Source organism: Streptomyces sp. NPDC111606 (assembly GCF_055656945.1).
In genome coordinates, this window is record NZ_JBVKBY010000002.1 from 282,196 (window position 1) to 338,687 (window position 56,492).

Genomic DNA, 56,492 nt, shown 5'->3' on the forward strand with positions numbered 1-56,492 from the left:
ATCCAGGACGCCGCCGACGACGCCGGACTGCCGACGGACGCGGAGTTCCGCTCGGCGTTCCTGGCGTACGTGGAGTGGGGGACCCGGCTGGCGGTGTACTTCTCGGGCCCGGACGCGGTGCCGCCGGCGGAACAGCCGGTGCCGAAGTGGCACTGGGGGGTCATGCCGCCGTATCAGGGGTGATGCGCAGCGCGAGGCCTCAGCCGCCGCTGCCGTACGGCCTCGTCAGGATCTCCAGGTTGTGGCCGTTCGGGTCCTCGAAGTAGGTGCCGCGGCCGCCGTCGTTGTGGTTGATCTCGCCGGGGCGGCGGTGGTGGGGGTCGGCCCAGAAGGGCAGTCCGGCCTCCTGGATCCGGCCGAAGATGGTGTCGAAGTCGTCTTCCGACACCAGGAACGCGTAGTGCTGCGTCGTGATGGTGCCGGGCGAGTCCAGGTAGTCCAGGGTCACACCGTTGGGGATCTCGACCGGGACGAAGGGGCCGTACTGAGGGCTCACCTCCAGGCCCAGGATGCCGGCGAGAAACCGGGCCGAGGCCTTCTTGTCGTGCGCGGCGACGATGGTGTGGTTGAGCCGGACGGTCATCGGGGGCTGCCTCCTCGTGTGCACGGTTCGGACGGGCTCCTGTTTTCACGCTAGGCAGGGCTGCCGCTCGGCACATCGGTCCTGAGGAGGGGGCCGTGCTACTCCTTCGGTACTCGGCCTCCTGTCTTCCACGGGCGGGTCGGGGGAGGGCCCCGGAGCAGTGCGGCTCCGGGGCCCTCGGGGCGCGTCAGCGTGGCCGTGTCAGATCGTCGCCGTGTCGATCACAAAGCGGTACCGCACGTCGCTGTTCAGCACCCGCTCGTACGCCTCGTTGATCTCGGAGGCGGCGATCAGCTCGATCTCGGCGCCCAGGCCGTGCTCGGCGCAGAAGTCCAGCATCTCCTGGGTCTCCCGGATGCCGCCGATGCCGGAGCCGGCGAGGGTCTTGCGGCCGCCGATCACCGAGAAGAGGTTGAGGGCGACGGGCTCCTCGGGCGCGCCGACGTTCACGAACGCGCCGTCGGTCCTGAGGAGGGACAGGAACTGGTCCAGGTTCAGCGGAGCCGAGACCGTGGACAGGATCAGGTCGAAGGTGCCGCGCAGCTCCTCGAAGGTCTTCGGGTCGCTGGTGGCGTAGTAGTGGTCCGCGCCCAGCTTCAGCCCGTCGTCCTTCTTGCGCAGGGACTGCGACAGGACCGTCACCTCGGCGCCGAGCGCGTGCGCGATCTTCACGCCCATGTGGCCGAGGCCGCCCATGCCGAGGATCGCGACCTTCTTGCCGGGGCCGGCGTTCCAGTGCCTGAGCGGGGAGTACGTGGTGATGCCGGCGCACAGGAGCGGCGCGGCGACGTCGAGGGAGAGGCCGTCGGGAATGCGGACGACGAAGTTCTCGTCGACGACGACCTTCTGCGAGTAGCCGCCGTAGGTGGGCTCGCCGTCCTTGCCGACCGCGTTGTACGTGCCGACGTTGCCGCCGGTGCAGTACTGCTCCAGGCCGGCCTTGCAGTTCTCGCACTCACGGCAGGAGTCGACCAGGCAGCCGACGCCCACACGGTCGCCGACCTGGTACTCGGTGACCCCGGAGCCGACCTCGGAGACGATGCCCGCGATCTCGTGACCGGGCACCATCGGGAAGATCGCCTCGCCCCAGCCCTCACGGGCCTGGTGGATGTCGGAGTGGCAGATACCGGCGAACTTGATGTCGATCAGGACGTCGAACTCGCCGACCTCGCGGCGCTCGATGGTGGTGCGCTCCAGCGGAGCCTTGGCGGCGGGTGCTGCGTATGCGGCAACGGTGGTCATGCCGGGGTTCTCCTAGCGGGGTTCTGCGCCCGGCTGCCTTCTGGTCTGGTTCTGCTTCCGTCCGGGCACGCCATTCAGCCTGGTGGAGGGCGCGGAAAGTACCCAGACCCCGGTTGTTCGTACGTCCGCCGGTCCTACCACTGACGGGGACAGGCTGGTGTGCGTACGACCGGGAATACTTGAGGCATGGACGAAAAGCCCGAATCGATGAGGGGAGCCGCCGACACCGGTGCAGGCCTGGACCGGCGCGCCGAGCTCAGCGAGTTTCTGCGCACCCGGCGCGCCCGGCTGAAGCCGGAGGACGTCGGGCTGCCGGACTTCGGGCGGCACCGCAGGGTGCCGGGGCTGCGGCGCGAGGAGCTGGCTCAGCTGGCCGGGGTCTCCGTGGCGTACTACACGCGCCTGGAGCAGGGCAACGGACGCAACGTCTCGGCGGAGGTTCTGGACGCCATCGCCCGCGCCCTGCGCCTGAGCGACGCCGAGCACTCCCACCTCACGCATCTCGCGAAGCCGAAGCAGCATAAGAAGAAGCCGGCCGCGCGGACGGAGCAGGTGCGGCCGGCGCTGCGGCAGCTGCTGGACTCGATCGACGGCGTCCCCGCGTACATCTCCGGCCGGCGCTCGGACATCCTCGCCTGGAACCGGATGGCGGCGGCGGTCTTCGGCGACTGGTCGGAGCTGCCGGTGCAGGAGCGGAACTGGGCGCGGCTGGTGTTCCTGAAGCCGGAGTACCGCGATCTGTTCGTGGAGTGGGACCAGAAGGCGTCCGACATGGTCGCCTTCCTGCGCATGGACGCCGGCTGCCACTCCGACGACCCGCGACTGTCCGCCCTGGTCGGTGAACTCTCCCTCAAGAGCGAGGAGTTCCGGCGGCTGTGGGCCAACCACGACGTCAAGGAGAAGAGCTACGGCGTCAAGCGCCTGCGGCACCCCCTGGTGGGCGAACTGACCCTGAACTTCGAGTCGTTCCGCCTGTCCGACGGCACGGAACAGGTCCTGATCACGTACCACGCGGAGCCGGGGTCACCGTCGGCGGAGGCGCTGAGGCTGCTGGCGAGCTGGGGCGCGGATGCGACGAAGGCGGGTACGTCGGCGCCGTAGGAGGAAGGGAGGACGGGAGGGGCAGGACCGGTCGGACGGCGCCCAGCCCCGACGTCTGCGTCTACGGCTTTCGGCCCTCGACCGCCGACGCGACATCGTCCAGGTCCTTCGCGATGGCCTTGCGCACCGCCCGCGCTCCCACGCCGCCGAGAATCTTCGCGAGCAGCCCCGCGAAGCCACCGGAGCCCGCGACGGGCTCGCCCGAGAACGTCATGCGGACGGTCGTCGCCGACGGCCCGTCCGCGAGAAGCACCCACTCCGAGACGTAGTGGGTCCCGTGCGACTCGGCCTCCACGACATACCGCTCGGGCGGCTCGCAGGCGGTCACCCACATCTCCTCGGTGGCCTCCTTCCCGAACATCTTCCGGGTCTCGCGCCACCGCGTACCGACGCCGAAGGCGCCGTCCGTGAGCACCTCGACCTTCGTCACCCCGGTGAGCATGCGCTCCATACCCCGCAGGTCGGTCACGGCCTCCCACACAGGGCCCTGACCTGCCGCGATATGCCGGTCCACGACGACGCTTCTGTTGGTCATGCCCCCATGAAAGCAGCAGGGTCCGACAATCGCGCGGGAGACCGGTTGCCGCCCTACGCTCGTAGAAGGAGGAAGGTCACGGAGGTGACAGCCATGCGTGCCTCGCTCATACAGCTCGCCGTGGACACGTCGGACACCGCCGACGAGCGCCGCCGGATGGCGGCTTCGCTGGTCCGCGAGCGCAGGGGCGACGATCTGGTGGTCCTGCCGGAGCTCTGGACGGCCGGAGCGTGGTCGTACGACGGCTGGGAGGCCGATGCCGAAGCGGCCGACGGCCCCACCGCCGAGGCCATGTCCGCCGCCGCACGCCAGGCCGGCACGTGGCTCCACGCCGGATCGATCGTCGAGCGGGACGGGGACGGGACGCTGTACAACACCGCTCTCCTCTTCGACCGCTCCGGCGACCTGCGCGGTCGCTATCGCAAGATCCATCGGTACGGCTTCGACACCGGCGAGGCGACCCTGATGGGCGGTGGCGACGACATCGTCACCGTCCCCACCGACTTCGGCGTGATCGGCCTCGCCATCTGCTACGACCTGCGCTTCCCCGAACTCTTCCGGGGGCTGCTCGACGCGGGCGCGGAGCTGATCGTGGTGCCCGCCGCATGGCCCGCGGCTCGTCTCAGCCATTGGCATCTCCTCACCCGCACGAGGGCCCTGGAGGAGCAGGTCTTCCTCCTGGCCTGCTGCGCGACCGGTGAGCACGGCGGTATGCGGCAGGGCGGACACAGCATGGCCATCGACCCGTGGGGGACCGTGCTGGGTGAGGCCGGCACCGCGCAGGAGACGCTGACGGTGGAGTGCGACATGACCCAGGTCGCCCGAATCCGCTCCGAACTCCCCGTACTGCGCGACCGCGTCCTGGCCATTGCAGCCCCTGGAGGGCGGTGACCTGTGCGGTCGCCGCCCTCTGGTGAAGCGAGTTGCGGGGGTGGCCCGCGTTGTCATGGCAGTTACTTCGGGTCGTCGTTGAACTTCGAGGTCGACCAGAAGTAGCCGAGCACCGCGAGGCCCAGGCACCAGGCCACGGCCAGCCAGCCGTTGTGGCCGATCTCGCTGCCGAGGAGCAGTCCGCGCAGGGTTTCGATGGCCGGGGTGAAGGGCTGGTACTCGGCGACCGGCTGGAACCAGCCCGGCATGGCGTTGATGGGCACGAAGGCGCTGGACAGGAGGGGCAGCAGGATCAGGGGCATCGCCTGGTTGCTGGCGGCCTCGGCGTTCGGGCTGGACAGGCCCATGCCGACCGCGATCCAGGTGAGCGCCATGGCGAACAGCACCAGCAGTCCGAACGCGGCGAGCCATTCCAGGACGGTGGCGTCGGTGGAGCGGAAGCCGATGGCCACACCGACGGCGCCGACGAGGACCACGCTGGTGACCGACTGCAGCACGCTGCCGATGACGTGTCCGATGAGGACCGATCCGCGGTGGATGGCCATGGTGCGGAAGCGGGCGATGATGCCCTCGGTCATGTCGGTGGCGACGGATACGGCGGTGCCGATGGTGGTGCTGCCGATGGTCATCAGCAGCAGGCCGGGGACGATGTAGGCGATGTACTTCGAGCGGTCCGCGCCGCCGCCGCCGATGCCCGCGCTCATGGTGTCGCCGAAGATGTAGACGAAGAGCAGCAGGAGCATGATCGGGGTGAGCAGCAGGTTCAGGGTGAGGGAGGGGTAGCGCCGGGCGTGCAGGAGGTTGCGGCGCAGCATCGTCGACGAGTCGCGTACGGCGAGGGAGAGGGAGCTCATCGGACGTTCTCCTTGGACTGGTTCGGCTGGTTGGGCTGGTTGGGCTGGTTGGGGATGGCGGTGCCGCTGGTCAGGGCGAAGAAGACGTCGTCGAGGTCGGGGGTGTGGACGGTGAGTTCGTCGGCTTCGATGCCGGCGGCGTCGAGCCAGTCGAGGATGGAGCGCAGCTCGCGCTGGCTGCCGTCGCTGGGGATCTGCAGGGCGAGGGCCTCGTCGTTTCGGGTGGCTTCCCGCAGCGCGGTGGCGGCGTGCTGGTAGGTGGCGGGGTCGGTGAAGCGGAGCCGGATGTGTCCGCCGGGGATGAGCCGCTTGAGCTCTTCGGCGGTGCCCTCGGCGGCGATCTTCCCGTCGTTGAGCACGGCGATACGGTCGGCGAGTTCGTCGGCCTCCTCCAGGTACTGCGTGGTGAGGAAGACGGTGACCCCGCCGGAGACGAGTGCGCGGATGATCTGCCACATGTTGTGCCGGGAGCGCGGGTCGAGGCCGGTGGTCGGCTCGTCGAGGAAGATGATCCGCGGGTTGCCGACCAGGGTCATGGCGATGTCCAGGCGCCGCTTCATGCCGCCGGAGTAGGTGGAGGCGGGCTTCTTCGCGGCCTCGGTGAGGTCGAATCGTTCCAGCAACTCGGCGGCGACGCGCCGTCCTTCGCGCTTGGACAGGTGGTGCAGGTCCGCCATGAGGAGCATGTTCTCCTCGCCGGTGATCAGGCCGTCGACGGCGGAGAACTGCCCGGTGACGCCGATCGCGGCACGTACGGCCTGCGGGTCGGCGGCGAGGTCGTGACCCGCGACCCGGGCCTGTCCGCCGTCGGCGGTGATGAGGGTGGACAGGATCTTCACGGCGGTGGTCTTGCCGGCCCCGTTCGGACCGAGCAGGGAGAAGACCGTTCCTTCCGGGACGGCCACGTCGATGCCGTCGAGGACCAGCTTGTCCCCGTAGGACTTGCGCAGCCCGTTCGCCGCGATGGCCACGTTGGTCATGAGGTGTGCTCCTTCTACAGGCTGCGGACGGTTCAGAGGCTTCGGGCGGTTCAGAGGCTTCGGGCGGTGACGTCGCCGTAGGCGGTGGTCGCGTGGATGTTCAGGCCGGCGGCGGCGCCGTCGGCGTTCTTGAGCGTGTTGTGGATCCGGCCGTAGGTGGTGCCGGCGTCCAGGGAGGCGGAGACCCCGCGGGCGGCGCCGACCGAGATCGCGCCGTGCTCGGTGCGCAGCGTGACGGTGCCGCGCACGGCTTCGGTGATGTGGAGGTCGCCCTTCTGGGTGCTGATCTCCGCCGGTCCGGTGAGGAGGCCGACCGTGATGTCGCCGGCCTGCAGGGTGAGGCGGGCGCCGACGGTCTCGTCGAGCTTGACCGTGCCCTGTGCGCCTTCGAAGGCGACGTCGCCGAGCCGTCCGACGCCGCGGAGTTCGGCGGCGGCCGCCTTCGCCTCGACGCGGGAGCCGACGGGCAGTTGGACCGTCACCTCGATCGACCCGGAGGCGCCGAGGATCCGGTTCGTCGCCGCCGGGACCTCGACGCGCAGGACGCCGTCGCCGTAGGCGACCTCGGTCTGCTCCGCCGCCTTCACGTCGCGGCTCTTGGAGGGGTCCGCGGGCAGGACCTCGACGGTGGTGTCGGCCCGGTCGGCGGCGATGAGGCGGATGCGTCCGGCGGGGATGTCGAGGACGGCGGAGACGGGGGCGGGGGTGTCGAACTTCTGCATCGTGCTCTCCTTGACTCGCTGTTTCCGATGAAGGAAAAGCTACGTTGCATTCAAGGATCACGCAATCAAGTCGTTGCGCATTGATGTCATCAGTGCAGGTCAAACATGAAATTTCGTTGCAACGGTCTTGAACTTAATGCAACAGCAGCAGCTCGCTCGTTGCAATGGAATGGAGGTGAACGCTATGCTGGGCGGCATCAGAAAGCGCGAAGGAGAACGTGGTGCCCGGAGGCAGACTCACCCAGCAGGAACGCCAGCAGATCGCGCTGGGACTGGCCGACGGCCTCGCCTACGCGGAGATCGCCAGACGCCTCGACCGTCCGACCTCGACGGTCACACGCGAGGTGATGCGCAACGGCGGCCCGACCGCCTACCGCTCCGACCTCGCCCACCGCGCCACCGAACGCCGCGCCCACCGGCGCAGGCAGGCCGCCCCCCGGGGATCGGAGGCGCCCCCGCAGGCTCACGGACGCGACGCCGAGGCCGTACGCGAGTACGAGGAGCTGCTCACGACCGTCTTCATGCAGTCGGGCATGCCCAAGATGATGTCGAGGGTGATGGCCTGCCTCACCATTACCGACGCGGGCAGCCTCACCGCGTCCGAACTCGTGCAGCGCCTTCAGGTCAGCCCGGCGTCCATCTCCAAGGCGATCACGTTCCTCGACAGTCAGGGCTTCGTCCGCCGGGAACGCGACGACCGCCGCCGCGAGCGCTACGTCGTCGACGACGACGTCTGGTACGAATCGCTGATGGCCAGCGCCCGCGCCATCGCCCAGGTCGTCGTGACCGCACGGCAGGGCGTCGGCGTCCTCGGCCCCGGCACCCCGGCCGCCACCCGCCTCGACAACATCGCCCGCTTCCTCGACTTCGTATCCGAAAGCACGGCGCGCGCCGCGGAGCAGGCGCGGGAGGTCCTCTATACGAAGCCCGCGACGACCACGGACGGGACTGCCGAGTCGGAGGGGAGGGGCGAAACCGGCTGACGGAGGCCGGTGGACTCGGAATCGGACGGCGAAACCGGTTGGCGGAGGTCGCTGGACTCGGAATTCGTCCTCGGATTCGGACTCGGAATCGCCTGGCCCCCTCAGGCGTTGAGGGAGGTGGGCATGGGATGCCGGTGTGTGCGAGCAGAGCAGCCCGAGTGACCGAGCAGACGGATATTGGAGGGCCACGATGGCTGCGCAGACGCAGAGGGCCGTGCTGGCGGGCGGATGCTTCTGGGGGATGGAGGAGCTGATCCGCCGACTGCCGGGCGTGACGGCGACCCGGGTGGGCTACACCGGGGGCGACGTGCCGAACGCGACGTACCGTAACCACGGCACGCACGCGGAGGCGATCGAGATCCTTTACGACCCTTCGCAGACGGACTACCGCGCGCTTTTGGAGTTCTTCTTCCAGATCCACGACCCGAGCACGAAGAACCGCCAGGGCAACGACATGGGCCTCAGCTACCGCTCGGCGATCTACTACGTGGACGACGAGCAGAAGCGGATCGCCGAGGACACGATCGCGGATGTGGACGCCTCCGGCCTGTGGCCCGGCAAGGTCGTCACCGAGGTCGAGCCGGTGGGCCCCTTCTGGGAGGCCGAGCCCGAGCACCAGGACTACCTGCAGCGTTACCCGGAGGGCTACACCTGCCACTTCCCGCGCCCGGGATGGCGGCTGCCCGCCCGCGCCGAGGGCTGACCGCGAGGCGGCCCGGCGGACGGCGGAGCTGACTGGCACAGGCTCCGCCGTATCCGCGGCACGCCCGGATGAGTACGTCCGTCACCGTACGTCGCGTAGCCGAAGAAGGTACGTCGCGGTCACCGCAACGGCACGGTCCCCGTCCTGCGACAGCTCCACGAGGGCATCCGAAGCCGTGCTCCCCGGGATGTCCGCCAAGGCCTGCGTCAGCCGTACGCGTGCGGGCGCTTCGGTGGTGTCGTGGGCGAGGCGATCGACGAGCCCGGTGGCGATCTGATCCACGGCGGTCTGATCCATGGCGATCTGATCCACGGCGGTCTGATCCATGGCGATCTGATCCACGGCGATCCGATCCACGGCGGTCGGATCCACCGTCGCGGTGTCGCTCGCCAGCATGCTCAGTGCGTCGGCGGCATCGGTGTCGTTCCTTCCCACCACGATCATGTCGATGAGCTCCGGGATCGCCTCGGCCACTCCACGCGTCCCGAGCGTCAGAGCCGCCTGGCCGCGGACCACCGCATCGGGGTTCGCGAGGGCGTCCCGCAGCCGGGCGGTGGCCTCGTCACCGGGCATCTCGGCGAGAGACTGGACAGCTCGTTCCCGCACCGCGGCCACCGGTGAGCCGAGGCCCTCCGCCAGCAGCGCCGTGCCGTCGTCGCCCGAACGCGCCAGCGCCCATCGAAGAGCTCCGGCGACGTTCGGCTCAGACTCCCGCAGTACCGCCTCGACCAGGGCTTCCACCGGCACCGGAACCTCGCCGGCCGAGGAGAGGGCCGCGCGCTGGCGGGCGGCAGCGCTCTTCGACCCCAGCGCCTGGAGGAACGCGACGACTTGGAGGACGTCCTCCCAGTCGGCGGGTTCCGCGGCATCGATCCGGCGGAGCCGTGTGAGCAGCTCGGTCTCGGCCGCGAGGCGTTCGTGTGTCTGACGGATGAGGTCGTCGACGAGCGCCGAGGGCGTGAAGCCGGGATCGTCGAGCGCGCGTCCGATCTCACGCAGCGACAGCCCCAGCGACCTCAGGCTCTCGATGTGGAAGATCCGCCGGATGTCGTCGCCGGAGTACTCCCGATAGCCGGAGCCCGTACGACCCGAGGGCCGCAACAGGCCGAGCGACTCGTAATGCCTGAGCATGCGGGCACTGACCCCGGACCGTCGCGCCACCTCACCGATCAACACTTCCTATCGTTCCTCCTGGCCGGACCCGCCGAGGGCAACGATGCGCTTCGCCTCCTCGATCGCGAACTCGAACCCGGCATCGGGGTCGTGCAGCAGCCGTTCCGTGGCGAGCGCGTGCGTGCGCACATGCCCGTCAGCAGCTGTCGCCGCAGTACGCAGTGCCGGCGCAACGGCCTCACCCAGTGCGACCAGCGCCCTGCTGAGGCTCAGCTGCGTCTCCCGCTCACCGCGCCCGAGCTGTGTCGCCAGTACGGCGGCCAGCCCGGACTCCTCGCCGTCCGGCACGAGCAGGACAGCGGCCCGCCAGGCGCTCCGCGCCACCTCGTCGTCGGCGTCGGACAGAAGCGCCCGCGTGATCGCCGGCCACGCCTGCCGGTCCCCGATCTTGGACAGCGTGTGCAGCGCCTGGCTCCGTGCCTGCGCCCGCTCCGAGCGGACTTCGCGAAGCAGCCGGGGGAGCGTCAGGGACACCGGGTGGCGGGTGAGCGCCCAGGTCAGCATGTCGCGGACGAAGAACTCGGGCTCGATCGCGCATCGCTCGACGATCTTGTCGACGAAGCGCGGATCCGGCGTCGTGCCGACCGCCAGAGCCGCCCGCAGCCGCACGGACGAACGGCCGTCCTCCAGCGCCCGCAGCGCTCCTGTCGCCTCCGTGTCCTGCCGCGTCATGGTCATCGGGACCACCTCCTCGGCGAACAGTGAAGGCCTTGTCACCGTGTCAAGGTCAAAGCCGCACGGGCGACTTGTTCTTGTCCGGGTACTCAAGTTCATTACGGTGCGAGCTCGTAGCGCGCCATGATGTCGAAGAGCAGCTCAACACGGCTTCGGACGCGGCTGGCCACGGTTCCCCGGGCACTCACGGAGACCTCGTCGCCGTTCACGGATCGGGCGATCTGGAGATCGATGCGGTCGCGCCCGACGAGGGGGTACGTGTACCAGGCCGAGCGTGGTTGGTCGTCGTCGGTCTCGGGCAGGGCCGTGTCGATGGCCAACCAGTCGCTGTCGTCGAAGTCGTATTCCACTTCCGCCGCGAGGTACTCGCAGAAGGGACGGAGATTGGTCAACCAGATCCAGCCTGCCGCGATCGTCTTGCCCGGTGGCGTGTCGCCCGAGGAGTCGATCACGGTGTTGAGGTCCTCGTACAGACAATCCAGCGAGCGATGCGTCGGCTCTCCGGCGGGCGTCGTCTCCGTGAGGACCCATCCAGGCAGTTGCTGTCGGATGTCGGCGGGGAGGTCGTCGCTGTCCGGGTCCGCCAGTCGGCACAGGACGCTGAAGGCCGTCTCTCGGGCGACGAGGCGAGCAAGGCGCCCGAGATCCATCGTGGGATCCGACTCGATCGCCCCCTCCGCGTCACTGGCGTCGCGGAGGGAGTTGACCGAAGACGTGTCCCACGCCTGAATGTCTTGCGACAGTGCTCGCAGGAAGCGGTACCGAGCCAGCTGAGGAAGGTTCTCCTCAATCTCTGACTCAGCCCAGCTGTGCGGATCGTCAGCGCCGAGAGCTGCAAACAGCCGTGAGATCTTCTCGTCGTCGCTCACGTCGGATCAGCCGTCGGCCTTGGCCACGCCCACCGGGCAGGAGACACCGGTGCCGCCGATGCCGCAGTACCCGGCGGGGTTCTTGTCCAGGTACTGCTGGTGATATCCCTCCGCCGGATAGAAGACCCGGCCCTGGGCGGGCAGTATCTCCGTGGTGATCGTGCCGTAGCCGGAGCGGGTCAGGACCTCTTGGTAGGACCTGCGGGACGCCTCGGCCGTCTTCGTCTGTTCCGGGGTGTGCGGGTGGAGCGCCGAGCGGTACTGCGTGCCGACGTCGTTGCCCTGGCGGAAGCCCTGCGTGGGGTCGTGGGACTCCCAGAAGGTCTTGAGGAGGCTTTCGTACGAGATGACGCTCGGGTCGAAGACCACGCGGACGGCCTCCGTGTGGCCGGTCAGGCCCGAGCAGACCTCCTCGTAGGTGGGGTTCTCGGTGTGCCCGCCCTGGTAGCCGACCAGGGTCGTCCACACGCCCGCCGGGAGCTGCCAGAACTTGCGCTCGGCGCCCCAGAAGCAGCCCAGTCCGAAGTCGGCGATCTCCAGGCCCTCCGGGTAGGGGCCGAGGAGCGGGTTGCCGAGGACCGTGTGGCGGTCGGGGACCGGGAAAATCGGTTCCGGACGGCCCTGCAGTGCCTGCTCGGGGGTGGGCAGGACGGGCGTACGGCCGAAGAGCATGAGGGTTCCTTCCTCGCGGGCACAGCGCAGCCCGAAGGGGCGACGACTGCTGTACCCGCCTCAACGTACGGCCGGGCGCTCAGATTCCGCCCCGCGCCTTCACCACCTGCGCGGCGCTGAAGTCCCGTTGCTGCACATACGCCTTGATCATCGCGTCCCGGCCGCCGCGGTACGACCACGGCACGGCGTTGATGTACCCGTCGACCAGCCGGAACTGCTCCGCCGCCGCCTCGTACCGGTCCTGCCAGAACAGCAGGCTGGCCAGCAGGTGGCGGACCTGCGGGATTCGCCAGTCCTCGGGGTCCGCGGCAGCCGCGGCCGCCACGTCGACCAGGGCGGCGTCGACCGCCGCGACGATCTCAGGGCGCTTGTAGAACTCGTCCTGCTCCAGGTCGGAGTCCTGGATCTCGTACTCGAAGTACGCCTCCAGCGGCAGCAGGGTCAGCAGCTGCCCCGGCGCGCCCTTCTCCGCCGCGGACCGGGCGAAGCCCTCCGCCAGCTCGTGCGAGCCACGCCACTTCGCGCACCAGTACTGGAGGGCGGAGGTGTGCGCGGCCAGGTGGTGCGGGTCGCGCTTGACGATCTCGGCCCAGATCTCCTCGAACCTCTCGTGCGGGTACCCGAGGCCCTTCGCCAGTGGGATCTCCACGATGAACGGGCACGGGTCGTCCCCGGCCAGCGCCTGCGCCCGCGCACACGCCTCACGGGCCTGGTCCAGGATGCGGCGGAAGCCCGCGAACTGCTCCTGTGTGGTGTGCTTGGCGGTCGCCGAGCCGCGGACCTCCCAGGCGAGGTAGATCATTGACTCCGCGTACACCAGGGCCGCGTCGGGGTCCTCCGGCCGCTCCGTGCGCCAGGCCAGCAGCCAGGAGTCGTCCTTGACGGCCTCGTCGGCCAGCACACTCGAGCGCCGGTCCCGCTCCTGCCAGTCCCGCCCGGCATCGGCCAGGAACTGCGCGCCGGCCTTCCAGTCCCCGGCCCGTACGGCCTCCCGTGCGGCCGCGATCCGCGGGTCGGGGGCGTAGGCCCGGTCGGTGTCCAGCCGCTCGCCGGGCAGGAAGCCCAGCCGGGCGGCGGCCTTGGACAGATCCCGGTTGCGCACGGCTGCGCCGCCTCCGCTCGGGGCGGACTTCTTCTGCGCGCGGTACCAGGAGTAGATCGCGAGCAGGATCACGACGATCGGGAGTATGTGACTCATGGGTGTCTACGTCCTTGAGCAGTGAGGGGCTTGAGCGGCGAACGGGGGAGGAGAAAGGGAAGGGGGGAGGGAGGACGGGGAGGGAGGACGGCGAGGGTGCGGCGTGTGCTCGATGTCGGGCCTCGGAAATGTGCCGGCCTCGAAGCCGGCATCGCTCTGCCCTCGGTGTCGGTCAGTGCTTCCGCGCCAGCAACTGCCGCAGTTCCCGCGTGTCCGGTACGTCCTCCACCACCGCGTCCAGCGCCTGCTTCAGCGCCTCCTCGTAACCGTCCGGCAGCCGCAGCCGTGCCGAGTCCGACCAGGACAGCTCCCAGTGGGCCCGGCCGGCGCGGACGAACTCGGCGACGACCATGCGGGAGAGGCGGGCGCGCACCTGGGGGCGCGAGAACTCGCGTGCCGCGCGGCCCGTGGCGGCCTGCGCCTCCTGCGACTTGGGCAGGCGGTCGGCCATCTGCCACAGCCGGCCCGCGTCGACGGCGTCCAGGAAGGAGGCCAGGGAGCCGTCACCGCCGTGGATCTCGGTAACGGCCGCGCGCAGCGGCTCGGCGTCCTGGCCGGCGTGCCAGAGCATCGACTCGTTGACCAGCTGGGTCCAGTCGGCGGTGCGGCGCAGCTGATGGGCCTCGGGGGTGAGGGCGGCCCGCTCCAGTGCCGTGAAGGCGTGGGCCGGGTCGGTGAGCAGGGAGAGCGCGGGGCGGGCTCCGGTCAGGGCGCGGCCGTCGTCGGGGAGCTGCTCGACGCGGGCGATGCGCTCGGCGACCGGCGGGTGGGAGTCGTACGGCGACTGCTCCTCCTCGGGCAGGGCCCGCCGCATCTCGTCCAGCTCGTCGGCGCGCCCGGCCAGCAGATGGCGCAGCCCGCCGAAGACCTCGCCGGGCGGCGGCAGCAGTCCGGCGCCGGTGCCGAGGGTCGCGTACGACTGCATGTAGAAGCCGTGGGCGGAGTCCAGGACGGGGATCTCGCGCAGCGCGGACGCGGTGGCGTCGCGGCCGGCGATACGCGCGGCGGCCACGTCGGCGGCGAGCTCTTGGCGCCGGCCCACGCCCTGGGAGGCGCGCAGGTAGAAGGTGCCGTACCAGAGGAACGGCTTGGCGGCGAGGCGGTAACTCAGGCCCGCCGTCCCGGCGTCGACCGCGCCCGTCTTCTTTCCCTTGGCGAGCCGCTTGGCGTTCTTCTTCTCCTGCTTGGACTCCTCCTTGGCGACCTTCTTGCGGGAACGCTCGTGCAGGCTGGCGACGGTGCGCATCACCTGGAGGCGGCCGCGCAGGGTGATCGCGGAGAGGCGGGTGTCGTGGTTCGTGTAGTGCCCGAACTCATGGGCCAGCACGGCCCGCAGCTGCGGTTCGCTCAGCCCCGCCATCAGCGGCAGCCCGATGTACATACGCCGCCGGCCGGGCTTGAGACCGAGGAACGTCGCGTCCTCGGCGACGGCCGCGTTCACGTCCGGGGTCAGGACGATCTCGTCCGGCGCGCGCGTCCCGGTCTCCTCGGCCAGGGTGCGTACGGCCGCCCAGAGCGCCGGCTCCTGCTGCTCGGTCACGGGCAGGCCGGGCAGCGGTTCGTCCTTGGGCGTGCGCAGCGCGAACATGCCCTGCACGATGGGGATCGCCAGCAGCGCGCTGACGATCCACACCTTGGCGGTGACGCTCCCCACCCCGCCCTCCGCGACGCCCCAGTCGACGGCGACGAGTACGCCGAGCATGACGAAACCGAGCAGATAGAACCCGGCGAGCAGGATGAGCGCGCGCACGGCACGCAGAGTTGCCCCCATGTTGGGCAATTCCCCCCACGAGAAATGGACATGACGAAGTGTTGTGGGGGGAAGCGGAGTATGCCCTACCGCAGGTCAGTGCGGCAATGAGGATTCTTTGGGGTGGGTGCGCGGCTCAGTGCGGCAGGGTCGCCGGGCTGCCGCCGTTGGCCTCGTAGCCCGCCACGGCCAGCGCCCGGTAGACCGCGAACTCGGCGGCCGGGTCGGGCGACAGGGTCCAGGGGAGGGCGCCGATGTGGCCGTCGACGTGTATCAGCTGGTCCATGGCCTCGGCCCAACGCTCGCCGCGGACCAGGAAGAACACCAGCAGGTGGCGTACGTGCGCCAGCATCGGGTCGTCGTGGCGGGCCGCGTGCACCGCGTACAGGGCGCCGTGGATCGCCTTCGTCACGACCTCGCTCTGGTAGAAGCCGCTGACCAGGTTCACCTCGGGCAGGTGCTCGAAGACCGCGAACAGCGGCATGGCGGCGAGGAGGGAGCCCTGGGGTGCGCGGGCCGCCGCCGCTTCCGCGAACTCGTACGCCAGCTTCCGCGAGCCGTGCCACTTCTCGCACCAGTAGTGCAGGGCCGCCAGGTGCGCGCCCATGTGGGACGGGGCGCGGTCCAGGATCTTCAGCCAGAGCTGCTCGAACTCCGGCCGCGAGTAGGCGAGTCCTCGCGCGACCGACAGCTCGACGATGTACGGAATCGGGTCACCGGGGGCGAGCAGCGCCGCCTCTCCGCACGCCGACTTCGCCTCCTCCATGATGATCCGGAACTCGTCAGTGCCCGGCGTCGCCGTGCGCCACGCCTGCTGGACCAGGAACTCCGCGTGCACGGCCGCCCCGCCGGCGTCCTTGGGCTGCTCGGTGCGCCACACCCGCAGCCACTGCCCGCCCGGCGACTCACTCACGCCGCCCGGCCGCTGCTGCAGCTCCAGCGACGCGGCGCCCGCGAAGGCCTGCACGCGCTGCCAGCGCCGCTCGCCCTCCGCCTCGGTGCCCGCGAGGAGCTGGGACGCCGCCTTGTAGTCCTGCGTGCGCTGCACCAGATCCAGGACGTCCAGCAGGTCCTGGTCGGGGCCGGGCATGCGGACGTCCAGCTCCTCCTGCCGTACGAAGCCGTAATTCGCCGGGTCCGCGGCGTCCGGGTGGCCGGGGTGGACCTGCTCGATCATGCCCCGCCTGCGCCTCATGAACGGCACGACCACAAAGCCGATCATGACCAGCGCGATCAGGACCCAGAGAATTTCCATGCCTCCAGCGTTCCAGACGCCGCCGACAATTGGCGAACGAGGTCGGGCAGCCTGTGGAAAACGAGTTCCGTGGCGTGCGGGCCCGTGGAAAACGGGGTCCGTGGTGAGCGGGCCGAGTGGGCCGGGCGGGCCCAGTGGGGCCGGGAATCGGCCGGGAATCCCTGCCGTCCGGCATCCGCCCCGTTCGCGCATTACGCTCGGTGCCCATGAGCGACAGGCACATCAGTCAGCACTTCGAGACCCTCGCGATCCATGCGGGGAACACCGCCGATCCCCTCACCGGCGCGGTCGTCCCGCCGATCTACCAGGTCTCCACCTACAAGCAGGACGGCGTCGGCGGCCTGCGCGGCGGCTACGAGTACAGCCGGAGCGCCAATCCGACGAGGACCGCCCTGGAGGAGAACCTCGCGGCCCTGGAGGGCGGCCGCCGCGGCCTCGCGTTCGCGTCCGGACTGGCGGCCGAGGACTGCCTGTTGCGTACGCTGCTCAGCCCCGGCGACCACGTGGTCATCCCCAATGACGCGTACGGCGGCACGTTCCGGCTGTTCGCGAAGGTCGTCGCGCGATGGGGCGTGGAGTGGTCGGTCGCCGACACGAGCGATCCGTCCGCCGTCCGGGCCGCCATCACTCCGAAGACCAAGATCGTGTGGGTGGAGACCCCCTCCAACCCGCTGCTCGGCATCACCGACATCGCGGCCGTCGCCCAGATCGCCCGGGACGCAGGCGCGAAGCTCGTCGTCGACAACACCTTCGCCACGCCGTATCTGCAGCAGCCGCTGTCCCTCGGCGCGGACGTCGTGGTGCACTCCCTCACCAAGTACATGGGCGGCCACTCGGACGTCGTCGGCGGTGCGCTGATCGTCAGCGACTCGGGGCTGGGCGACGAACTGGCCTTCCACCAGAACGCGATGGGCGCGGTCGCCGGGCCCTTCGACTCCTGGCTGGTGCTGCGCGGCACCAAGACGCTGTCGGTGCGCATGGACCGGCACAGCGAGAACGCCATGAAGATCACCGACATGCTGACCCGGCACGCGCGCGTGACGAGCGTTCTGTACCCGGGCCTGCCCGAGCACCCCGGTCACGAGGTCGCCGCCAAGCAGATGAAGGCGTTCGGCGGCATGGTCTCCTTCCGGGTCACCGGTGGCGAGGAGGCGGCCGTCGAGGTCTGCAACCGCGCCAAGGTGTTCACGCTCGGCGAGTCCCTGGGCGGCGTCGAGTCCCTCATCGAGCACCCCGGCCGCATGACCCACGCGTCCGTGGCCGGCTCCGCCCTGGAGGTCCCCGCCGACCTCGTCCGCCTCTCCGTGGGCATCGAGAACGTGGAGGACCTCCTGGAGGACCTCCAGCAGGCGCTCGGCTAGCCCAGGGCGGCAGGGAAGGGCAGGGGACCGGAGAAGGGGTCACCAGCCCGTCAGCGGTGGAGTCGTCTCCGACGGCGGCTCCACCCAGGGGCGGGCCGTCAGCGCCCACACCATGAACGCCATCGTCGCGGCGAACAGCACCAGCCACATCAGCAACACGGCGGCCTTCCTGCGACGCAGCATGCGGCCGCCGCGCCGCACGGCCTCCGCGTAGACCTCCGGCGGCACAGGCGGCGGCGTGCGCTCCATGATCCGTCGTACGGCCGCTTCCCGTTCGGCGCGATTCATGGCGACACCACCTTCGGGACCGGCACGGCCCGCGCGGGCTCGCGCGGAGGATGCAGCAGGGTCGCCGTCGCCCGGTCGCAGATCGCGTGGACGCGCTCCCTGGGGAGCCCGAGCAGGGCCGCCGCCTGCTCCTCGGCGACCCCCTCGTACAGTCGCAGGACCAGGATCAGGCGTTCCCGCGGGGACAGCCGGGCGAGTGGGCTGTCGGGGTGCGGGCGGGACCGGCCGAGGGCGCCGAGAGGGCCGTACTGGTGCCATACGGCCCGGGAGAAGCGCGTGGCCAGGTACTGGCGGGCGCGGTCGTACGGGTCCTCGCCGCGCAGTCGGTCCCAGCACGCGTACGTGTGCGCCAGGGACAGCGTCAGCAGGCGCCGCGCGCGCGGGTTGTCGCCCGGCGGCTCAGCGGTGAGCAGCGTGGCGGCATGCAGCAGCCGCCCTGCCGCGCCCGCGACGAACGCCGCGAACTCGCGGTCCCGGCGGGCGTCCTGGACCACTCGCCGTCGTCCCACCGCCCCTCCCGCCTGACCGACCCTGAGGAACCGGACCCCGGCCCCCGCGCGTGACGCGTTTCGGCCGCGCACGAGGAGGACCCGGTTTCATATGAGGCCAGTGACGGCCCGGGGTCAAGAGCCGGGAGCGGATCACACGAGTACGCGCGCGTGCGGGCGGCGGATTCCGCACGGCGACGGGCGTCCCCGCGGTGCCGAATCGGCGCTCAGGAGGCCGTGGGCGTGTCCGCGCCCGAGATTCCCTGCGCCGCCATCCGCGAGGAGAGCGCGGTGTTGAAGCGAGTGAGGAGCGTGCAGAACGCCTCACGCTCCTCCGGGGCCCAGTCCTGTGTCAGTTCGGCCATCAACTGACGCCGGGACGAACGCACTTCCTCCAGCCGCGACTGCCCGCGCGGGGACAGCTGGAGTACCACCGCCCGCCCGTCCTCGGGGTGCGAGGTGCGCTTGACGAGCCCGGTGTCGACGAGCGGCGCCACCTGCCGGGTCACCGTCGACGAGTCGATCCCCATGCTCGCGGCGAGCGCCTTGACGCCCATGGGACCTTCCTTGTCGAGGCGGTTGAGCAGCAGGTATGCGGCGCGGTCCATGGAGTTGCGCACCTGCCCGACCCCACCGAGCCGGGTCTGTTCGGCACGACGGGCGAACACCGCCACCTCGTGCTGCAGCGTGTCGAGGAGACCGCTGTCAGCGACGGTCGTCATGTCCATCGACATTTCAGGTGTTGTGGGCATGGCCGGAGGCTCACTTCATGAAGGGGGTGCTGGGTTGGGGGACAGGGTACGCGGCCCGGACGCGGGGTGTACCGGCGCTGCGCAAACCCATCTCGGTGCTTGGTCACACCAGGGCCTTGCGCCTGTGAACTGCGAGACTTGGGTCATGAGCTACAGCACGGCTGACTCCTTGCCTCCCGTCACCCTCGACGACGTGCGCGGGGCCCAGAAGATGCTGTCCGGCGTGTCGCGCGTGACGGCGATGGAGGGCAGCAGGCACCTGTCCCAGCTGGTGGGCGCGCCGGTGCACCTCAAATGCGAGAACCTCCAGCGGACGGGATCGTTCAAGCTGCGCGGCGGCTACGTCCGGATCGCCGGGCTGCTCCCGGAGGAGCGGGCGGCGGGGGTCGTGGCCGCGAGCGCCGGCAACCACGCGCAGGGCGTCGCCCTCGCGTCGTCGCTGCTCGGCGTGCGCTCGACGGTGTTCATGCCGAAGGGCGCCCCGCTGCCCAAGATCAGCGCCACCCAGGACTACGGCGCCGAGGTGCGCCTGCACGGCCAGGTGGTCGACGAGACGCTCGCCGCGGCGCAGGAGTACGCCGCCGAGACGGGCGCGGTGTTCATCCACCCCTTCGACCACCCGGACATCATCGCGGGCCAGGGCACGGTCGGCCTGGAGATCCTCGAGCAGTGCCCGGAGGTGCGGACGATCGTCGTCGGCATCGGCGGGGGCGGGCTCGCGGCGGGTATCGCGATGGCGGTGAAGTCGCTGCGCCCCGACGTGCGGATCGTGGGCGTGCAGGCGGCAGGCGCGGCGGCGTACCCGCCCTCGCTGGCGGCCGGGCACCCGGTCGCGGTCGACAACCCGGTGACGATGGCGGACGGGATCAGGGTCGGCAGGCCCGGTGACGTGCCGTTCCGGATCATCGGCGACCTGGTGGACGAGGTCCGCACGGTCAGCGAGGACGAGCTGGCCACCGCCCTGCTGCTGTGTCTGGAGCGGGCCAAGCTGGTCGTCGAGCCGGCCGGCGCGAGCCCCGTCGCGGCGCTGCTGAGCGACCCCGGCGCCTTCGAGGGCCCGGTCGTCGCGGTGCTGTCCGGCGGCAACGTCGACCCGGTGCTGCTGGAGCGGGTCCTGCGGCACGGCATGGCCGCGCAGGGCCGCTACCTCGCCGTACGGCTGCGGCTGACGGACCGGCCGGGCGCGCTCGCCACGCTTTTGGGTGTGTTGTCAGTGGTGGACGCTAACGTCCTCGATGTGAGTCACGTACGGACCGACCCACGGCTCGGGCTCACGGAGGCGGAGGTCGAGCTGCACCTGGAGACGAAGGGCCGCACGCACTGCGCCGAGGTCGGCCAGGCCCTGCGCGAGGCGGGCTACACGGTCATCGGCTGAGACGCGAGCGGTCGTCGGTCGAGGCCCCGACGGGCGAAAGCGCAGGTCGGAGTCACTTTGTCACTCGATCGGGTAATCCCGTTGAGAGACGCGATACATCGCGTTATGGTGTGTCTCGTATGTACGCCACAGCGCCGAGTCATGGCGCGGAACGAACAGTGCCAAAACCTAGGCTTTCCGAAGTTTCCCCGAAGACGTGGAGATTCATATGCCAGGCGCCATCTATGCCGAAGGCCTGGTGAAGACCTTCGGTGACGTAAGGGCTCTGGACGGCGTCGACCTCGATGTTCCCGAGGGCACGGTCCTGGGCCTGCTCGGGCCGAACGGCGCGGGCAAGACGACGGCCGTCCGCTGCCTGACGACCCTGCTGCGCCCCGACAGCGGCTCGGCGGTCGTCGCGGGCATCGACGTCCTCAAGAACCCCGACGCCGTGCGCCGTTCCATCGGGCTGTCCGGACAGTTCGCCGCAGTGGACGAGTACCTCACCGGCCGCGAGAACCTGCAGATGGTCGGCCAGCTCTACCAGATGAGGGCCAAGGCGGCGAAGGCCCGCGCGGGCGAGCTGCTGGAGCAGTTCGACCTCGCCGACGCCGCCGACCGTCCCACGAAGACCTACTCCGGCGGCATGCGGCGCCGTCTCGACCTGGCGGCCGCCCTGGTGGTCTCGCCGCCCGTGATGTTCATGGACGAGCCGACGACCGGCCTCGATCCACGCAACCGCCAGATGCTGTGGGAGGTCATAAAGCGCCTGGTCTCGAGCGGCACGACACTGCTGCTGACCACCCAGTACCTCGAAGAGGCCGACCACCTCGCGCACGAGATCGCGGTCGTCGACCACGGCCATGTCATCGCCACCGGCACCTCCGACCAGCTCAAGGCCCGCACCGGCGGCGAGCGCGTCGAACTGGTGGTGCACGAGCGCGACGAGATCCAGGCCGCATCCGAGGTGCTGCGCGGCTTCGGCAAGGGCGACACGACGGTCGAGGACCACATGCGCAAGCTCACCGTCCCCGTGACCGGAGGTGCCAAGCTCCTCGCCGAGGTCATCCGTGAGCTCGACACCCGGGGCATCGAGATCGACGACATCGGGCTGCGCCGCCCGACCCTCGACGACGTCTTCCTGTCCCTGACAGGACACCTGGCCGAGGTGAAGGACGAGGAGAACGGCAAGGAGGCCGTCAAATGAGTGCTCTCGACGCCGTGCGGGTCGCACCGGCGACGAACCCGGTCAGCCAGTCCGTGCGGGACTCGGTCGTCGTTGCGAAACGCAATCTGATCCGGATGTCCCGTATCCCCGAGATGATCATCTACGGCCTGATCCAGCCGATCATGTTCGTGGTGCTGTTCACCTACGTCTTCGGCGGATCCATGCAGATCGGCAGCAGCACCAGCGCCGTCGACTACAAGAACTTCCTGATGGCGGGCATCTTCGCGCAGACCGTCACGTTCGCCACCGCCAGCTCCGGCGCGGGCATCGCCGACGACATGCACAAGGGGCTCATCGACCGCTTCCGCTCGCTGCCCATGGCGAGAGGCGCGGTGCTCACGGGGCGTACCTTCGCCGACCTCGTCCAGACCGCCCTGACCCTGGTCGTCCTGGCGGTGGTCGCCCTGCTGGTCGGCTGGCGCGTCGGGTCGGACGGCAGCACCAACGCCGGCCGGGTGCTGGGGGCCTTCGGACTGCTGCTCCTGCTCGGGTACGCGTTCACCTGGATCGGCGCCCTGATCGGCATGTCCGTCCGTACGCCCGAGGCGGCCACCTCCAGCGGACTGATCTGGCTCTTCCCGGTCACGTTCATCTCGAACGCGTTCGTGGACACCAGCCACATGACCCCCTGGCTGCGGCACGTCGCCGACTGGAACCCCTTCAGTGCCACGGTCCAGGCCTGCCGCGAGCTCTTCGCCAATCCGGGAGTCTCACCGTCGGATGCCTGGCCCATGCAGCACCCGGTGTGGGCCTCGCTGATCTACTCGGTCCTGATCATCGTCGTCTTCCGCACCCTGGCGGTTCGGAAGTACCGCTCGGCGACGGCATGACGAAGCCCCCGGCGCCGGTGGGCGCCGGGGGCTCGTAAAAGGGGATGCCGGCCGCGGCAACCGCCGCACGGCCCGGGTCAGCCGCTGTAGGGCTCGGCCTTCAGGATCTTCACCGAGGCGGTCTTGCCGTTCGGCAGTTCGTAGTCCGCGTCCTCGCCGACCTTGTGGCCGATCACGCCGGAGCCCAGCGGGGACTGCGGGGAGTACGTCTCGATGTCCGAGCTCGCGTACTCGCGCGAGGCGAGCAGGAAGGTCATCGTGTCGTCCTCGTCACCGTCGAAGGCGATCGTCACGACCATGCCGGGCGCCACCGCACCGTCCGCCGACGCCGGCGCCTCGCCGACCTTGGCGTTCTCCAGGAGCTGGGTCAGCTGGCGCACACGGAGCTCCTGCTTGCCCTGCTCCTCCTTGGCCGCGTGGTACCCGCCGTTCTCGCGCAGGTCGCCCTCCTCGCGCGCGGCCGCGATCTTGGCGGCGATCTCCGTGCGCGCAGGACCAGACAGGTGCTCCAGCTCGGCCTTGAGCTGGTTGTACGCCTCCTGGGTCAGCCAGGTGACGTTCTCGCTGGTCTGGGTCACAGGTGCTCCTCGTAGGTACTGGGAATACAAAGCATCGCCCTACCCAGAAGGATGTTCCTTCATGGAAGGGCGAAACCACGAGCCTAACAATTCAACGGCCGAAGGGGGAGGACATAAGCCATCAGAATCACGTCAACGCAGGTCAGCGCACACGTATTCCGGACAAAGCCGGTCGGTGTCGACCAGGGTCGGTCGGTTCCGGACTGCCCGGTCAGTCAGCGTGGCAGCCGAGCAGCTCGGCCGTCGTTCCCGGGGACGTCGTACGGAGCGTGACGACCTTGTCGACCCGGGTCGCGTCGCCGTCGAAGCGGAAGTCGGCCCGGCCCACCTCGGCGCCACTCTCCGCCTGGGAGCGCAGCGTGCAGTAGCCGGAGGCGCCGGCGTCCTTGCGGACCTCCAGATGCACCTTCACCGCGTTCTTCCCGGCGTCGAACTCGATCACCTCGGCGCTGATCTCGTTCTGGCCGACGTAGTGATAGCCGAAGTAGCCGATCACCGCCAGCAGTACCGCCCCGAGGGCGGCGCCGACGACCTTGAGCGTGCGGTCGGCGCGCTCGTCCGAGGAGCGGCCGTAGCGGCTCTCGGGCCGCCGCGTGCTCGCCGTACTCATGATCGTCCTCTCGGCCGGGGCGGGACGGATGTCCCGAAAGGGGTTCTCAGGGCCGTACCCCGGAATTATCCGCCCCCCGATTCGGTCACTATAGAAGCCGCCGATCGCACCGGTTCACCCCGGGGCGCCGACTTATGAGGATTGAGTCTTGACTGACCAGCTGCGACTGATGGCCGTGCACGCCCACCCCGACGACGAGTCGAGCAAGGGCGCGGCCACCATGGCGAAGTACGTGTCCGAGGGGGTGGACGTGCTGGTCGTGACCTGCACGGGCGGGGAGCGCGGCTCCATCCTCAATCCGAAGCTCCAGGGCGACAAGTACATCGAGGAGCACATCCACGAGGTACGCAAGAAGGAGATGGACGAGGCCCGCGAGATCCTCGGGGTCAAGCAGGAATGGCTCGGCTTCGTCGACTCCGGTCTGCCCGAGGGCGACCCGCTGCCCCCGCTCCCGGAGGGCTGCTTCGCCCTGGAGGACGTCGACAAGGCGGCCGGTGAGCTGGTGAAGCAGATCCGCTCCTTCCGTCCCCAGGTGATCACCACCTACGACGAGAACGGCGGCTACCCGCACCCCGACCACATCATGACCCACAAGATCTCGATGGTGGCCTTCGAGGGCGCGGCGGACACCGAGAAGTACCCGGAGGGGGAGTACGGCCCGGCGTACCAGCCGCAGAAGCTCTACTACAACCAGGGCTTCAACCGTCCCCGCACCGAGGCGCTGCACCAGGCCATGCTCGACCGCGGCCTGGAGTCCCCCTACGGCGACTGGCTCAAGCGCTGGGACGAGTTCGGCATGAAGCAGCGCACGCTCACCACGCACGTCCCGTGCGGCGACTTCTATGAGATCCGCGACAAGGCCCTGATCGCGCACGCCACCCAGATCGACCCCGACGGCGGCTGGTTCCGGATCCCGCTGGAGCTCCAGAGGGAGGTCTGGCCGACCGAGGAGTACGAGCTGGCGAAGTCCCACGTCGATACCTCCCTCCCCGAGGACGACCTCTTTGCGGGCATCCGCGACAATGTCTGACATGAGCGCAAGCGCAAGCCTGGCAATGACACAGCTCGCCACCCTCGCCAAGGAGGTGGACGAGGACAAGGTGACCCCCGGCGTCCTCGGCTTCATCGTCTTCGCGGTGATGGCACTGGCGGTGTGGGCCCTGATGAAGTCGATGAACCGCCACATGAGCAAGGTCGACTTCGCGGAGTCCCCGGCCGCGGAGGGCTCCGCCGAGGACGCCGAGGCCACCGGCCCGGCCGAGCCGCGGCGGGGCTGACCCCCTTTGCGGCCGGCGGGCCCGGCTCCTGAGGGTCGTACCGCCGGACTGCCGGGCCGGTGGACCCGCGGCGCCCCGGACCGCCGGACTGCCGGGGCGGCGGATCCGCGGCGCCCGGACCTCCCCGACCGGACTGCCGGCTGGTGGATCCGCGGCGGCCCCGGACTTGCCGGACTGCCGGCCGACGGACCCGCGGTGCCCCGGACTGCCGGGCCGCTGGACCGCGGCGCCTCGGACTGCCGTACCGCCGGGCCGGCGGACCCGCGGCATCCGAGTCACTGCCGGGCTGCGACCGCCACCCCCATGACCTCCCGGGCATGGCGGTTCGGCACCATGCCGAGCCGCCATGCCTGCCATCCCGCCTCCAGGTCCACGCCGCGCTCCAGCAGGAGCCGGTACGCCTCCAGATAGCCGTCCAGCTTCGCGTCCCGGAGGGGATGGCCGGTGCGGGTCAGCCGGGCCAGTTCCTCCTGCGCCACCGCCGCGCCGACCTCCACACCGCCTGGAGCCGCATACGGCAGAAGCGTGCAGCGCAGGAAACGGGCCCAGTCCTCGCCCCGCCGGTCGCCGTACGAGGCGAACAGGCCCACCGCGTCGTCGCACAGGGCCAGCGCCTGCTGCGTACGGGTGTTCCCGGCATCCACCACCGCCAGCTCCAGGCAGGTCCACGCCTCCCCGTGGGCGACCCCGATGCGCTGGAAGTTGGCGCGGGCGTCCACCAGGAGCTGCCGCGCGAAGCCGGAGTTCTTCAGCGAGCCGGTCTGGGCGGCCCGCTGGTCCCGGGTCACACGGGCCGAATGGTGCCGGGCGCAGGCGAGACCGTAGACGTCCTGCATGCGCGAGAACATCGTGCGGGAGCGCTCCAGCTCGCGTACCGCGACATCCAGGTTCCCCGTCTCCTCCAGGGCCTGGCCCAGGTAGTAGACGGACCACGCCTCACCGCGCGCGTCCTCGTTGTCGCGATGCCGGGACGCCGCCTGGCGCAGTCCGTCCACCGCCTGGGAGGGATCCCCGGCGACCAGACGGGCGCGGGCCTGCTGGGTCAGCGCCCAGGCCTCCCCGCGGGCGTCGCGCGTACGGCCGTACAGGTCGAGGGCCTGGCGCAGCTCGGACTCCGCGCGCGGTACGTCGCCCATGCGCAGGCCCAGCTGGCCCAGCTGGAAGTGGGCCCACGCCTCGCCGTGCACCGACTCGCCGGCGCGGTGCAGGACCAGGGAATCGGTGAGCAGGTCCAGGGCCTCCGACACCCGCCCCCGGTCCCGTTCGACCGCCGCCAGCGCGTGCATCGTCCAGGCACGGTCGGTTGCCAGCTGGGGCGCCGACTGCAGATCCAGGGCCTCGCGGAGTTTGGCCGCCGCCTCGGTGAGGTGGCCCTGGTGGTGCAGGGTGATGCCGAGGGAGCACAGGGCGCGGGCAGCGCCCGCGTCGTGGTGGGCCTGCATATAGAGGTCGACCACCGAGGTCAGCGTCGTGCGGGCCTTGTCCAGCTCACCGAGCTGACGAGCCGCGATACCCGTACGCCACTGCACCGAGCGGACCAGCAGGCCCTGGTCCACGGCCTGCGCCAGCTCGCTGATCTCGCCGAGGCGGTAGAGGTCGCCCCGCAGCAGGCAGTAGTCGCACAGGGCGCCCAGCAGATTGAGCACGGCCGCCTGGTTCGCGTCCTCCGCGTGCCTGAGGGCCGCCGTGATGAAGCTCGACTCGTCGTCCAGCCAGCGCAGCGCGTCGTCCAACGAGGTGAAACCGTGCGGGCTGAAGCGGTCCGAGCGGGTCGACATATTGCCGTCGACCAGGCGCAGAACGGATTCCGCGAGGTCGGCGTAGTTCACGATCAGCCGCTCCTGCGCCGCCGTACGCTCCGACGGCTCCTCCTCGTCGAGAAGGCGGGCGTGGGCGAAGTCGCGGACCAGGTCGTGCAGGCGGTAGCGGTTGCCGCGGACATGGTCGATCAGGCCCGACTCCGACAGGGCCACCAGATGGCGTGTCGCCTCCGCCTCGTCCGTGGCCAGGAGCGATGCCGCCGCTGCCGCGCCCAGGGAAGCCCGGCCCGCCAGCGCCAGCCTGCGCAGCAGCCGTCTCGCCGGCTCCGGCTGGTCGGTGTAGCGCAGCCACAGCACCCGCTCGATCGGCTCCACCGGACCGTACGCGCCCAGGTCGGTCGCCAGCGTGCGCGGTGAGCGCGGCCCCAGCGACGAGCCTGCGATGCGCAGCGCGAGGGGCAGCCCGCCGCACAACTGCCGGATCAGGTCGGCGGATTCGGCGTCGTAGGGGCCCGAGGAATCCTGCGCCGCCGCGGACAGCAGCTCCTCCGCGCCCGCCGCGTCCAACGACTCCACCGGCAGCTGGTGCACCCACGCCGCGAGATCCGCTGGCAGGTCGAGAGCCTCCCGCGCGGTGACCAGGACCAGACTGTCGGAGCGCTCGGGGACGAGGGTGCGGACCTGCTCCGGGTCCGAGGCGTCGTCCAGCACGACGGTGACCGGGAGGCCGGTCAGATGCTGGTGGTAGAGCTCGCTCAACCGCTTGACCTGCTGGTCCGCCGAGGAGCGCTCACGGAAGAGAAGCTGCTCGCGCGGGGCGCCCAAACGGTTCAGCAGATGCAGCAGCGCGTCTCGCGTCGACAGCGGCGGCTCCTCCGTCGTGTCACCACGCAGATCCACCACGCACGCCCCGCGGAACTGGTCCTTCAGATCGTGCGCCGCGCGGATCGCCAGTGCCGTACGGCCACTGCCGGGCGCCCCGTGCAGGACGACCACCGTCGGCTTCGTCTCCGTACTCGCCCGCGCCGCCTGCACCCACTGCCGGATACGGGCCATCTCCTGCCGACGACCCGCGAACGGACCCATCGGCTCGGGGAGTTGACCGAACGACTGCTCCAGTACGTTCCGGCCGCGGGCCGCCGCGCTCTTGTCCGTGCCCTTCAGCCGCGGCACCGACTTCTTCGGGCCGGTGGACGCGCTCAGCACTCGCTGCTGGTCGAGGTACGGGCGGATGCCCCGTACCTCCAGCGCCGTCAGCCACTGCAGCCGCAGCTGTTCCGGGCCGCCGGGCTGGCCGACCGCGCCCGCGCGCTGGTGTGCGGCGGGCAGATGCGTGCCGGCCACCTTCACGACAGTCGCCGCGGCGCCGACGACACCCACGGTGACGCCCGCGCCGACGGCCGTCACCGTGCCGGTGCCCAGGGCCAGGTCGGACACCACGGCCGCGACCGCGGCCACGCCGGCCACCATCAGCGGCGTACCGCCGCCCTCCCGCGCGAACCGCTGCCCGAACGTCAGCCGGCCGGCCTCCGCCTCGTCCAGCGCCCGGGTATACGCCTCGTACTCCTCGGCCGCCACCTGCGCCATGGCGTCCAGCGCCCCACGCGCCCGCGACAACAGCACCTGCCCCTCGACGCGCCCGCCCGAGCGCCGCACCTCCTCCTCCACGGCCCGAGCCAACAGCCGCTCGGCCTCGGTGCGATGGGCGTCCCGCATGTCACGTCCCCCTCCGGCGGCAACTCCTATGCCTACGAGTGTCCTTCGGGGGAGGCCTGAGCGCGAGAGGGACGGCGATCATCGAACTGCCTTCCGTGACCTTGAGGTGCGTCGCTCGTTCTTTTGACTGGGGAGCGAACTATCGAATCGGGGGCGTTGTGAACCACCATGCCGTGCGAGACCCGAGTGGACTGATTCCGGTTGTGTCCTATGCGCGTACGTCGGAGGACTCGAGGCAGCGTGACGGTCATGGTGTGCGCTATCAGCTGCGGATCAACGAGCGGACCGCGCATGAACATGGCTGCATCGTCGTTGCCGCATACAGCGACAACGGCCGCAGCGCGTCCAAGGAGGGAGTGGTACGGCCTGGATTCGACCGGTTGGTCGCGGACCTGGCGCGGGGTCACATCGACAGCGGACAGCGGGTGGAAGGGGTCGTCTGCGTCGCGGACGACCGGCTGTATCGCCGTGCGGAGGATCTCTCGCGGTTCTTCGCCGCGTTGACCAGTCGGCCAGGGCGGATCCACGTGGATCCACAGGGCGTTCGGGATCCGTACTCGCAGGAGGGGCTGTTGCAGGCGGTGCGATCACTGGACGTGGCGGTCACGGAAACACGAGTCAGGAGCCGACGGGTGGCGGACTGGCACTGGGCGCGTGCCGCCGAAGGTGTGCCGCACAGCGGCCCGAGGCCCTTCGGCTGGCAGCAGGACAGAATCACGCTTCATCCCGAAGAGGCGAAGCTCGTTGGGCAGGCGATCAGCGACCGCATCGCAGGGAAGGCGGTCCGGGCCATCGCGGCAGACTGGTGTGATCTCGGCGTCACGGGCACCCGTGGCGGCAGACCCAACGGGCAGACCGTCACCCAGATCATCACGGCGCCGCGGGTCTGCGGTTATCGGGCCAACCGGGGCGAGTTGCTGTTGGTTCCGGAGACGGGACAGCCCGTGCACGGTCAGTGGGAGCCCATTGTGGTGCCGGATCAGTGGCACGCGGTGTGCGCCACGTTCTCGCCCGGGAGTCTGTACCTCCACAGGGGAAGCGGTGCTCCCGGACTGACCGGCCGGAAGCGGACGGCTCCCCGTCACTTGGCCACCGGCTTTCTTCGCTGTGGGGCGCAACGTCACGACGGCACGATCTGTCGAGGAGCGCTGTGCGCTCAGAAAGGGAGGAGCAAGAAGAGCCCGTACGTCTACTCCTGGCGAAACTGTGGTCGATGCAGCATCAGCGGGCCGCTGGCGGACGAGGCGCTTGAACGGCTGGTCTTCTCCGAAGATCGAGGAGCGGCGAAACCGCCGCAGCTTCTGCGGGACCGCTGGCGGTCCGGGGAGATGGGGCTCGAGGAGAAGAGAAAGGTCGTCGCCTCCGTCGTCACGCGCTGCATCGTCCGCCCCGGCGTGAAGGGAGCCGTCCTGGGACCACTCGCGGGTGGAACCCCTGCTGGAGCGCCCCCGTCAGGCAGGATGGAGGTATGCCGAACCGACTGGCCCATGAGACATCCCCGTATCTCCTGCAACACGCCGACAACCCCGTCGACTGGTGGCCTTGGTCGGAAGCGGCCTTCGCCGAGGCGCGTCGGCGAGATGTTGCCGTACACCTGAGTGTCGGGTATTCGAGCTGCCACTGGTGCCATGTCCTCGCCAAGGAAAGCTTCGAGGACGAAGCCGTGGCCGCATACATGAACGAGCACTTCGTCAACATCAAGGTCGACCGCGAAGAACGCCCCGACGTGGACGCCGTCTACATGGAGGCCGTGCAGGCCGCCACCGGGCAGGGTGGCTGGCCCATGACGGTCTTCCTCACGCCCGACGCCGAGCCCTTCTACTTCGGTACCTACTTCCCGCCCGCCCCCCGGCAGGGGATGCCGTCCTTCCGGCAGGTCCTGGAGGGTGTGCGCAGTGCCTGGGCGGACCGGCGGGACGAGGTCGCCGATGTCGCGGGGAAGATCACCCGGGATCTCGCCGAGCGGGAGATCTCCTACGGCGGGACCGAGGCACCCGGCGAGCAGGAGCTGGCGCAGGCGCTGCTCGGGCTCACTCGGGAGTACGACCCGCAGCGCGGCGGATTCGGGGGCGCGCCCAAGTTCCCGCCGTCCATGGTGGTCGAGTTCCTGCTGCGGCACCACGCGCGGACGGGGGCCGACGGCGCGCTGCAGATGGCCCAGGACACCTGCGAGCGGATGGCCCGGGGCGGGATCTACGACCAGCTCGGCGGCGGCTTCGCGCGGTACTCCGTCGACCGGGACTGGGTGGTGCCGCACTTCGAGAAGATGCTGTACGACAACGCGCTGCTCTGCCGCGTCTACGCCCACCTCTGGCGCGCCACCGGCTCCGAGCTCGCCCGCCGGGTCGCCGTGGAGACCGCCGACTTCATGGTGCGTGAACTGCGCACCAACGAGGGCGGGTTCGCCTCCGCGCTCGATGCCGACAGCGACGACGGGACCGGCAAGCACGTCGAGGGCGCGTACTACGTGTGGACCCCGCAGCAGCTGCGCGACGTCCTCGGGGACGACGACGCCGAACTCGCCGCCCGGTACTTCGGTGTGACGGACGAGGGCACCTTCGAGCATGGTTCCTCCGTCCTGCAGTTGCCGCAGCAGGACGGTGTGTTCGACGCCGAGAAGGTCGCCTCCGTGAAGGAGCGGCTGCTCGCCGCACGGGCCGAGCGCCCCGCCCCGGGCCGGGACGACAAGATCGTCGCCGCCTGGAACGGTCTCGCCGTGGCAGCCCTCGCCGAGACCGGCGCCTACTTCGACCGCCCCGACCTCGTGGAGGCCGCCGTCGGCGCCGCCGACCTCCTCGTGCGGCTGCACCTCGACGACCACGCCCGCCTCTCCCGCACCAGCAAGGACGGCAAGGCCGGCGCCAACGCGGGTGTGCTGGAGGACTACGGCGATGTCGCCGAGGGCTTCCTCGCGCTCGCCTCGGTCACCGGTGAGGGCGTCTGGCTGGAGTTCGCCGGGTTCCTGCTCGACCACGTGCTCGCGCGCTTCACCGACGTGGAGTCCGGCGCCCTCTACGACACCGCCGCCGACGCCGAGCAGCTGATCCGCCGACCCCAGGACCCCACCGACAACGCCGCCCCGTCCGGCTGGAGCGCGGCGGCCGGTGCCCTGCTGAGCTATGCCGCGCAGACCGGCGCGGAGCCCCATCGCGCCGCGGCCGTCAAGGCGCTCGGCGTCGTCAAGGCCCTCGGCCCGCGCGTCCCCCGCTTCATCGGCTGGGGGCTCGCCGTCGCCGAGGCCAATCTCGACGGTCCGCGTGAAGTCGCGGTGGTCGGCCCGTCCCTGGACGACGAGGGCACAAGGACGCTGCACCGTACGGCACTCCTGGGCACCGCCCCGGGCGCGGTCGTGGCCGTGGGCACTCCGGAGAGTGACGAGTTTCCGCTCCTTGTTGACCGGCCGCTGCAGCAGGGTGAACCCGCCGCGTACGTCTGCCGCAACTTCACCTGCGATGCCCCGACCACCGATCCCGACCGCTTGCGCACCGCGCTGAGCAGTTGAAACGGCAGCCGAATCGGAGCACTTACGCAGCCTGTGTTCGAATTACTCACTCTCGGGGCTCGTTGTGAGGAAATGCGCTCTTCATCAAAACAGCCTGCGGACTTCACAGATCCCCCTTAATGTCTCCACAGTGACGCGACGGTTGTAACTCACCGTTGCGACAGGGGGCATTGGGGATCTGGGGGGATCTGTTGCTGACGTCTGTCTTCATAGCCGTCGTCTCGCTGGCCTTGTTCTGGATGGCGGCTTTCACCTTGTGGTGGCAGATGCACGCGTGGCGTACGCCCGAAGTGCTCGCCTCCACCCGGTTCAGCAGACCGGACGGCGGCGAGCACGTGTCGTTCTCGCTGCTGTTGCCGGCCCGGCACGAACAAGCCGTGCTGGACCACACCATCCAGCGGCTGCTGGAGTCCACACACACCGACTTCGAGATCATCGTCATCGTCGGGCACGACGACCCGGAGACCACCGAGGTGGCCGAGCGGGCCGCGGGACGTGATCCGCGGGTCCGTGTCGTCGTCGACACCCACGAGAAGAAGAACAAACCGAAGGCCATGAACACGGCGCTGCCGCACTGCCGCGGCGATGTCGTCGGGGTCTTCGACGCCGAGGACCAGGTCCATCCGGAGCTCCTCGCGCACGTGGACCACGCGTTCCGCACGACCGGGGCGGATGTCGTCCAGGGCGGGGTCCAGCTCATCAACTTCCACTCCAGCTGGTACAGCCTGCGCAACTGCCTGGAGTACTTCTTCTGGTTCCGCTCCCGGCTGCACCTGCACGCGCAGAAGGGGTTCATCCCGCTCGGCGGCAACACCGTCTTCGTACGGACGGACGTGCTCCGGGAAGCCGACGGCTGGGACTCCAACTGCCTCGCCGAGGACTGCGATCTGGGCGTGCGGCTGTCCAGTGTCGGCAAGAAGGTCGTCGTCGCCTACGACTCCGACATGGTGACCAAGGAGGAGACGCCCGGCAGCCTCATGTCGCTGCTCAAGCAGCGCACCCGCTGGAACCAGGGCTTCCTTCAGGTCTACCGGAAGAAGGACTGGAAGCAACTGCCCACGTTCGGGCAGCGGTTGCTGGCCCGCTACACGCTCACCACGCCGTTCCTGCAGGCCTTCACCGGGCTGATCATCCCGCTCAACGTGGCGATCGCGCTCTTCCTCGACGTGCCGGTGAGCGTCGCGTTCATCACCTTCCTGCCGGCCGTGACCGCGCTCGTCACGTTCGTCTTCGAGGTCGTCGGACTGCACGACTTCGGCAAGCAGTACGGGCTTCGGGTCCGCTTCGTCCACTACCTGAAGCTGATCGTGGGCGGCCCCTTCTACCAGGTGCTCCTCGCCGGCGCCGCGATCCGCGCCGTATGGCGTGAGCAACGCGGCCGCAACGACTGGGAGTTGACCAGCCACGTCGGCGCACATCTCGCGCACGTGAACCGAGAGGACGTTCCTGCGTGACCTCCACCCTTCCCGCGGTGACCACGGTCAAGGTCCCCGCGCAGCGGCAGCCTGCGCCCACGACGCGTTCGACCAGTCGAACGACCCCGCCGACGCGACTGCGTTCGTCCCGGCCCGACCTGATCCTGTGCGGCGTGCTCCTCGTCGCGATCCTCATCGTGCAGGGCTGGAACATCGCCGACTACCCGACCCTCAGCGACGACGAGGGCACCTACCTCGCCCAGGCCTGGGCCGTCCAGGAGGGCCGCGGCCTCGCCCACTACACGTACTGGTACGACCACCCGCCGCTCGGCTGGATCCAGCTCGCCCTGCTGACCTGGATACCGGCCGCGCTCAGCCCCGAGTCGATGACCGTCGGCACCATGCGGGCCGCGATGCTGGTCATCAGCGCGATCAGCGCGGTCCTCGTCTACGTGCTCGGGCGGCGGCTGTCCCTCCCGCGCTGGGCGGCCGGGCTCGGCATGGTCCTGTTCGGGCTCTCGCCGCTGTCGGTCGTCCTCCAGCGGGAGATCTTCCTCGACAACCTCGCGGTGATGTGGACGCTCCTCGCGTTCGCCCTCGCCGCCTCCCCGAGCCGCCATCTCTGGCACCACTTCGGCGCGGGGATCGCGGCGGCCACGGCCGTGCTGACCAAGGAGACGATGCTCTTCGTCCTCCCGGCGGTCTTCGTCACCATGTGGCGGCACAGCCACCGCGACACCCGCAAGTTCGCCCTGACCGGCGCCGTCACCGCCTGCGTGCTGATCGGCCTGTCGTACCCGCTGTTCGCCCTGCTGAAGGGCGAGCTGTTCCCGGGCAGCGGGCACGTCTCGCTCTGGGACGGCATCAAGTACCAGATGACCAGGCCCGGTTCGGGCTTCATCCTGGACCAGGGCTCCGGTTCCTGGGGCGTCCTGCAGTCGTGGCTCTACTACGACCGCGTCCTCATCGTCGGCGGCCTCGCGGGCGGCCTGCTGCTCCTGGTCACCTGGCGCTGGTCGGTCACGGCACGCGCGCTCGCCGGTCCCTCCTTCGCGGTGGTGATCCTCGCCCTGGTGGCCATGCGCCCCACCGGCTACCTGCCCGCGATGTACGTCATCCAGGCGCTGCCGTTCCTCGCCCTCGTCCTCGCCGGCGGCACGGCCTCCGTCGCCCACGCCGTACTGCGGCGACGGCGTTCCGAGGCCGAGAACCGGTACGTCACCGGCGGGCGGTACGCCCTCGCGGCCGTCCTCGCGATCGCGGCCGGCGCCTATGTCGTACCCCGCTGGTACGACGGCGCCCACACCGCCGTCACCGCCGACGCCAACGCGCCCTACCAGGCCGCCTCGAAGTGGCTGGCCACGGAGGTGGAGGACCCGAAGGACACCCGGGTGCTCGTGGACGACGCGCTGTGGCTGGACCTGGTGCACGCCGGGTACGAGCCCGGGCTGGGTGCCATCTGGTTCTACAAGGCCGACCTCGACCCGGCCGTGACGAAGACGATGCCGCGCGGCTGGAAGGACCTCGACTACGTCGTCGCCTCGCCGACGGTGCGGCGGGACGCGGTCGACCTGCCCAACGTCAAGGCGGCCATGGAGCACTCGAAGCCGGTTGCCGTGTTCGGCACCGGTGCGGACCGGATCGAGATCCGGCAGATCCAGACGGCATCCGGAGGGGTTCGATGACGCACGAGTACACCGCCCCCGGGGAGCTGGGCGAGCCGTCGGTGGACGCTGCCGAGGTGCCCGAGCCGGGCGCCGTCACCATCGTCGTACCGACCTACAACGAGTCGGCGAACGTCCGGCAGTTGCTGCACCAGATCACCGAGTCGGTGCCGTCCCGGCTGCCCTGCGAGGTCGTCTTCGTGGACGACTCCAGCGACGACACCCCGCAGGTCATCAAGGAGGCGGCGCAGGACTGCCCCTTCCCGGTCACCGTCATCCACCGGGACGAACCCGTCGGCGGGCTCGGCGGCGCGGTCGTCGAGGGGATGAAGGCGGCCGGCTCGGACTGGATCGTCGTCATGGACGGCGACTGCCAGCACCCGCCGTCCCTGGTCCCGGACCTGGTCGCCACCGGCGAACGCGCGAACGCCGGGCTCGTCGTCGCCTCCCGGTACATCAAGGGCGGCAGCCGGGCCGGGCTCGCCGGCAGCTACCGGGTGGCCGTGTCGCGCGGCGCGACCTGGCTGACCAAGTCCCTCTTCCCGCGCCGGCTGCACGGCATCAGCGACCCGATGAGCGGCTTCTTCGCGATCCGGCGCAGCGACATCACAGCGGAGGCGCTGAAGCCGCTCGGCTACAAGATCCTGCTGGAGCTGGCGGTGCGCAGCCGCCCGCGCACGGTCACCGAGGTGCCGTTCGTGTTCCAGGACCGGTTCGCGGGGGAGTCCAAGTCCACGGCGGCGGAGGGCCGGCGTTTCCTGCGCCACCTCGCCGGGCTGCGTACGGCCGACCCGCTGTCCCGGATGGTGGTGTTCGGGCTGATCGGGCTGACGGGCTTCGTGCCGAACCTGGCCGCACTGTGGGCGCTGACCCAGGCGGGGCTGCACTATCTCCCGGCGGAGATAGTCGCCAACCAGTTCGGCGTGGCCTGGAACTTCCTGCTCATCGAGAAGCTGCTGTTCCGCGACCGCCGCATCCACCGCCACTGGGCCGACCGCACCGCACGGTTCGCGCTGCTCGCCAACGCCGACCTGGTGCTGCGCATCCCGCTGATCGCGCTGCTCGTCGGGCAGTTCGGGCTGGCCGTGCTGCCGGCCACCGCGCTGGCCCTGGTCATCACCTTCGTCCTGCGTTTCGTCGGTACCGAAGCGCTGGTCTATCTGCCGCGCCGGAGCGGGAAGGGCACCGGGCGCGGGAGCCGCACAGCAAGGAGTTCCGCATGAGAACCAGCCGCAAGAGATCCGGGAGGAGAACGGCCCTGCTGGCCGTCATGGGCCTCACCGGAGGCCTCCTTCTCACCTCGCCCGAGTCCGCCTCCGCCGCCAACCTCATCAAGAACCCCGGCTTCGAGACCGCCGGCACCGACGACATGCCCTACTGCTGGAAGAAGTCCGGCTGGGGCGACAACGACTTCACCTTCGAGACGACGACGGACGCCCACAGCGGCTCCAAGGCGATGAAGGTGTCGCTGACCCGCCGTGTCGAGGGCGACCGCAAGGCGCTGATCACCGAGTCCGCCGAGTGCGCGCCGGTCGTCACGCCTGGCAAGCAGTACGACCTGGGGCTCTGGTACAAGTCGACCACCCCCGACACCTCGGTCACTCTCTTCCGGCACGACGCGACGGCGGGCTGGCAGTACTGGACCGACCTCAAGACGCTGGAGATGGCGGCGGGTTGGACCGAGGCGACGGTCCGTACGCCCGAGGTGCCCGCCGGCACCGACCGGATCGCCTGGGGCGTCTCCGTCTACGGCACCGGCTCCGTCACCACCGACGACTACACGATGGACCAGGTCGCCGAACCGGTACCGGACCCGGTGTGCACGGGGACGGCCCAGGAGTGCGCGGACGGCCGCTGGGACGTGCTGCCCACCAAGAACCCGGTCCGCTCCATGCACTCCGTCGTCCTGAACAACGGCAAGGTGCTGCTGATCGCGGGCTCCGGCAACGACCCGACGATGTTCCAGGCGGGCACGTTCACCAGCGCGGTCTACGACCCGCAGAACGGCAGTTACAAGCAGATCCCGACGCCGAAGGACATGTTCTGCGCCGGTCACGTCCAGCTCGACGACGGGCGTGTGCTCGTGATGAGCGGCAACAAGGGCTATCCGTCGGCGGACGGCACGATCGGCTACCAGGGCTACAAGGACTCGTACATCTTCGACCCGGTCAGCGAGACGTACAGCAAGACCAACGACATGAACGACGGCCACTGGTACCCGTCGGCCACCATCCTCGGCAACGGTGACGTGATCTCCTTCGGCGGGCTGAAGGAGGACTCGACCGGTTCGGTGACCGCCGAGCTGTGGTCGGACGCCGAGCAGAAGTGGCTGGAGCTCTGGAAGGTCAACCAGACCTGGTCGTACTGGGGTCTGTACCCGTCGATGATCCTGATGCAGGACGGCCGCCTCTTCTACTCCGGCAGCCATGTCTTCGGCAACAACATCCCGGGCACCGGATCGGCGATCTACGACTACGGCGCCAACACGGTCACCCAGGTCCCCGGCCTGCAGCGGAAGGATGAGCGCGACCAGTCCGCGAGCGTGCTGCTGCCCCCGGCACAGGACCAGAAGGTCCTCACCATCGGCGGCGGCAACATCGACTCCAACCCGGACGCGAACCGCCTCACCGACGTCATCGACCTCAAGCAGCCCAACCCGTCCTACGTCGCCGGCCCGCCGCTGCCGCAGGGCACCGTCGACCTCGGGGCCGGCAAGGTCCCGCAGACCGGCAACCAGGGCAAGATGTACGTCTCGGCCGTCCTGCTGCCCGACGGCAAGGTCCTGGAGACCGGCGGCGCGCTGCACAACCGGGCCGACCCGGTGTACGAGTCGTCGCTCTACGACCCGGCGACGGGCACCTTCGACCCGGTGGCGGCCGACCCGGAGGAGCGCGGCTACCACTCCTCGGCGTTCCTGCTGCCCGACGGCCGCGTGATGGCCACCGGCGACAACCCGGGCAACGGCAGCTGGAACCAGGACGTGTCGATCTACACCCCGCCCTATCTCCTCAAGGGCGAACGCCCGACGATCACTTCGGTGATCGACACGGAGTGGACGTACGGCGACACCCAGCGGATCACCGTCGACCGGCCCATCGCCAAGGCCGAGCTGATCCGCCCGGCCGCCGTGACACACTCCTCGGACCCGAACCAGCGCTTCGTGGATCTCCCCCTGTCGGTCGACGGCAACAACATCGACCTGAACGTGACGAGCAACCCCAACCTGGCCCCGCCCGGCTGGTACATGCTCTTCGCGGTCGACGCCAACGGCGTACCGTCGGTGGCCAAGTGGGTGCACCTTGAGGGCCCGCAGGCCCTGAGCGCCACGGATTCCTCGGCGCATGTCCACGACTTCGCCGACAACCTCAAGGGCAAGGTCACGGGCCCCGGCAAGAAGCGCACCTCGCAGAAGGTCAGCCCGACCGTCTCCGGCTGCGACCGGCACTACGGCTCCGCCAACGTCTGCGTGCCGACCGACTTCCCGCCGACCGTGAAGGCGACGACGAAGGCCCGCTGCGACTGGCTGAAGAAGAACGACTACGGCCGCCTCAAGGTCAACGGCAAGGACGACCCGCTGCGGCTGGACAGGAACAGGGACGGAATCGCGTGCGGAAAGGGTGATGTGACCCGGCGTTAGCCGGCGTAGTCGGCGAGGGCGCGCTCCACGATGGCCACCAGCTGTTCGTGGTGCGCGCCCTTCCAGTACGCGCGCCTGCATTCGGTGCACTGCGCGAAGACGTCGTACGACCGCTGCGTGCCGCCCTCCAGCTGGTCCGCCACCTCCTCCTTGGTGGCCTTCTTGAGCAGGCCGTTGCAGGCGGTGCAGCGGGTCCAGGGCCGCAGCTCGGGGCGGAACCGGTCCAGGATGTCGCGGAGTTGGTCCTCGGGGCGGGTGCTGTAGACGTACGCCCCGGCCCACAGTTCGCGGCGCCGCAGCAGGCCTCGGTCGCGGCTGAGCATGACTCGCTGCTCGGCGGCGGAGCGGGTGGCCAGCGCCGGGTCGCCGATGTCCGTCGACTCGTACGCCGTGTCCACGCCGAGCAGGCGCATACGGCGGGCGAGGGTGCCGAGGTGGACGTCGAGCAGGAAGCGCAGTGGGGCGCCGGGCACCCGCTGGGGGCGCTCGACGGGCCGTACGGCAACGGACTGGCCGGCCGCGGGGATGTGCGAGACCGGCACCTCGTGGCCGTCCGCGACCAGCGTGCCGACCTCGGTCAGCGGGACGCCGAGGGACTCCACGACATGGCCGAGGGTCGAGACGCCGTCGGCGGTGACCTGGGCGGAACCGTCCTGGCGCCGTCCGTTGGGGAGGAACAGGCGCAGCTCGGGTGCGAACTCGACGTGGATCTCGGGACCGTTCACCCGGCCAGGATGACACGGGCCGGGGCGCGCGCCTCAGCCCTTTTTCGCGGGGAGGCCGTGCTCGATGACGTCCAGGGTGCGGTCGAGGAGGTCGTGCAGGTCGTCCTGGAAGTCGTGCTCGGCCCAGTACACGGAGATCTCCGCGAGGCCGCCCATGAGAGACATCGTGTAGACCCGTGCCTCCAGGCTGTCCTGCGGCAGACCGGTGCGCTCGGCGACGGCCTCCGCGAGCATCCGGCCGGTGACCGACATGCTCTCCAGCATCCGTGAGCGCACCGCGGGCACCTGGACGAGCAGGTGGGAGCGCAGGCGGACGGCCTCGGGATCCTCCTGCGTCGCGGCAGCGATGGCCAGCCGCATGACGTGCCGCAGGGACTCCATCCACGGCTCGTCCGCCGGGCGCCTGCGCAACTCGTCCAGCAGGATCGGGTCGTACTCGTCCGTGAGGACGATGTCCTCCTTCGTCGGGAAGTAGCGGAAGACCGTGGACGGCGACACCTCGGCACGCTCGGCGATCTGCTCGATCGTGGTGGCGTCGTAGCCCTGCTCCTTGATCAGCGCATACGTCGCGTCGCGGATCGCCGTCCGGGTCTTGATCTTCTTCCGCTCACGAAGTCCCAGCTGGGGACGGTCGGTCAGGGGAGAGGAGTGCGCGGGGGTCATGGGGCTCATTGTCGGGCATCGGCCCCCGCGGCGGCCATGTCCGGGTTCTCGGGCTCACCCGCATCAGGCGTGCCCGGCAGGAACGCCGCCGCCGGCAGGGCGGAGACGCCCCCGCCGTGGACGTACGCGCTGTTCGCGGAGGCCGCCGGCTCCGCCGAGCCCGCCCGCTCGGCGACGAGGTGCGCCGCGACCACGGACTCCCCGGCGGTGTCGGCGGCCCGCGCGGGCCGCCCGGTGACATCGAGCCGGTCCCGGAAGGCGGCGGCGAGCAGGCTGCCGAGCAGCGCGATGCCGATCGCGCCGCCCACCTGAAGCAAAGTCATCAGCAGCCCGGATCCGCTGCCGGCGCGGTCGTGGGGCAGGGCGCTCAGTCCGCCGTTCATGGCGGGGATGAGTGAGAGGCCGAAGCCGAGGCCGGTGACGGTGAGCCACAGCGCGACGAATCCGTAGCCGGAGTCCACCGTCGTACGGCTGCCGAGAAGCCCGGCGAAGGCCAGTACCACCATGCCCGCGCTCACCGCGGCCCGCGCACCGAAGCGGGCGACGACCTTCGGCGCAAGGCGGGTGGCGACCAGCAGTCCGCCCATCATCGGCAGCAGGCGCACGCCGGTGCCCAGGGCGTCGTGGCCGAGGACGGCCTGGAGGTAGGGCGGCAGCACGAACAGCAGGCCGGTCAGGATGAACGTCACCAGGGTGGCGGCGACGGTGTTGAACAGGAAGCCGCGGTGGCCGAGCAGGGTCATGTCGAGCATGGGGCGCTCGACCCGGCGTTCGCGCAGCACCAGCGCGGCCGGGCGCCGAGCCCGGACGCGGCGAGTGCTGTCGAGACGGTGTCGATCTTGGGGGAGGCGGGATCCTTCGTCTCGGGGAACAGGAAGAGGCAGGCGGCGATGCCGAGCGCGGAGGCGGCGGAGGTGATGCCGACGGCCTTGGTGCGCTCCTCGGGGCCGAACAGCGTGGGCAGCACGGACAGCGAGAGCGGCGTGACCAGGGGCGCGCCGACGCCCATCACGGCCCGTGCCGCGATCACCGCGTTCACGTCGCCGGCGAGCGAGCCGATCAGCGAGCCGACGAGGAAGATCCCGAGTCCGGTGATCAGCATCCGGCGCCGCCCGAACCGGTCGCCGAGCAGGCCCGCGGGGAGCATCAGCGCGGCGAAGACGACGACGTACGCGTCCGCCATCCTCCCCCAGTGCTAAACGCCTGGGGGGACCCCCAGCTGCCGACCCGTGGTGGCGCCGAGGTCGGCGGCCATCGTCGGCAGCGCCACATTGCGGATCGTCATGTCGAAGCCGAGCGTGAGCATGCCGCGACGAGGGCGCCCAGCGCCCACCAGCGGCGAGCATCGTAGTGACAGTAGCTATGAAATGAGAGCAACTCTCAAAAGAGTTGGCTCGTCAATATTTTTGGGCGCGAAAAAGGGCCACGGCGCGAACCGTGGCCCTCGAGGGTGCTGTGCGGTGGGCTACGCGTGCTGGTACGCGACCAGTGAGATCCCCACGTAGTGCACGACGAACGCCGCCAGCGTGAAGGAGTGGAAGACCTCGTGGAAGCCGAACCAGCGCGGTGACGGGTTCGGGCGCTTGATGCCGTAGATCACGCCGCCCGCGCTGTAGAGGAGGCCGCCGACGATCACCAGGACCAGTACCGCGATGCCGCCGGTGCGCATGAAGTCCGGCAGGAAGAAGACGGCCGCCCAGCCCATCGCGATGTAGCAGGGCGTGTAGAGCCAGCGCGGGGCGCCGACCCAGAACACCCGGAAGATGATGCCCGCCGCGGCCGCGCCCCAGATGCCCCACAGCAGCCACTGCCCCTTGGCGCCCGGCAGCAGCAGCATCGTCAGCGGCGTGTACGTGCCCGCGATGATCAGGAAGATGTTGGCGTGATCGAGCCGGCGCAGGACGCCGTCCATGCGCGGGCTCCAGTTGCCCCGGTGGTACAGCGCGCTCACGCCGAACAGCAGGCAGGCCGTGAGGGCGTAGATCCCGCAGGCGAGACGGCCCCGGGGTGAGTCCGCGAGGGCGGTGAGCGCCAGGCCCGCGACGAGCGCCGCCGGGAACATTCCGAGGTGCAGCCAGCCGCGGAGCCTGGGCTTGATCTCGTCCGAGAGCTGCTGGGCGTGGTGCGCGATCTGGTGCGGCAGGGAGGGCGCACCGGAGCCGCCGCCGGCGGCCGGCGTGTCCGAGGATGCGTCGGGGACGGGCGCAGTCATGCCCTGCATCGTACCTACGGAACCGTAAGTTACGTATCAGGGCGGCGAGATGGCGCCCGGAAGTGGCCATCGTCTCATGGAGTACCCGCCAGGGGCGCACCCGGGGTGAAGCCATGGTGACGCATCGAAAACATCCGGATGAGTGGCGATGCTCACGCCGCTCACCTGTGACGCCCTCTGGACATATGCGCAGTCGCGTCGGATGATCAAATGAGTGCGGTCGGCACCGGATGAGCGCGAAAGATCCACAGCAGATCGAGCCCGCGCAGCATCCGGGTCGCGGCCCCCACGGGGCATACAAGGGCATATTCAGGACAAGAACCCCTCATTTAGGAGCAACCGTGGCGCGCGACATCGCGGCTCCCCCCGTCGTCCCCACCACCCACCGGGAGCTGGTCTCGTGGGTGAATGAGATCGCTGAACTGACGCAGCCGGACAGCGTGGTCTGGTGTGACGGATCCGAGGCCGAGTACGAGCGTCTGTCCGAGGAGCTCGTCGCGAAGGGCACCTTCAAGAAGCTCGACCCGATCAAGCGCCCCAACTCGTACTACGCGGCCTCCGACCCGACCGACGTCGCCCGCGTCGAGGACCGGACCTTCATCTGCTCCGAGAAGGAGGAGGACGCAGGCCCGACGAACCACTGGAAGGACCCCGCCGAGATGCGGGAGATCTTCGCCGGTGAGAAGGGCGTCTTCCGCGGCTCGATGCGCGGCCGCACGATGTACGTCGTCCCGTTCTGCATGGGCCCCCTCGGCTCCGACCTTTCCGCGATCGGCGTCGAGATCACCGACTCCGCCTACGTCGCGGTCTCCATGCGCACCATGACCCGCATGGGTCAGCCCGTCCTCGACGAACTCGGTGAGGACGGCTTCTTCGTGAAGGCCGTGCACACGCTCGGCGCGCCGCTGGAGGCGGGCGAGCAGGACGTGCCCTGGCCGTGCAACAGCACCAAGTACATCTCCCACTTCCCCGAGGCCCGCGAGATCTGGTCCTACGGCTCCGGCTACGGCGGCAACGCCCTGCTCGGCAAGAAGTGCTACGCGCTGCGCATCGCCTCCGTGATGGCCCGCGACGAGGGCTGGCTGGCCGAGCACATGCTGGTCCTCAAGCTCACCCCGCCGCAGGGCGAGGCCAAGTACGTCGCCGCAGCCTTCCCGAGCGCCTGCGGCAAGACCAACCTCGCCATGCTGGAGCCCACCATCTCCGGCTGGACCGTCGAGACGATCGGCGACGACATCGCCTGGATGCGCTTCGGCGAGGACGGCCGGCTGTACGCCATCAACCCCGAGGCCGGCTTCTTCGGCGTCGCGCCCGGCACCGGTGAGCACACCAACGCCAACGCGATGAAGACGCTGTGGGGCAACTCGGTCTTCACCAACGTCGCCCTCACCGACGACAACGACATCTGGTGGGAGGGCATGACGGAGGAGACTCCGGCCCACCTGACGGACTGGAAGGGCAACGACTGGACGCCGTCCTCCGAGACGCCGGCCGCCCACCCCAACGCGCGCTTCACCGTCCCCGCCTCCCAGTGCCCGATCATCGCGCCGGAGTGGGAGGACCCCAAGGGCGTGCCGATCTCGGCGATCCTGTTCGGTGGCCGCCGTGCGACGGCCGTCCCCCTGGTCACGGAGTCCTTCGACTGGAACCACGGCGTCTTCCTCGGCGCCAACGTGGCCAGCGAGAAGACCGCCGCCGCCGAGGGCAAGGTCGGCGAGCTGCGCCGCGACCCGTTCGCGATGCTGCCGTTCTGCGGCTACAACATGGGTGACTACATGGGTCACTGGGTCGACGTCGCCAAGGGCAAGGACCAGGCGAAGCTCCCGAAGATCTACTACGTCAACTGGTTCCGCAAGAACGACGAGGGCAAGTTCGTCTGGCCCGGCTTCGGCGAGAACAGCCGCGTCCTGAAGTGGATCGTCGAGCGCCTCGACGGCAAGGCCGAGGGCGTCGAGACCCCCATCGGCATCCTGCCGGCCAAGGGCGCGCTGGACACGAACGGCCTGGAACTGGCCGACTCCGACCTGGACTTCCTCCTCACCGTCGACAAGGAGGTCTGGCGCGAGGAGGCCGCGCTCGTCCCCGACCACCTGAACACCTTCGGCGACCACACGCCGAAGGAGCTGTGGGACGAGTACCGCGCTCTGGTGCAGCGCCTGGGCTGAACCAGCCCCCAAAGACGCCGCGGCCGGCTCCGATTGTGCCCTGACCAGCAATATCGTCACGGCCGGCCGCGGTGACAGCACCACAGACCGGCGAGGTTCCGTACAACGGCGTGCGGGGCTGTGGGCCTGTCGTCGCACACTCCGTCCGCCCCGACGGGAGGAACGCGACGACGGGCCCTCGCCTGTTACCGGGCCCGTTTTGCGGTCGTGCCGCCTTGAACGCACGATCTTCACGGCTGTTTCATATGCCTCACAGGAGCGTCACTGATCTCAGTGGGCGCTCAACTCAGCCTGTGGGGGGCACAGTTGAATACTGCACACCGTCCCAGACGCCTCGCGGCCACGCTGCTCGCCACCGCACTCGCCGGGGCCGGCCTGACCGTCGCCGCGGCACCGGCGGCGCACGCGGCCGCGTCGGACGCCGTGGTCAAGCTGCCGTTCTCGTCGTACTCCGCGCTGGCCGTCGACAACGTCCACCAGCGTGTCTTCGTCGCCGACAGCAATGTCGGCTACTACCTCAACTCCGGCACCATCGCCGTCTACAACTTCGACGGCGAGCGCCTCACGACGATCATCACCAACCAGGCCCATGTCTCCGGCCTGGCGGTCAGCGCCGACGGCAGCAAGCTGTACGCCGGTCTGCGCGACCGGATCGAGGCCTACGACACCACCACCTACCAGCGGACCACCCTCGCCTCCGCCGGCACCGACTACTGCGGCCGTGAACTGGCCCAGTCCAGCGGCCAGATCTACTTCACGACGCCGAACTCGTCGAGCCCCTCCCAGTGCGCCACCGCCGAGACCCGCCTGGAGGGCGTGGTGAACGGCGTGCCCACGACCACCGGCTGGCTCGACTACGGCGACCTGCTGCTGGAGTCCGGTGCCGGCGACCGGATGCTCATGGGCCAGCCGCTCAACGCGAAGGCCCCCAACCCGTTCGTCACCGTGTACGACACCGGCAACGGCGCCCTCGTCCGAGGCGCCGCCCGGCGCTTCGCCGACGCCGACGGCAAGGGCGCCCTGGACCTCAAGGACCTGGCGTTCTCCGCCGACGGCACCAAGGTCGCCGTGGCCGACGCCACCGCCGGCACCCGGCTGCTCGCCGCCGACGACCTGTCTGACGCGGCCACCGGCTACCCGGCGCTCCCGTCCGGCGCCACCGCCAGCTCGGTCGCGTTCAGCGGCGACGGCAAGTACATCGCGCGCGGCGCCTCGGCCACCGGGCCGACCCCCGACCTGCTGGTGCAGCCCGCCGACCCGGCGGACTCGACGGCCCCGCTGGAGTTCGCCTTCGAGGGCAGCCTCGACGGGGACAAGGTCGTCCCTCGCGGGATGGAGTGGTCGGCGGACGGCTCCCGGCTGTTCGCGGTCACCACGAACACGGTCGGCAACCAGTACTGGCTGCACATCATCCAGCCCCCGGCCGTCCAGTACGACGCCCGCTTCACCGGCGGCCTCACCCACAGCCCCGCCCAGGCCGTCGTCGGCGAGGCGCTCGCCGTGCGCGGCAAGCTGGAGCAGGACGGCCCGGCACCCGCCGAGCCCCTGAAGGTCAAGGCGACCCGGACCGACGCGAACGGCACGCACGAACTCGGCACCTTCACCGTCAAGGCGGACGGCAGCTTCACCGTCCTCGACGAACCCGGCCTCGTCGGCGACGCCACCTACCGGGTCTCCTTCCTCGGCGACCTGACCCACCGCCCCGCCGAGGACGTCACCACCACCGTGTCCGTCGGCAAGGCGCCCACCTCGATCGCGCTCACCGCGCCCGAGGAGGCGTCGATGAGCTCGGGCATCGAGATCACCGGCGCCTTCACCGCACAGGGCAAGGCGCTGCCGGACCGGGCCGTCCTCAAGGTCGTGCGGACCGACCGGCTCGGCACCGGCACCCTGTCGTCGGTGACGGTCGCCGCGGACGGCACCTTCACGATCAACGACATCCCGCGCGCCCGGCGCAACGTGACCTACACGGTCAGCTGGCCCGGCGACGATCTGCACAGCGCGTCCACCGCCTCGGCGACGGTGTTCGTCACGCGGTAGCCGGCCGGGTCACCGGTTCAGAGCGTCCCGCCCCGGTCCTCCAGATACCGGGTGTGGGTCTCCTGGCGGCGGGCATCCACCTCGCGCAGGCTCGCCGCCAGACGCTCGGCATCCTTCTTCAGCAGGCCGAGCTGGCGCTCCAGATGCAGTTCGGGAGAGTCGGTTCCGGGTGTCATCCGCGTCCACCAGCGTGTCCGTACGAAGCTGTCGACGGCCTCGGGGAGGTCGCGCCGCACGATCCGGGAGAGCGTGTGTACGCCCTCCGGGTCGTGCGTGAGCAGCTCGGCGCCCCAGCCGCGGTCGAGCAACGCGGCGAGCAGCTCGGTGAGTTCACGCAGCCGCGCGGCTGCCGTGACCGACAGGTCGATGTCCGTCAGATAGCCGCGCAGCTTCTCGAAGTCGCCCCGCAACACGTCGAGCTGGGCCGACGGGTCGGGAAAGTCGGGCAGCGCGGGCCGCTCCGGCGGGGCGATCAGCGCGCCCGCGCCGTAGAGACCGGCCACGACGACGGGCCAGTACGGGCCGGCCACCCCCGTGAAGGTCAGCACCAGGCCGACCAGCCCGCATGCGCTCCCGGCGATGTTCTTGCGGGACTCCAGGTACGCGAACGCCTTACTGGTAGCCACGGATCTCCTCGAAGGCGCCGTCCAGCGAGCCCTCCTGGGCGTCGAAGAGGCGGCCGCCGGTCAGCTCGGCGATGTGCTCCAGCTCGGAACGGTCCGAGTCGCCGAAGAGGATGGGGAAGACGGGCGTCTCCCGCCGGCCTCGGTCGAGCCCGGCGTAGAAGGCGTCGAAGTCGGCCGCCTCGGCGCCGGTGGTGTTCTCGCCGTCCGTCATCAGCACGACCGACGTGAAGGTGTCCTGGGACCGGCCGGCGCCCAGATGCTCGTACGCTTTCTCCAGCGAGGTGTAGATCGCCGTGTCGCCCTCGGCGGTCAGCGCGTCGGTCTCCTCGCGGATCCTGGCGAGCCCGGCCTTCGGGTCGGCCGGGTCGACGACATGCGTGGCCACGCTCTTCACGTCCGACCCGAAGGGCATCAGCGTGACCTCCTCGCGCTCGCGGAAGTCGCCGGTGAGGTCGGCGAGCGCCTGCTTCAGCTGCTCCAGACGGTCGCCCTCCATCGAGCCCGAGGTGTCGAGGACGTAGACCGTCCTGGACGGGCGGCGCAGTTCGTTCTCGTACGAGTCGAGCAGGCCGTCGGCCACGGAACGGCTGCCCGGGAAGGGCAGTTCGCGCCGCCTGCTGGTCTCCAGGCCGGGCCCGGGCCGGACGGAGGCGACGACCGGGCGGCGGTGGGTGCGCTCGGTGATCAGCCGCTGGATGCCGTCGGTGCGCAGGGCCTCGGTGACACGGCGGACGTCCTCGCGGGTCGCGGCGTCGGTGGACGCGAGCGAGGAGAGCGGGTAGTCGGCGGTGACGACGCCGTCCTTGGGGCGGATCACGGTCAGGCCCGGGATGCCCTTGAGGACGGACTCGTAGTTGAGCAGCGCGTCGACGTTCCCGCGCCGCTGGTACGCCGCCGCCAGCCAGCCCGACGACCCCGACGTCAGCTGCTGCCCCTTGAAGAACTCCTTCAGGCGGGGCGTGGCCTTGGTGACGTCGGCGTCGGTGAGCGCGGACTGGGCGCCGGAGAGGGCCGAGGCGACGGAGACGAGCGTGACGAAGCCGGAGTTGGAGCGGGCCGGGTCGGTCATGCCGTACGTCAGCCTGCCGTCCTGGACGGCCTGCTCGATCTGCGACCACGTGACGTCATCCGGCTTCCAGCCGAGCCGGCCGAGGGCCGTGCTCCTGACCCCGAGGGCGACCGGGCTCGACATCACCGGCGTCTCCGAAACGACCTTCTTCGCCGCGTCGGGGCGCAGCCGCAGATAGTCGTTGGAGGACAGCCACAGGGCGTCGTACCGCCCGTCCACCTTGCCCGTCGCCAGCATCTCGACGGCGTCGAGGGTGCCCATGTACGTGGGCCGGACCTTGACGCCGGTGTCGTCGGCGATCCGGTCGAGGACCGGGGCCATGTCACTGAGCTCGCTGGAGGCGAGGACACGCAGAGTGCCGGGCTGGGGGGCGTTCGGGTTCGGGTCGTCGGTGCCCTGCTCCGAGGTGCACGCCGTGAGCAGCGCCACCGCCGCGAGGGCGACGGCGAGCAGGCGCCGGGGGCGTCGGGTGTGTCTCATCCGAGGCCACCCTCCAGCGCGCCCTGCGAGCGGCTGCGCTCCAAGTAGGCGCTCGCGTGCTGCAGTTCAGCGGTCAGGTTCTCCACCGTCGTCGCCATCGCCTCGGTCGCCTGGACCTTGTAGGTGTCGATGGCGTCGAGGGTGCGGTAGATCTGCTGGAAGGCCGAGCGCAGGGTCTCGGCGCCGACGGCCGGGTCGGCGGCGATGCGCTGGATCTCGCCGCTCTGCGTGGCGAGCATCTCGGCGTTGCCCCGGATGAGGTCCTCGGTCGTTCCGCGCAGCGCGTTGACCTGCTCGACGACCTTCTTCTGGTTGTCGAGGGCGGAGGCCAGCATCACGGAGATGCGCAACGCCGAGACGGTCGTGGTCGCGGCCCGGTCGACGCCCTTGATCAGCTCCTCGTTGTTGCGCCGTACGACGTCCATGGCGAGGTATCCCTGCGCGCACACCGCGAGCTGGGTGAGCAGGTCCTGGTGCTTCTGCCGGACGGGGAAGAGGATGTCCGCCCGGAGGTTGTCCGCCTGTGCGGGGTCCTGTGTCTCCACGCCGGTGATGTGCTGCCCGACGGCCGTGTCCAGGGCCTCCGTCAGGACGATGTACTCCTGGAGCTTGCCCATGGTCTCCCACAGTCGCACCCGCTCGGTCTGCAGGGCGGCGTTGTCGCGGCGGAGCTCGTCCTGCCCGCCCCGCAGCGACCCCACGATCTTGTTGAGGGTTCCCTGGGCGGAGGCGTACTTGGCGACGTGGTCGCGCAGCTTGTTGCCGCCGGGAAGCCGGGAGAGGAACTTGCGCCCCTTGGCGGCGGGCAGGTCCCGCGGGTCCAGGTCCTCCACGACCCGCCGCAGCTCCACGAGCGAGCCCGCGACCTGCGACTGGGCGTCCCCGCCCTGGTCCGGCAGGCTGCGGATGGTCCGTTCCAGCATGCGGTTGGACTGCGCGGCGGCGGTCCGCATCTCGCCGGCGCCGAGGCCGGTGATCTCACCGACCTTGCCGGCGAACTCGGGGGAGCGGGCGTCGAGCGCCGCGAGCCCCTCCACGTACGCGGAGGCCTTCCGGGCCATGTCCGTACGGACGCCCTCGTCGACCGGGACGAGCCCGCCGGCCTTCTCGCGCGGCACGGTGGCCACGGGCTCGGGCGGAGTGAGGACGAACGTGTCGTCGCTGTCGTTCATGAGGTGGTGCCCCCCTTATCCGCGCGCCCGTCGCGCCAGCTCGTGCAGCACCTTGGCGGTGGGCACGGGCGCCTGGCGGACGCCGGTCAGTTCCTGCTTGAGATACGTCGTGTCCGAGGCGAACTCGGTGACCTCGCCCTGCGGGCGGAACCCGTGCCTGACCTCCAGCGCCCGCAACTTCGGGTCGGTGGCGAGGAGTTCGGCGACCGCCTTGCCGTTCCCGGTGAGCGGTACGACGGTGTGGTCGCTGTTGACCGTGGTGTCGGGGTAGAGGACGACCAGGTCGTCGGGCTGCTGCCCGTGCGTCAGCATCGAGGCCACCTGGGACTCGTAGACCACGACGAGCGGATTGCCGGCCCCGCTGACGAAGTCCCGGAAGGCGGCGTCGCTGCTGGACTGCTGGGCGCCCTGCACGCTGACCAGCTTGTGCAGCAGCGGCGAGGCGCGGTCCACCTCGGCGCCGGAGGCGACGACCTTGCCGCCGTTCGCGACGTAGGAGGCCGCGGCGAGGTAGAGGGCGCCGGAGTTGGAGGTCTCGGGGTCGGTGCTGGACAGGTAGAGCGTGCCCGTCAACTCCCCGTACTTCCCGGCGCCCTTGAGCTGCTGCCAGGTGCGGTCGGCGCGGGCGGCGTCCAGGTAGGCGGCCATCTCGAAGGTGCCGCGGTGTGCGGTGTCCAGGGTGGCGAGCTTGTTCGCCGCGAGCACCTCGGCGGCGCTCTTGTGCGCCACGACGACGAGGGGCGAGTAGAAGGGGCGGGGGAGCGTCCCCGTCACCTTGTACTTCGCGGCGAGTTCGGCGGCCGGCGCCTGGCTCGACGGCAGCGCGAGGTCGTATCCCGCGAGGTCGAGTCCCTCCATGGCCCAGGACCCGGAGGTCTCGGCCTTCACGGTGTAGCCCTTGGCGGCGAGGGCCCGCACCACGTCGGGATCGGCGAAGAACTCCGCCTTCTCCGATCCGATCACTGCGCGCACGGTCTTCGTTGCCGTGCTCGTGTCCCCATCACTGCGGCCCGCGACGACGGCGGCCACCACGCCACCGATCAGCAACACCGCGAGGACGATTCCTGCAATTCGTCTCACGCCGGGGAGAGTGCTCGCGGAATCCAACGTTCCCCGCCGCAGGGGGTGAACGGGGGGTGTATTACCGGTCCCGGTATGCCACGGGTCGGGCAACTCTGCTGTTGTCTTTTGCCTTCAGGGGCGCGGGGAACTGCGCGACAAGCCACAGACAACCCGCAGTCGCCGCACGACACAAACCATCACGGCGAATCGGCGAATTCGGCCAAGGCCAACGCAGTGCTGTGGCACCCGGTCCGCGCGTCGCTGCGGGTGCACGCGGACCGGGGCCGTTCGAGGGGGTGTCAGCCGACGCCGGTCAGCTCCTGCGACTCGGGCTGCGCGGCGGCGTGCGCGTCCATCCGCTCGGCGGCGAGGATCGCCGCCGCGGTGTCCGCGCGGGATGCCGCGACGACCAGCGCCCGCCCCGCCAGGGCATGCGCCCGGTGATGCAGTGCCGCGATCCTCGCGTCACCGCCGGAGGCAGCCGCGCGGGCCGGCGCACGTCCGCCCCGCAGCCGGGCCACCTGCTCGGCGAGCCGCGCGGCGGCCTCGTCGAGGTCGGTGGACGGGGCCTGCGTACGCAGCTCGTCGGTGACGGCGAGCAGCGCCGCGAGATGGCCCGCGAGCTGGATGTCCAGCTCCTCCTCGCGCGACCGGTGGGGGTAGTCGGAGGTGATGCCGGCCATCGTGCTGTGGACCGACTTGGTGCGGATCGGTTCGTACATGGGGATGGCCTCCTGTGCTCTGACAGGAAGCCATCCTAGCTTAGATTCTGTCTAAAGTTGAGCCGTTCACGAAAGTGGACCACCTGCATACGCAGGGTCACGGCTGGCCGTACCCGTCGAGGAACCGTCCGATCCGCCCCATCGCGTCCCGCAGGTCCGTGACCGTCGGCAGAGTCACCACCCGGAAGTGATCCGACTCGGGCCAATTGAAGCCCGTGCCCTGGACGACCATGATCTTCTCGCTCCGCAGCAGGTCCAGGACCATCTGCCGGTCATCCTTGATCTTGAAGACCTTGGGGTCGAGGCGCGGGAAGAGATACAGCGCCCCCTTCGGCCGTACGCATGTCACGCCGGGGATCTGCGTCAGCAGCTCGTACGCGACATCCATCTGCTCCTTCAGCCGCCCCCCGGGCAGCACCAGGTCATTGATGGTCTGCCGCCCGCTGAGCGCGGCCACGACCCCGTGCTGGCCGGGCATGTTCGCGCACAGCCGCATGTTCGCGAGGATGGTGAGGCCCTCGATGTAGGAGTCGGCGTGGGCGCGCGGGCCCGAGATCGACATCCAGCCCACCCGGTACCCGGCGACGCGGTACGCCTTCGACATGCCGTTGAAGGTGAGCGTGAGCAGGTCGGGGGCGACGGCGGCGGTGGGGGTGTGCGTGGCGTCGTCGTAGAGGATCTTGTCGTAGATCTCGTCGGAGCAGACGAGCAGGTTGTGCCGCCGGGCGATGTCCGTCAGCCCCCGGAGCATGGCCTCGTCGTACACGGCCCCCGTCGGATTGTTGGGGTTGATGATGACGATGGCCTTGGTGCGGTCGGTGACCCTGCGCTCGACGTCCGCGAGGTCCGGCATCCAGTCGGACTGCTCGTCGCACCGGTAGTGCACGGCGGTACCGCCGGACAGCGACACGGCGGCGGTCCACAGCGGATAGTCGGGAGCCGGGACGAGCACCTCGTCCCCGTCGTCGAGGAGCCCCTGCATCGCCATGACGATCAGCTCGGAGACGCCGTTGCCGATGAAGACGTGCTCGACGTCGGTCTCGATGCCGAGGGTCTGGTTGTGCATGACGACGGCCCGCCGTGCCGCGAGCAGCCCCTTCGCGTCGCCGTATCCATGGGCCGACGACACGTTACGGAGGATGTCCTCAAGGATCTCGGGCGGACACTCGAAGCCGAACGCCGCCGGGTTGCCGGTGTTCAGCTTGAGGATCCGATGCCCCGCCGACTCGAGCCGCATCGCCTCCTCGAGCACCGGGCCCCGGATCTCGTAACAGACGTTGGCGAGCTTGGTCGACTGGATCACCTGCATGTCAAGGAGCTTACGGCCCGGTAACGGCCCCCGGGTCGTGTTTTCCGACACGTGAGACGCGGGGGTTTGAGCTGTTATCGGCGGTAGCTGTCCCAGGGGCCCCTCGCATCCCTAGAATTCGCGGTCATGTCCAGGCCGCCGGAGAACGAGAACGGGACCCCGTCGACGCCGCCGAACGTGTACCACCCGCGGCCGGTGACGCCTCCCCCCGTGTACGAAGAGTTCGCTGACCCCGCGACGGCGCACGGCTGGCAGAACGCGTACGACGCGACGGCCGAGCTGCCCCCGGTGACCGAGGGGCCCGCCCCGGGCGGGGGAGAGCCGCGCGGCCACCGGGCTCCGGGTGCCGGTCGCGGTTCGCGGCGCAAGGCGCGCGTCCGGGGCCCGCGGCGGATCCTGGTCGCGGCCGGCGCGGTCTCGGTGGTGTCGGCGGCGGCGCTGATGGCCGGTCTCTCCCTGTCCGGCTCGTCGTCGGGCGACCGGCAGGGCGGGCAGGACCGTACGAGCCCGACCTCGGGGGAGCCGGTGAGGCCGGCCGACTCCGTCGGCCCCGGCGCATCGAAGGCCACCGAGCCCTCGCGCACGGACACCCCCGGCATCGGGGCGAGCCCGTCCGCGTCCGACGGTGCCGAGGAGACGCCCACGGCGGGGCCCTCCACCACGACCGGTGCCACCCCGACCGCCACGGCGGGCAGCACCGCTCCGGGCAACTCGGGTGAGAACCGGGGCCGCGGACAGGGCGCCACCAAGGGCCCGAAGTAGGCGACGGGCGACCGGACACCGTCGCGTGTGGCGATCTCATCGCCCTCCCGTGAACGTCCTGCGCCGCCCTCTCCGCACCACCCATTCACCGTGATAGGGAATCCCCTACGGATTGAACTCATGGGTAACCAACTCCTTGTCCGCACCCCCCTCGTGCGTGACAATGCGCATGACAAACACGTGGGTGACCGGAGATTTTCCGGTCACCTTCTCCGTATGAGGGGACCCCCACATGAGAAAACCTCTCGGCGCCGCCCTCCTCGCCCTGGCGATAGCCGGGGCCGGCGCCGTACCCGCGGCTGCGGCTCCCGTGAACTCGGCCGAGTCCTTCGGTAAGAGTGCGGACACCGACTCGGTCACCTCCCTGGTCCGGGACACCGTCACGTCCACCACGGAGAGCCTCAACCAGGTCCTGAACCCCAAGGTCCAGGCCGTCAACTTCGCGGGCACCGTCTCGCTCAGCAACTGCTCCGGCTCCGTGGTGCGCTTCTCCGACTCGGAGGACAACGACCCGGCGCTGGTGATGTCCAACGGCCACTGTCTGGAGACCGGCATGCCGGGACCCGGCGAGGTCGTCGTCGACCGGGCCTCCAGCCGGACGTTCGGTCTGCTCAACGCCTCCGGGAACCGGGTCGCCAACCTGCGCGCCAGCAAGCTCGCGTACGGGACGATGACCGACACGGACGTGTCGTTCTATCAGCTCACCACCACCTATGGGCAGATCAAGAGCTCGTACGGCATCGACGCGCTCACCATGGCCGACACCCACCCCGTCGCCGGTACCGCCATCACCGTGGCCTCCGGTTACTGGAAGCGGCTGTACAACTGCAACATCGACGGGTTCGCATACCGCCTCAAGGAAGGCGACTGGACCTTCAAGGACTCGGTCCGCTACACCTCCGCCTGCAACACCATCGGCGGCACGTCCGGCTCCCCCGTCATCGACCAGGCCACCAAGAAGGTCGTCGCCGTCAACAACACCGGCAACGAGGACGGCCAGCGCTGCACGGTCAACAACCCGTGCGAGGTCGACGAGAGCGGCAACGTCACCGTCCGCCAGGGCATCAACTACGCCCAGCAGATCTACCAGATCCACGCCTGCTTCGGCGTCGACAACAAGCTCGACCTGAACGCGAGCGGGTGCGTGCTGCCCAAGCCGTAACCACGGCGCGCGCGGCGGGCGGTCCCCAGGTCACTGTGACGGTTCACGGTGTCCTGCGGACCGCCCGCCCCGCCAGTACGTCCGTCCGGCGCCCGTCCTCGATCACGAAGCGGCCGTCGACGAGGACGTACGGAATGCCCGTCGGGAGCTTCCTCGGCTCCTCGAACGTCGAACCCGCCGCCACCGTCCGCGGGTCGAACAGCACCAGGTCCGCCCGGTGGCCCTCGCGGACCAGCCCCCGGTCCGGCAGCCGCAGCCGCGCCGCCGGGCGCGCGGTCAGATGGGCCACGCACTCCTCCAGGGACAGCACCCCCAACTCCCGTACGTAGTGGCCGAGATAGTGCGGGAACGTGCCGTACGCCCGCGGATGCGGCTTCGTGCCCTGCAGGATGCCGTCCGAGCCGCCCGTGTGGACCCGGTGGCGCATGATCGCCCGGACGTTCTCCTCGTGGCCGACGTGCTGGAGGATCGTCGAGCCCAGCCGGTCCTGGAGGAGCAGTCCGCGCGCGGTCACCCAAGGGGTCTCGCCCCGCGCGTCGGCGGACTGCCGGATCGTACGGCCGACGAAGTCCCCGAGCGCCGGGTCGGTCACGCCCGAGATCTCGATCGTGTCCCACTCGATGGGTACGCCGTGGCAGCCGTCCGCGCCGATGACCTCCATGTGATGGCGGATGCGTCCGGCCGTCTCCTCGTCCGACAGGCGGGCCAGGATCGCCTCGGGGCCGCCCTCGCTCGCCCAGCTCGGCAGCATGGCGACGAGGGTCGTGCAGCCGGGGGTGTAGGGGTAGGTGTCGAGCGTGATGTCGGCACCGGTCGACAGCGCTTCGTCAAGGAGCTTCAGCAGCTCCGGGGCCCGGCCCTTGTTCACGCCGAAGTTCATCGTGGCGTGGGCGAGGTGGAGCGCGCAGCCCGCCTCCCGCGTCAGCGCCACCATCTCCTCGTACGCCTCCAGGGCCCCGGCCCCGTAGGAGCGGTGGTGCGGACAGTAGTAGCCGCCGTACGACGCCACCACCCGGCACAGCTCCGTCAGTTCCGCGTCCTTGGCGTACATGCCGGGCGTGTACGTCAGCCCGGACGACATGCCGACCGCGCCCTGCTCCATGCCCTGCGCGACCAGCTGCCGCATCCGGTCCAGCTCGGCCGGCGTCGCCTCGCGGTCCTCCCAGCCGACGGCGAGCGCGCGGACCGTCCCCTGCGGGATCAGGTACGCCGCGTTCACGGCGATGCCCCGGCCTTCGAAACCGGCGTCGAGGCGGTCCAGGTACTCGCCGACCGTGCGCCAGTCGAAGTCGATGTCGTCGCCGGAGCCGTTCCAGCCGGTGATCGCGCGGCGGACATCGGCGAGGGTGCGGTCGTCGACGGGGGCGTACGACAGCCCGTCCTGACCGATGACCTCCAGGGTGACCCCCTGCGCGGCCTTCGCGCTGTGGTCGGGGTCCCGAAGCAGCGCCAGGTCGCTGTGGGCGTGCATGTCGATGAAGCCGGGGGAGAGGACGAGGCCCTCCGCGTCCAGCTCCCGGCGGGCCTTGGGCCGTTGGCAGCCGGCCGCTGCCGCCTCCTGGACGATCGACACGATCCTGCCGCCGTCCACGACCACATCGGCGCGGTAGGACGGGCCACCGCTGCCGTCGACGACGTCCGCGTCGCGGATCACCAGCTCTTCCATGGCTGACGCCT

50 protein-coding genes and 1 pseudogene (1 of these 51 running past the window's edge) are annotated in these 56,492 nt (G+C 70.1%); 21 read left to right on the forward strand and 30 right to left on the reverse strand.

The window, feature by feature from the left end; all coding sequences use genetic code 11:
- Positions 1 to 183, forward strand: the final stretch of a protein-coding gene (locus tag ACZ7M7_RS09180) for a group II truncated hemoglobin (protein ID WP_383603672.1). 588 nt of this gene lie to the left of the window's left edge; the window shows 183 of its 771 coding nt (coding positions 589–771); its start codon lies beyond the left edge, outside the window; its stop codon occupies positions 181 to 183.
- 16 nt (positions 184 to 199) lie between these two features.
- On the opposite strand, the gene ACZ7M7_RS09185 is transcribed toward ACZ7M7_RS09180, so the two are convergent.
- Together ACZ7M7_RS09185 and ACZ7M7_RS09190 are read right to left on the reverse strand one after the other, a co-directional pair.
- On the reverse strand, positions 200 to 583 hold the full coding sequence (locus ACZ7M7_RS09185) for a VOC family protein (RefSeq protein ID WP_472114385.1): 384 nt from the start codon (positions 581 to 583) through the stop codon (positions 200 to 202).
- A gap of 201 nt (positions 584 to 784) precedes the next feature.
- A complete protein-coding gene (locus ACZ7M7_RS09190; protein ID WP_383603666.1) occupies positions 785 to 1,825 on the reverse strand; it encodes an NAD(P)-dependent alcohol dehydrogenase in 1,041 nt (346 codons plus the stop codon).
- 186 nt (positions 1,826 to 2,011) lie between these two features.
- Between ACZ7M7_RS09190 and ACZ7M7_RS09195 the strand changes: the two genes are divergently transcribed.
- Positions 2,012 to 2,926, forward strand: coding sequence for a helix-turn-helix domain-containing protein (locus tag ACZ7M7_RS09195; RefSeq protein ID WP_383603663.1), 915 nt, complete (start codon positions 2,012 to 2,014; stop codon positions 2,924 to 2,926).
- Positions 2,927 to 2,987: 61 nt separating this feature from the next.
- On the opposite strand, the gene ACZ7M7_RS09200 is transcribed toward ACZ7M7_RS09195, so the two are convergent.
- Positions 2,988 to 3,461 carry an SRPBCC family protein gene (locus ACZ7M7_RS09200; RefSeq protein WP_383603660.1) on the reverse strand — a complete coding sequence of 158 codons (474 nt, stop codon included), beginning with the start codon at positions 3,459 to 3,461 and terminating at the stop codon, positions 2,988 to 2,990.
- Between the two features lie 93 nt (positions 3,462 to 3,554).
- On the opposite strand from ACZ7M7_RS09200, the gene ACZ7M7_RS09205 reads away from it, so the two are divergent.
- Complete coding sequence (locus ACZ7M7_RS09205) at positions 3,555 to 4,352, forward strand: carbon-nitrogen family hydrolase (protein ID WP_383633555.1); 798 nt, start codon at positions 3,555 to 3,557, stop codon at positions 4,350 to 4,352.
- Between the two features lie 62 nt (positions 4,353 to 4,414).
- On the opposite strand, the gene ACZ7M7_RS09210 is transcribed toward ACZ7M7_RS09205, so the two are convergent.
- From ACZ7M7_RS09210 to ACZ7M7_RS09220, 3 genes are read right to left on the reverse strand one after another with little or no spacing between them, the layout of a single operon-like run.
- On the reverse strand, positions 4,415 to 5,206 hold the full coding sequence (locus tag ACZ7M7_RS09210; protein WP_472114390.1) for an ABC transporter permease: 792 nt from the start codon (positions 5,204 to 5,206) through the stop codon (positions 4,415 to 4,417).
- The gene (locus tag ACZ7M7_RS09215; protein ID WP_383603651.1) at positions 5,203 to 6,186 is read right to left on the reverse strand and encodes an ATP-binding cassette domain-containing protein; all 984 of its coding nucleotides are present in this window, start codon (positions 6,184 to 6,186) and stop codon (positions 5,203 to 5,205) included. The genes ACZ7M7_RS09210 and ACZ7M7_RS09215 overlap by 4 nt, the downstream gene beginning before the upstream one ends.
- Positions 6,187 to 6,236: 50 nt before the next feature.
- Positions 6,237 to 6,908, reverse strand: a complete 672-nt coding sequence (locus ACZ7M7_RS09220) for a DUF4097 family beta strand repeat-containing protein (protein ID WP_472114393.1) — start codon at positions 6,906 to 6,908, stop codon at positions 6,237 to 6,239.
- Between the two features lie 221 nt (positions 6,909 to 7,129).
- Between ACZ7M7_RS09220 and ACZ7M7_RS09225 the strand changes: the two genes are divergently transcribed.
- Together ACZ7M7_RS09225 and msrA (ACZ7M7_RS09230) are read left to right on the forward strand one after the other, a co-directional pair.
- Complete coding sequence (locus tag ACZ7M7_RS09225; protein WP_383603646.1) at positions 7,130 to 7,891, forward strand: helix-turn-helix domain-containing protein; 762 nt, start codon at positions 7,130 to 7,132, stop codon at positions 7,889 to 7,891.
- A gap of 190 nt (positions 7,892 to 8,081) precedes the next feature.
- On the forward strand, positions 8,082 to 8,594 hold the full coding sequence (gene msrA, locus ACZ7M7_RS09230) for a peptide-methionine (S)-S-oxide reductase MsrA (protein ID WP_383603643.1): 513 nt from the start codon (positions 8,082 to 8,084) through the stop codon (positions 8,592 to 8,594).
- Positions 8,595 to 8,675: 81 nt separating this feature from the next.
- Here msrA (ACZ7M7_RS09230) and ACZ7M7_RS09235 read toward each other — a convergent pair whose 3' ends face one another.
- From ACZ7M7_RS09235 to ACZ7M7_RS09265, 7 genes are all read right to left on the reverse strand, one after another.
- Positions 8,676 to 9,770 (reverse strand): MerR family transcriptional regulator, encoded by a 1,095-nt coding sequence (locus tag ACZ7M7_RS09235; protein ID WP_472114397.1) that lies wholly within the window; start codon positions 9,768 to 9,770, stop codon positions 8,676 to 8,678.
- Positions 9,771 to 9,773: 3 nt separating this feature from the next.
- The gene (locus ACZ7M7_RS09240; protein ID WP_472114400.1) at positions 9,774 to 10,445 is read right to left on the reverse strand and encodes a HEAT repeat domain-containing protein; all 672 of its coding nucleotides are present in this window, start codon (positions 10,443 to 10,445) and stop codon (positions 9,774 to 9,776) included.
- Positions 10,446 to 10,540: 95 nt separating this feature from the next.
- Entirely contained in the window at positions 10,541 to 11,311 is a 771-nt protein-coding gene (locus tag ACZ7M7_RS09245; protein ID WP_472114403.1) for a hypothetical protein, read from the reverse strand.
- A 6-nt stretch (positions 11,312 to 11,317) separates the two neighbouring features.
- Complete coding sequence (gene msrA / locus ACZ7M7_RS09250; protein ID WP_472114406.1) at positions 11,318 to 11,983, reverse strand: peptide-methionine (S)-S-oxide reductase MsrA; 666 nt, start codon at positions 11,981 to 11,983, stop codon at positions 11,318 to 11,320.
- A 79-nt stretch (positions 11,984 to 12,062) separates the two neighbouring features.
- Positions 12,063 to 13,181 carry a hypothetical protein gene (locus ACZ7M7_RS09255; RefSeq protein ID WP_383627999.1) on the reverse strand — a complete coding sequence of 373 codons (1,119 nt, stop codon included), beginning with the start codon at positions 13,179 to 13,181 and terminating at the stop codon, positions 12,063 to 12,065.
- A gap of 172 nt (positions 13,182 to 13,353) precedes the next feature.
- Positions 13,354 to 14,952, reverse strand: coding sequence for a M48 family metalloprotease (locus ACZ7M7_RS09260; protein WP_472114409.1), 1,599 nt, complete (start codon positions 14,950 to 14,952; stop codon positions 13,354 to 13,356).
- A 115-nt stretch (positions 14,953 to 15,067) separates the two neighbouring features.
- Positions 15,068 to 16,186 (reverse strand): hypothetical protein, encoded by a 1,119-nt coding sequence (locus ACZ7M7_RS09265; protein ID WP_383603623.1) that lies wholly within the window; start codon positions 16,184 to 16,186, stop codon positions 15,068 to 15,070.
- 206 nt (positions 16,187 to 16,392) lie between these two features.
- Here ACZ7M7_RS09265 and ACZ7M7_RS09270 point away from each other — a divergent pair, with 206 nt between their 5' ends.
- Positions 16,393 to 17,547, forward strand: a complete 1,155-nt coding sequence (locus ACZ7M7_RS09270) for a cystathionine gamma-synthase (RefSeq protein ID WP_383628004.1) — start codon at positions 16,393 to 16,395, stop codon at positions 17,545 to 17,547.
- A gap of 39 nt (positions 17,548 to 17,586) precedes the next feature.
- On the opposite strand, the gene ACZ7M7_RS09275 is transcribed toward ACZ7M7_RS09270, so the two are convergent.
- The 3 genes from ACZ7M7_RS09275 to ACZ7M7_RS09285 all read right to left on the reverse strand — a co-directional run bounded on the left by ACZ7M7_RS09275 (position 17,587) and on the right by ACZ7M7_RS09285 (position 19,057).
- A complete protein-coding gene (locus ACZ7M7_RS09275; RefSeq protein ID WP_472114412.1) occupies positions 17,587 to 17,835 on the reverse strand; it encodes a hypothetical protein in 249 nt (82 codons plus the stop codon).
- A complete protein-coding gene (locus tag ACZ7M7_RS09280) occupies positions 17,832 to 18,344 on the reverse strand; it encodes a sigma factor-like helix-turn-helix DNA-binding protein (RefSeq protein WP_383603614.1) in 513 nt (170 codons plus the stop codon). Before ACZ7M7_RS09280 ends, ACZ7M7_RS09275 begins: the two co-directional genes overlap by 4 nt.
- Before the next feature lie 206 nt (positions 18,345 to 18,550).
- Positions 18,551 to 19,057 (reverse strand): MarR family winged helix-turn-helix transcriptional regulator, encoded by a 507-nt coding sequence (locus tag ACZ7M7_RS09285; protein WP_383603766.1) that lies wholly within the window; start codon positions 19,055 to 19,057, stop codon positions 18,551 to 18,553.
- A gap of 163 nt (positions 19,058 to 19,220) precedes the next feature.
- Here ACZ7M7_RS09285 and ilvA point away from each other — a divergent pair, with 163 nt between their 5' ends.
- The 3 genes from ilvA to ACZ7M7_RS09300 all read left to right on the forward strand — a co-directional run bounded on the left by ilvA (position 19,221) and on the right by ACZ7M7_RS09300 (position 22,487).
- Positions 19,221 to 20,450 carry a threonine ammonia-lyase gene (gene ilvA, locus ACZ7M7_RS09290; RefSeq protein WP_472114416.1) on the forward strand — a complete coding sequence of 410 codons (1,230 nt, stop codon included), beginning with the start codon at positions 19,221 to 19,223 and terminating at the stop codon, positions 20,448 to 20,450.
- Positions 20,451 to 20,658: 208 nt separating this feature from the next.
- A complete protein-coding gene (locus ACZ7M7_RS09295) occupies positions 20,659 to 21,636 on the forward strand; it encodes an ATP-binding cassette domain-containing protein (RefSeq protein ID WP_383628008.1) in 978 nt (325 codons plus the stop codon).
- A complete protein-coding gene (locus ACZ7M7_RS09300) occupies positions 21,633 to 22,487 on the forward strand; it encodes an ABC transporter permease (protein ID WP_369273094.1) in 855 nt (284 codons plus the stop codon). Before ACZ7M7_RS09295 ends, ACZ7M7_RS09300 begins: the two co-directional genes overlap by 4 nt.
- 77 nt (positions 22,488 to 22,564) lie before the next feature.
- Here the strand turns inward: ACZ7M7_RS09300 and greA are convergent, their stop codons facing one another.
- Entirely contained in the window at positions 22,565 to 23,065 is a 501-nt protein-coding gene (gene greA, locus ACZ7M7_RS09305) for a transcription elongation factor GreA (RefSeq protein ID WP_383603603.1), read from the reverse strand.
- A 211-nt stretch (positions 23,066 to 23,276) separates the two neighbouring features.
- Positions 23,277 to 23,675, reverse strand: coding sequence for a DUF4307 domain-containing protein (locus tag ACZ7M7_RS09310; protein ID WP_472114419.1), 399 nt, complete (start codon positions 23,673 to 23,675; stop codon positions 23,277 to 23,279).
- A 169-nt stretch (positions 23,676 to 23,844) separates the two neighbouring features.
- On the opposite strand from ACZ7M7_RS09310, the gene mca reads away from it, so the two are divergent.
- Complete coding sequence (mca, locus tag ACZ7M7_RS09315) at positions 23,845 to 24,705, forward strand: mycothiol conjugate amidase Mca (RefSeq protein WP_472115208.1); 861 nt, start codon at positions 23,845 to 23,847, stop codon at positions 24,703 to 24,705.
- Complete coding sequence (locus tag ACZ7M7_RS09320; protein WP_472114422.1) at positions 24,698 to 24,952, forward strand: hypothetical protein; 255 nt, start codon at positions 24,698 to 24,700, stop codon at positions 24,950 to 24,952. The genes mca and ACZ7M7_RS09320 overlap by 8 nt, the downstream gene beginning before the upstream one ends.
- A gap of 275 nt (positions 24,953 to 25,227) precedes the next feature.
- On the opposite strand, the gene ACZ7M7_RS09325 is transcribed toward ACZ7M7_RS09320, so the two are convergent.
- Positions 25,228 to 28,428, reverse strand: a complete 3,201-nt coding sequence (locus ACZ7M7_RS09325; protein WP_472114425.1) for a tetratricopeptide repeat protein — start codon at positions 28,426 to 28,428, stop codon at positions 25,228 to 25,230.
- A 203-nt stretch (positions 28,429 to 28,631) separates the two neighbouring features.
- Here ACZ7M7_RS09325 and ACZ7M7_RS09330 point away from each other — a divergent pair, with 203 nt between their 5' ends.
- From ACZ7M7_RS09330 to ACZ7M7_RS09355, 6 genes are all read left to right on the forward strand, one after another.
- Positions 28,632 to 30,026, forward strand: coding sequence for a recombinase family protein (locus ACZ7M7_RS09330; protein WP_472114428.1), 1,395 nt, complete (start codon positions 28,632 to 28,634; stop codon positions 30,024 to 30,026).
- Positions 29,936 to 31,930: a thioredoxin domain-containing protein gene (locus ACZ7M7_RS09335; protein WP_472115211.1), complete on the forward strand. Its 1,995-nt coding sequence runs from the start codon at positions 29,936 to 29,938 to the stop codon at positions 31,928 to 31,930. Before ACZ7M7_RS09330 ends, ACZ7M7_RS09335 begins: the two co-directional genes overlap by 91 nt.
- A 191-nt stretch (positions 31,931 to 32,121) precedes the next feature.
- Positions 32,122 to 33,384 (forward strand): glycosyltransferase, encoded by a 1,263-nt coding sequence (locus tag ACZ7M7_RS09340; RefSeq protein ID WP_383603588.1) that lies wholly within the window; start codon positions 32,122 to 32,124, stop codon positions 33,382 to 33,384.
- Positions 33,381 to 35,030, forward strand: coding sequence for an ArnT family glycosyltransferase (locus ACZ7M7_RS09345; RefSeq protein WP_472114431.1), 1,650 nt, complete (start codon positions 33,381 to 33,383; stop codon positions 35,028 to 35,030). Before ACZ7M7_RS09340 ends, ACZ7M7_RS09345 begins: the two co-directional genes overlap by 4 nt.
- Entirely contained in the window at positions 35,027 to 36,232 is a 1,206-nt protein-coding gene (locus ACZ7M7_RS09350) for a glycosyltransferase (RefSeq protein WP_383603582.1), read from the forward strand. The genes ACZ7M7_RS09345 and ACZ7M7_RS09350 overlap by 4 nt, the downstream gene beginning before the upstream one ends.
- Positions 36,229 to 38,646, forward strand: coding sequence for a galactose oxidase-like domain-containing protein (locus ACZ7M7_RS09355; protein WP_472114434.1), 2,418 nt, complete (start codon positions 36,229 to 36,231; stop codon positions 38,644 to 38,646). The genes ACZ7M7_RS09350 and ACZ7M7_RS09355 overlap by 4 nt, the downstream gene beginning before the upstream one ends.
- On the opposite strand, the gene ACZ7M7_RS09360 is transcribed toward ACZ7M7_RS09355, so the two are convergent.
- The 4 genes and pseudogenes from ACZ7M7_RS09360 to trhA form a co-directional block, all read right to left on the reverse strand.
- Positions 38,643 to 39,371 (reverse strand): Mut7-C RNAse domain-containing protein, encoded by a 729-nt coding sequence (locus ACZ7M7_RS09360; RefSeq protein ID WP_383603576.1) that lies wholly within the window; start codon positions 39,369 to 39,371, stop codon positions 38,643 to 38,645. The two genes, ACZ7M7_RS09355 and ACZ7M7_RS09360, sit on opposite strands and share 4 nt — an antisense overlap.
- A gap of 33 nt (positions 39,372 to 39,404) precedes the next feature.
- On the reverse strand, positions 39,405 to 40,034 hold the full coding sequence (locus ACZ7M7_RS09365) for a TetR/AcrR family transcriptional regulator (RefSeq protein WP_383603573.1): 630 nt from the start codon (positions 40,032 to 40,034) through the stop codon (positions 39,405 to 39,407).
- Positions 40,035 to 40,039: 5 nt separating this feature from the next.
- Positions 40,040 to 41,411 (reverse strand): annotated as a pseudogene (locus ACZ7M7_RS09370) (MFS transporter).
- 88 nt (positions 41,412 to 41,499) lie between these two features.
- Complete coding sequence (gene trhA / locus ACZ7M7_RS09375; RefSeq protein WP_453822236.1) at positions 41,500 to 42,246, reverse strand: PAQR family membrane homeostasis protein TrhA; 747 nt, start codon at positions 42,244 to 42,246, stop codon at positions 41,500 to 41,502.
- Positions 42,247 to 42,587: 341 nt separating this feature from the next.
- Between trhA and ACZ7M7_RS09380 the strand changes: the two genes are divergently transcribed.
- Entirely contained in the window at positions 42,588 to 44,411 is a 1,824-nt protein-coding gene (locus ACZ7M7_RS09380) for a phosphoenolpyruvate carboxykinase (GTP) (RefSeq protein ID WP_383603564.1), read from the forward strand.
- 306 nt (positions 44,412 to 44,717) lie between these two features.
- On the forward strand, positions 44,718 to 46,451 hold the full coding sequence (locus ACZ7M7_RS09385) for a WD40 repeat domain-containing protein (RefSeq protein WP_472114438.1): 1,734 nt from the start codon (positions 44,718 to 44,720) through the stop codon (positions 46,449 to 46,451).
- A 17-nt stretch (positions 46,452 to 46,468) separates the two neighbouring features.
- On the opposite strand, the gene ACZ7M7_RS09390 is transcribed toward ACZ7M7_RS09385, so the two are convergent.
- The 6 genes from ACZ7M7_RS09390 to ACZ7M7_RS09415 all read right to left on the reverse strand — a co-directional run bounded on the left by ACZ7M7_RS09390 (position 46,469) and on the right by ACZ7M7_RS09415 (position 52,891).
- Positions 46,469 to 47,077, reverse strand: coding sequence for a hypothetical protein (locus tag ACZ7M7_RS09390; RefSeq protein ID WP_472114441.1), 609 nt, complete (start codon positions 47,075 to 47,077; stop codon positions 46,469 to 46,471).
- Positions 47,064 to 48,626 (reverse strand): substrate-binding and vWA domain-containing protein, encoded by a 1,563-nt coding sequence (locus ACZ7M7_RS09395; RefSeq protein ID WP_472114444.1) that lies wholly within the window; start codon positions 48,624 to 48,626, stop codon positions 47,064 to 47,066. Before ACZ7M7_RS09395 ends, ACZ7M7_RS09390 begins: the two co-directional genes overlap by 14 nt.
- The gene (locus tag ACZ7M7_RS09400) at positions 48,623 to 49,798 is read right to left on the reverse strand and encodes a toxic anion resistance protein (RefSeq protein WP_472114447.1); all 1,176 of its coding nucleotides are present in this window, start codon (positions 49,796 to 49,798) and stop codon (positions 48,623 to 48,625) included. Before ACZ7M7_RS09400 ends, ACZ7M7_RS09395 begins: the two co-directional genes overlap by 4 nt.
- Before the next feature lie 15 nt (positions 49,799 to 49,813).
- Positions 49,814 to 50,878, reverse strand: coding sequence for a hypothetical protein (locus ACZ7M7_RS09405; protein WP_472114450.1), 1,065 nt, complete (start codon positions 50,876 to 50,878; stop codon positions 49,814 to 49,816).
- A gap of 281 nt (positions 50,879 to 51,159) precedes the next feature.
- A complete protein-coding gene (locus ACZ7M7_RS09410) occupies positions 51,160 to 51,582 on the reverse strand; it encodes an SCO4983 family protein (RefSeq protein ID WP_472114453.1) in 423 nt (140 codons plus the stop codon).
- A gap of 97 nt (positions 51,583 to 51,679) precedes the next feature.
- A complete protein-coding gene (locus ACZ7M7_RS09415) occupies positions 51,680 to 52,891 on the reverse strand; it encodes a pyridoxal phosphate-dependent aminotransferase (protein ID WP_328879616.1) in 1,212 nt (403 codons plus the stop codon).
- Positions 52,892 to 53,017: 126 nt separating this feature from the next.
- On the opposite strand from ACZ7M7_RS09415, the gene ACZ7M7_RS09420 reads away from it, so the two are divergent.
- Both ACZ7M7_RS09420 and ACZ7M7_RS09425 read left to right on the forward strand, forming a co-directional pair.
- On the forward strand, positions 53,018 to 53,653 hold the full coding sequence (locus ACZ7M7_RS09420) for a hypothetical protein (protein ID WP_472114457.1): 636 nt from the start codon (positions 53,018 to 53,020) through the stop codon (positions 53,651 to 53,653).
- 232 nt (positions 53,654 to 53,885) lie between these two features.
- The gene (locus ACZ7M7_RS09425) at positions 53,886 to 54,815 is read left to right on the forward strand and encodes a S1 family peptidase (protein WP_383603536.1); all 930 of its coding nucleotides are present in this window, start codon (positions 53,886 to 53,888) and stop codon (positions 54,813 to 54,815) included.
- Positions 54,816 to 54,858: 43 nt separating this feature from the next.
- On the opposite strand, the gene ACZ7M7_RS09430 is transcribed toward ACZ7M7_RS09425, so the two are convergent.
- The gene (locus ACZ7M7_RS09430; RefSeq protein ID WP_472114460.1) at positions 54,859 to 56,481 is read right to left on the reverse strand and encodes an N-acyl-D-amino-acid deacylase family protein; all 1,623 of its coding nucleotides are present in this window, start codon (positions 56,479 to 56,481) and stop codon (positions 54,859 to 54,861) included.
- Between the last annotated feature and the right edge of the window lie 11 nt (positions 56,482 to 56,492).

Bases quoted from the DNA above. Each gene is read 5' to 3' on its own strand.
- ACZ7M7_RS09320 (WP_472114422.1), top strand. From the start codon at position 24,698: ATGTCTGACATGAGCGCAAGCGCAAGCCTGGCAATGACACAGCTCGCC.
- ACZ7M7_RS09325 (WP_472114425.1), bottom strand. From the start codon at position 28,428: ATGCGGGACGCCCATCGCACCGAGGCCGAGCGGCTGTTGGCTCGGGCC.
- ACZ7M7_RS09415 (WP_328879616.1), bottom strand. From the start codon at position 52,891: ATGCAGGTGATCCAGTCGACCAAGCTCGCCAACGTCTGTTACGAGATC.
- ACZ7M7_RS09275 (WP_472114412.1), bottom strand. From the start codon at position 17,835: ATGAATCGCGCCGAACGGGAAGCGGCCGTACGACGGATCATGGAGCGC.
- ACZ7M7_RS09260 (WP_472114409.1), bottom strand. From the start codon at position 14,952: ATGGGGGCAACTCTGCGTGCCGTGCGCGCGCTCATCCTGCTCGCCGGG.
- ACZ7M7_RS09295 (WP_383628008.1), top strand. From the start codon at position 20,659: ATGCCAGGCGCCATCTATGCCGAAGGCCTGGTGAAGACCTTCGGTGAC.
- mca (WP_472115208.1), top strand. From the start codon at position 23,845: ATGGCCGTGCACGCCCACCCCGACGACGAGTCGAGCAAGGGCGCGGCC.
- ACZ7M7_RS09215 (WP_383603651.1), bottom strand. From the start codon at position 6,186: ATGACCAACGTGGCCATCGCGGCGAACGGGCTGCGCAAGTCCTACGGG.
- ACZ7M7_RS09220 (WP_472114393.1), bottom strand. From the start codon at position 6,908: ATGCAGAAGTTCGACACCCCCGCCCCCGTCTCCGCCGTCCTCGACATC.
- ACZ7M7_RS09285 (WP_383603766.1), bottom strand. From the start codon at position 19,057: ATGTCGATGGACATGACGACCGTCGCTGACAGCGGTCTCCTCGACACG.
- ilvA (WP_472114416.1), top strand. From the start codon at position 19,221: ATGAGCTACAGCACGGCTGACTCCTTGCCTCCCGTCACCCTCGACGAC.
- ACZ7M7_RS09420 (WP_472114457.1), top strand. From the start codon at position 53,018: ATGTCCAGGCCGCCGGAGAACGAGAACGGGACCCCGTCGACGCCGCCG.
- ACZ7M7_RS09350 (WP_383603582.1), top strand. From the start codon at position 35,027: ATGACGCACGAGTACACCGCCCCCGGGGAGCTGGGCGAGCCGTCGGTG.
- ACZ7M7_RS09195 (WP_383603663.1), top strand. From the start codon at position 2,012: ATGGACGAAAAGCCCGAATCGATGAGGGGAGCCGCCGACACCGGTGCA.
- ACZ7M7_RS09355 (WP_472114434.1), top strand. From the start codon at position 36,229: ATGAGAACCAGCCGCAAGAGATCCGGGAGGAGAACGGCCCTGCTGGCC.
- ACZ7M7_RS09425 (WP_383603536.1), top strand. From the start codon at position 53,886: ATGAGAAAACCTCTCGGCGCCGCCCTCCTCGCCCTGGCGATAGCCGGG.
- ACZ7M7_RS09430 (WP_472114460.1), bottom strand. From the start codon at position 56,481: ATGGAAGAGCTGGTGATCCGCGACGCGGACGTCGTCGACGGCAGCGGT.
- ACZ7M7_RS09365 (WP_383603573.1), bottom strand. From the start codon at position 40,034: ATGACCCCCGCGCACTCCTCTCCCCTGACCGACCGTCCCCAGCTGGGA.
- ACZ7M7_RS09395 (WP_472114444.1), bottom strand. From the start codon at position 48,626: ATGAGACACACCCGACGCCCCCGGCGCCTGCTCGCCGTCGCCCTCGCG.
- ACZ7M7_RS09210 (WP_472114390.1), bottom strand. From the start codon at position 5,206: ATGAGCTCCCTCTCCCTCGCCGTACGCGACTCGTCGACGATGCTGCGC.
- ACZ7M7_RS09300 (WP_369273094.1), top strand. From the start codon at position 21,633: ATGAGTGCTCTCGACGCCGTGCGGGTCGCACCGGCGACGAACCCGGTC.
- ACZ7M7_RS09190 (WP_383603666.1), bottom strand. From the start codon at position 1,825: ATGACCACCGTTGCCGCATACGCAGCACCCGCCGCCAAGGCTCCGCTG.
- ACZ7M7_RS09310 (WP_472114419.1), bottom strand. From the start codon at position 23,675: ATGAGTACGGCGAGCACGCGGCGGCCCGAGAGCCGCTACGGCCGCTCC.
- ACZ7M7_RS09205 (WP_383633555.1), top strand. From the start codon at position 3,555: ATGCGTGCCTCGCTCATACAGCTCGCCGTGGACACGTCGGACACCGCC.
- ACZ7M7_RS09185 (WP_472114385.1), bottom strand. From the start codon at position 583: ATGACCGTCCGGCTCAACCACACCATCGTCGCCGCGCACGACAAGAAG.
- ACZ7M7_RS09400 (WP_472114447.1), bottom strand. From the start codon at position 49,798: ATGAACGACAGCGACGACACGTTCGTCCTCACTCCGCCCGAGCCCGTG.
- ACZ7M7_RS09200 (WP_383603660.1), bottom strand. From the start codon at position 3,461: ATGACCAACAGAAGCGTCGTCGTGGACCGGCATATCGCGGCAGGTCAG.
- ACZ7M7_RS09410 (WP_472114453.1), bottom strand. From the start codon at position 51,582: ATGTACGAACCGATCCGCACCAAGTCGGTCCACAGCACGATGGCCGGC.
- ACZ7M7_RS09270 (WP_383628004.1), top strand. From the start codon at position 16,393: ATGAGCGACAGGCACATCAGTCAGCACTTCGAGACCCTCGCGATCCAT.
- ACZ7M7_RS09240 (WP_472114400.1), bottom strand. From the start codon at position 10,445: ATGACCATGACGCGGCAGGACACGGAGGCGACAGGAGCGCTGCGGGCG.
- msrA (WP_472114406.1), bottom strand. From the start codon at position 11,983: ATGCTCTTCGGCCGTACGCCCGTCCTGCCCACCCCCGAGCAGGCACTG.
- msrA (WP_383603643.1), top strand. From the start codon at position 8,082: ATGGCTGCGCAGACGCAGAGGGCCGTGCTGGCGGGCGGATGCTTCTGG.
- ACZ7M7_RS09255 (WP_383627999.1), bottom strand. From the start codon at position 13,181: ATGAGTCACATACTCCCGATCGTCGTGATCCTGCTCGCGATCTACTCC.
- trhA (WP_453822236.1), bottom strand. From the start codon at position 42,246: ATGACTGCGCCCGTCCCCGACGCATCCTCGGACACGCCGGCCGCCGGC.
- ACZ7M7_RS09265 (WP_383603623.1), bottom strand. From the start codon at position 16,186: ATGGAAATTCTCTGGGTCCTGATCGCGCTGGTCATGATCGGCTTTGTG.